49 protein-coding genes (1 of these 49 running past the window's edge) are annotated in these 57,671 nt (G+C 42.7%); 30 read left to right on the top strand and 19 right to left on the bottom strand.

What is annotated here, in order from left to right; genetic code table 11:
* The 14 genes from rseP to R7O12_RS00180 form a co-directional block, all read left to right on the top strand.
* Window positions 1–293, top strand: partial view of a sigma E protease regulator RseP gene (gene rseP, locus R7O12_RS00245; RefSeq protein WP_005380334.1) — the 3' portion only. Its footprint begins 1,066 nt before the window's first position; 293 of the gene's 1,359 nt are visible here — the last part of the coding sequence; its start codon lies beyond the left edge, outside the window; it ends in the stop codon at window positions 291–293.
* A gap of 44 nt (window positions 294–337) precedes the next feature.
* Window positions 338–2,752, top strand: coding sequence for an outer membrane protein assembly factor BamA (gene bamA, locus R7O12_RS00240; protein ID WP_005391802.1), 2,415 nt, complete (start codon window positions 338–340; stop codon window positions 2,750–2,752).
* 13 nt (window positions 2,753–2,765) lie between these two features.
* Window positions 2,766–3,275 carry an OmpH family outer membrane protein gene (locus tag R7O12_RS00235; RefSeq protein WP_005391804.1) on the top strand — a complete coding sequence of 170 codons (510 nt, stop codon included), beginning with the start codon at window positions 2,766–2,768 and terminating at the stop codon, window positions 3,273–3,275.
* Between the two features lie 6 nt (window positions 3,276–3,281).
* Complete coding sequence (gene lpxD / locus R7O12_RS00230; protein WP_005380347.1) at window positions 3,282–4,313, top strand: UDP-3-O-(3-hydroxymyristoyl)glucosamine N-acyltransferase; 1,032 nt, start codon at window positions 3,282–3,284, stop codon at window positions 4,311–4,313.
* Window positions 4,314–4,545: 232 nt separating this feature from the next.
* Window positions 4,546–4,998 carry a 3-hydroxyacyl-ACP dehydratase FabZ gene (gene fabZ / locus R7O12_RS00225; RefSeq protein ID WP_005380349.1) on the top strand — a complete coding sequence of 151 codons (453 nt, stop codon included), beginning with the start codon at window positions 4,546–4,548 and terminating at the stop codon, window positions 4,996–4,998.
* Window position 4,999: 1 nt separating this feature from the next.
* Window positions 5,000–5,788 (top strand): acyl-ACP--UDP-N-acetylglucosamine O-acyltransferase, encoded by a 789-nt coding sequence (gene lpxA / locus R7O12_RS00220; RefSeq protein WP_005380357.1) that lies wholly within the window; start codon window positions 5,000–5,002, stop codon window positions 5,786–5,788.
* Between the two features lie 119 nt (window positions 5,789–5,907).
* The gene (lpxB, locus tag R7O12_RS00215; protein WP_017636041.1) at window positions 5,908–7,047 is read left to right on the top strand and encodes a lipid-A-disaccharide synthase; all 1,140 of its coding nucleotides are present in this window, start codon (window positions 5,908–5,910) and stop codon (window positions 7,045–7,047) included.
* Between the two features lie 9 nt (window positions 7,048–7,056).
* Window positions 7,057–7,692 carry a ribonuclease HII gene (rnhB, locus tag R7O12_RS00210; protein WP_025768249.1) on the top strand — a complete coding sequence of 212 codons (636 nt, stop codon included), beginning with the start codon at window positions 7,057–7,059 and terminating at the stop codon, window positions 7,690–7,692.
* Between the two features lie 81 nt (window positions 7,693–7,773).
* On the top strand, window positions 7,774–11,253 hold the full coding sequence (dnaE, locus tag R7O12_RS00205) for a DNA polymerase III subunit alpha (protein ID WP_005385364.1): 3,480 nt from the start codon (window positions 7,774–7,776) through the stop codon (window positions 11,251–11,253).
* 46 nt (window positions 11,254–11,299) lie between these two features.
* Window positions 11,300–12,259, top strand: a complete 960-nt coding sequence (gene accA, locus R7O12_RS00200) for an acetyl-CoA carboxylase carboxyl transferase subunit alpha (protein ID WP_318125530.1) — start codon at window positions 11,300–11,302, stop codon at window positions 12,257–12,259.
* Window positions 12,260–12,365: 106 nt separating this feature from the next.
* On the top strand, window positions 12,366–13,676 hold the full coding sequence (tilS, locus tag R7O12_RS00195) for a tRNA lysidine(34) synthetase TilS (protein WP_047102601.1): 1,311 nt from the start codon (window positions 12,366–12,368) through the stop codon (window positions 13,674–13,676).
* 70 nt (window positions 13,677–13,746) lie between these two features.
* Window positions 13,747–14,061 (top strand): c-type cytochrome, encoded by a 315-nt coding sequence (locus R7O12_RS00190; RefSeq protein ID WP_005391816.1) that lies wholly within the window; start codon window positions 13,747–13,749, stop codon window positions 14,059–14,061.
* Between the two features lie 187 nt (window positions 14,062–14,248).
* A complete protein-coding gene (glnB, locus tag R7O12_RS00185) occupies window positions 14,249–14,587 on the top strand; it encodes a nitrogen regulatory protein P-II (RefSeq protein ID WP_005380372.1) in 339 nt (112 codons plus the stop codon).
* Window positions 14,588–14,727: 140 nt separating this feature from the next.
* A complete protein-coding gene (locus R7O12_RS00180) occupies window positions 14,728–15,573 on the top strand; it encodes an endonuclease/exonuclease/phosphatase family protein (RefSeq protein ID WP_017820747.1) in 846 nt (281 codons plus the stop codon).
* 1 nt (window position 15,574) lies between these two features.
* On the opposite strand, the gene R7O12_RS00175 is transcribed toward R7O12_RS00180, so the two are convergent.
* From R7O12_RS00175 to gloB, 3 genes are all read right to left on the bottom strand, one after another.
* Window positions 15,575–16,261 (bottom strand): YIP1 family protein, encoded by a 687-nt coding sequence (locus R7O12_RS00175; RefSeq protein WP_005380375.1) that lies wholly within the window; start codon window positions 16,259–16,261, stop codon window positions 15,575–15,577.
* A complete protein-coding gene (locus tag R7O12_RS00170) occupies window positions 16,258–17,841 on the bottom strand; it encodes a LysM peptidoglycan-binding domain-containing protein (RefSeq protein WP_005391819.1) in 1,584 nt (527 codons plus the stop codon). The genes R7O12_RS00175 and R7O12_RS00170 overlap by 4 nt, the downstream gene beginning before the upstream one ends.
* A 254-nt stretch (window positions 17,842–18,095) precedes the next feature.
* Complete coding sequence (gloB, locus tag R7O12_RS00165; RefSeq protein WP_005380380.1) at window positions 18,096–18,854, bottom strand: hydroxyacylglutathione hydrolase; 759 nt, start codon at window positions 18,852–18,854, stop codon at window positions 18,096–18,098.
* A 37-nt stretch (window positions 18,855–18,891) separates the two neighbouring features.
* On the opposite strand from gloB, the gene R7O12_RS00160 reads away from it, so the two are divergent.
* On the top strand, window positions 18,892–19,638 hold the full coding sequence (locus tag R7O12_RS00160; protein WP_005391820.1) for a class I SAM-dependent methyltransferase: 747 nt from the start codon (window positions 18,892–18,894) through the stop codon (window positions 19,636–19,638).
* On the opposite strand, the gene rnhA is transcribed toward R7O12_RS00160, so the two are convergent.
* A complete protein-coding gene (gene rnhA, locus R7O12_RS00155; protein WP_005380384.1) occupies window positions 19,635–20,099 on the bottom strand; it encodes a ribonuclease HI in 465 nt (154 codons plus the stop codon). The genes R7O12_RS00160 and rnhA overlap by 4 nt on opposite strands.
* 1,129 nt (window positions 20,100–21,228) lie before the next feature.
* Between rnhA and R7O12_RS00150 the strand changes: the two genes are divergently transcribed.
* Complete coding sequence (locus R7O12_RS00150) at window positions 21,229–22,494, top strand: SMODS domain-containing nucleotidyltransferase (RefSeq protein WP_029845910.1); 1,266 nt, start codon at window positions 21,229–21,231, stop codon at window positions 22,492–22,494.
* Between the two features lie 217 nt (window positions 22,495–22,711).
* Window positions 22,712–23,341: an SLATT domain-containing protein gene (locus R7O12_RS00145; protein ID WP_140247331.1), complete on the top strand. Its 630-nt coding sequence runs from the start codon at window positions 22,712–22,714 to the stop codon at window positions 23,339–23,341.
* A 111-nt stretch (window positions 23,342–23,452) separates the two neighbouring features.
* On the opposite strand, the gene R7O12_RS00140 is transcribed toward R7O12_RS00145, so the two are convergent.
* Window positions 23,453–24,988 (bottom strand): RNA-directed DNA polymerase, encoded by a 1,536-nt coding sequence (locus R7O12_RS00140; protein ID WP_029845907.1) that lies wholly within the window; start codon window positions 24,986–24,988, stop codon window positions 23,453–23,455.
* 228 nt (window positions 24,989–25,216) lie between these two features.
* Window positions 25,217–25,939: an NYN domain-containing protein gene (locus tag R7O12_RS00135; RefSeq protein WP_140247330.1), complete on the bottom strand. Its 723-nt coding sequence runs from the start codon at window positions 25,937–25,939 to the stop codon at window positions 25,217–25,219.
* Window positions 25,940–26,553: 614 nt separating this feature from the next.
* Between R7O12_RS00135 and R7O12_RS00130 the strand changes: the two genes are divergently transcribed.
* Window positions 26,554–29,052, top strand: coding sequence for a hypothetical protein (locus R7O12_RS00130; RefSeq protein ID WP_229652222.1), 2,499 nt, complete (start codon window positions 26,554–26,556; stop codon window positions 29,050–29,052).
* Entirely contained in the window at window positions 29,049–30,056 is a 1,008-nt protein-coding gene (locus tag R7O12_RS00125) for a hypothetical protein (RefSeq protein ID WP_318125519.1), read from the top strand. Before R7O12_RS00130 ends, R7O12_RS00125 begins: the two co-directional genes overlap by 4 nt.
* A gap of 490 nt (window positions 30,057–30,546) precedes the next feature.
* Here the strand turns inward: R7O12_RS00125 and R7O12_RS00120 are convergent, their stop codons facing one another.
* Window positions 30,547–30,744 (bottom strand): hypothetical protein, encoded by a 198-nt coding sequence (locus R7O12_RS00120; RefSeq protein WP_029845902.1) that lies wholly within the window; start codon window positions 30,742–30,744, stop codon window positions 30,547–30,549.
* 347 nt (window positions 30,745–31,091) lie between these two features.
* Window positions 31,092–31,598, bottom strand: coding sequence for a hypothetical protein (locus tag R7O12_RS00115; protein ID WP_029845900.1), 507 nt, complete (start codon window positions 31,596–31,598; stop codon window positions 31,092–31,094).
* A gap of 102 nt (window positions 31,599–31,700) precedes the next feature.
* Here R7O12_RS00115 and R7O12_RS00110 point away from each other — a divergent pair, with 102 nt between their 5' ends.
* Window positions 31,701–32,021, top strand: coding sequence for a helix-turn-helix domain-containing protein (locus tag R7O12_RS00110; RefSeq protein ID WP_029845899.1), 321 nt, complete (start codon window positions 31,701–31,703; stop codon window positions 32,019–32,021).
* 301 nt (window positions 32,022–32,322) lie between these two features.
* Window positions 32,323–32,454, top strand: a complete 132-nt coding sequence (locus R7O12_RS00105; RefSeq protein ID WP_318125517.1) for an AAA family ATPase — start codon at window positions 32,323–32,325, stop codon at window positions 32,452–32,454.
* Between the two features lie 537 nt (window positions 32,455–32,991).
* On the opposite strand, the gene R7O12_RS00100 is transcribed toward R7O12_RS00105, so the two are convergent.
* The 6 genes from R7O12_RS00100 to R7O12_RS00075 all read right to left on the bottom strand — a co-directional run bounded on the left by R7O12_RS00100 (window position 32,992) and on the right by R7O12_RS00075 (window position 41,194).
* The gene (locus tag R7O12_RS00100) at window positions 32,992–34,974 is read right to left on the bottom strand and encodes an AAA family ATPase (protein ID WP_029845897.1); all 1,983 of its coding nucleotides are present in this window, start codon (window positions 34,972–34,974) and stop codon (window positions 32,992–32,994) included.
* An 11-nt stretch (window positions 34,975–34,985) separates the two neighbouring features.
* On the bottom strand, window positions 34,986–35,495 hold the full coding sequence (locus tag R7O12_RS00095) for a hypothetical protein (RefSeq protein ID WP_029845896.1): 510 nt from the start codon (window positions 35,493–35,495) through the stop codon (window positions 34,986–34,988).
* Window positions 35,496–35,895: 400 nt separating this feature from the next.
* Window positions 35,896–36,306, bottom strand: a complete 411-nt coding sequence (locus R7O12_RS00090; protein WP_029845895.1) for a hypothetical protein — start codon at window positions 36,304–36,306, stop codon at window positions 35,896–35,898.
* Window positions 36,299–38,377: a hypothetical protein gene (locus R7O12_RS00085; protein WP_318125513.1), complete on the bottom strand. Its 2,079-nt coding sequence runs from the start codon at window positions 38,375–38,377 to the stop codon at window positions 36,299–36,301. The genes R7O12_RS00090 and R7O12_RS00085 overlap by 8 nt, the downstream gene beginning before the upstream one ends.
* Complete coding sequence (locus R7O12_RS00080) at window positions 38,370–40,010, bottom strand: hypothetical protein (protein WP_029845893.1); 1,641 nt, start codon at window positions 40,008–40,010, stop codon at window positions 38,370–38,372. The genes R7O12_RS00085 and R7O12_RS00080 overlap by 8 nt, the downstream gene beginning before the upstream one ends.
* Window positions 40,007–41,194, bottom strand: a complete 1,188-nt coding sequence (locus R7O12_RS00075) for a tyrosine-type recombinase/integrase (protein WP_158001826.1) — start codon at window positions 41,192–41,194, stop codon at window positions 40,007–40,009. Before R7O12_RS00075 ends, R7O12_RS00080 begins: the two co-directional genes overlap by 4 nt.
* 174 nt (window positions 41,195–41,368) lie before the next feature.
* Here R7O12_RS00075 and dnaQ point away from each other — a divergent pair, with 174 nt between their 5' ends.
* The 5 genes from dnaQ (at window position 41,369) to R7O12_RS00050 (ending at window position 45,178) form a co-directional block, all read left to right on the top strand.
* Window positions 41,369–42,088, top strand: coding sequence for a DNA polymerase III subunit epsilon (dnaQ, locus tag R7O12_RS00070; RefSeq protein ID WP_318125510.1), 720 nt, complete (start codon window positions 41,369–41,371; stop codon window positions 42,086–42,088).
* Between the two features lie 8 nt (window positions 42,089–42,096).
* Window positions 42,097–43,347 carry a TIGR03503 family protein gene (locus R7O12_RS00065; protein ID WP_318125508.1) on the top strand — a complete coding sequence of 417 codons (1,251 nt, stop codon included), beginning with the start codon at window positions 42,097–42,099 and terminating at the stop codon, window positions 43,345–43,347.
* 221 nt (window positions 43,348–43,568) lie between these two features.
* Window positions 43,569–44,099, top strand: a complete 531-nt coding sequence (locus tag R7O12_RS00060) for a hypothetical protein (RefSeq protein WP_005380387.1) — start codon at window positions 43,569–43,571, stop codon at window positions 44,097–44,099.
* A gap of 191 nt (window positions 44,100–44,290) precedes the next feature.
* A complete protein-coding gene (locus R7O12_RS00055; RefSeq protein ID WP_213896054.1) occupies window positions 44,291–44,683 on the top strand; it encodes a DUF1353 domain-containing protein in 393 nt (130 codons plus the stop codon).
* 84 nt (window positions 44,684–44,767) lie between these two features.
* Window positions 44,768–45,178 (top strand): GNAT family N-acetyltransferase, encoded by a 411-nt coding sequence (locus R7O12_RS00050; RefSeq protein WP_005391824.1) that lies wholly within the window; start codon window positions 44,768–44,770, stop codon window positions 45,176–45,178.
* 73 nt (window positions 45,179–45,251) lie between these two features.
* Here R7O12_RS00050 and R7O12_RS00045 read toward each other — a convergent pair whose 3' ends face one another.
* The gene (locus R7O12_RS00045) at window positions 45,252–47,027 is read right to left on the bottom strand and encodes a SulP family inorganic anion transporter (RefSeq protein WP_318125505.1); all 1,776 of its coding nucleotides are present in this window, start codon (window positions 47,025–47,027) and stop codon (window positions 45,252–45,254) included.
* Between the two features lie 202 nt (window positions 47,028–47,229).
* Window positions 47,230–49,674 (bottom strand): acyl-CoA dehydrogenase FadE, encoded by a 2,445-nt coding sequence (gene fadE / locus R7O12_RS00040; protein WP_005385392.1) that lies wholly within the window; start codon window positions 49,672–49,674, stop codon window positions 47,230–47,232.
* A gap of 376 nt (window positions 49,675–50,050) precedes the next feature.
* On the opposite strand from fadE, the gene lpcA reads away from it, so the two are divergent.
* Window positions 50,051–50,626: a D-sedoheptulose 7-phosphate isomerase gene (gene lpcA, locus R7O12_RS00035; RefSeq protein ID WP_005380392.1), complete on the top strand. Its 576-nt coding sequence runs from the start codon at window positions 50,051–50,053 to the stop codon at window positions 50,624–50,626.
* Between the two features lie 50 nt (window positions 50,627–50,676).
* A complete protein-coding gene (locus R7O12_RS00030) occupies window positions 50,677–51,522 on the top strand; it encodes a class II glutamine amidotransferase (protein WP_005385395.1) in 846 nt (281 codons plus the stop codon).
* 389 nt (window positions 51,523–51,911) lie between these two features.
* Here the strand turns inward: R7O12_RS00030 and purN are convergent, their stop codons facing one another.
* Together purN and purM are read right to left on the bottom strand one after the other, a co-directional pair.
* Entirely contained in the window at window positions 51,912–52,568 is a 657-nt protein-coding gene (purN, locus tag R7O12_RS00025; protein ID WP_005394347.1) for a phosphoribosylglycinamide formyltransferase, read from the bottom strand.
* 151 nt (window positions 52,569–52,719) lie between these two features.
* Window positions 52,720–53,760, bottom strand: coding sequence for a phosphoribosylformylglycinamidine cyclo-ligase (gene purM, locus R7O12_RS00020; protein WP_005389861.1), 1,041 nt, complete (start codon window positions 53,758–53,760; stop codon window positions 52,720–52,722).
* A gap of 179 nt (window positions 53,761–53,939) precedes the next feature.
* On the opposite strand from purM, the gene upp reads away from it, so the two are divergent.
* A complete protein-coding gene (gene upp / locus R7O12_RS00015) occupies window positions 53,940–54,566 on the top strand; it encodes a uracil phosphoribosyltransferase (protein ID WP_005380401.1) in 627 nt (208 codons plus the stop codon).
* Window positions 54,567–54,682: 116 nt separating this feature from the next.
* Here upp and R7O12_RS00010 read toward each other — a convergent pair whose 3' ends face one another.
* A complete protein-coding gene (locus R7O12_RS00010; protein WP_005389855.1) occupies window positions 54,683–55,936 on the bottom strand; it encodes a uracil-xanthine permease family protein in 1,254 nt (417 codons plus the stop codon).
* A gap of 365 nt (window positions 55,937–56,301) precedes the next feature.
* Here R7O12_RS00010 and R7O12_RS00005 point away from each other — a divergent pair, with 365 nt between their 5' ends.
* Window positions 56,302–57,510, top strand: coding sequence for a DUF2066 domain-containing protein (locus R7O12_RS00005; protein WP_054577598.1), 1,209 nt, complete (start codon window positions 56,302–56,304; stop codon window positions 57,508–57,510).
* Window positions 57,511–57,671 lie beyond the last annotated feature (161 nt).

Below are 57,671 nucleotides of genomic sequence, written 5' to 3'. Positions count from 1 at the left end.
GTCTGAATAATCTGAGTGGACCAATATCAATAGCCAAAGGCGCAGGCGCGACAGCAGATTATGGTTTGGTCTACTTTTTAGGTTTTCTCGCTCTAATTAGTGTTAACCTAGGTATTATTAATCTCGTTCCTTTACCAATGTTGGATGGCGGTCATTTGTTGTTTTTTGCAATTGAAGCAGTCATTCGACGTCCTGTTCCTGAGAAAGTGCAGGAAATGGGCTTTAGAATTGGTGGTGCGATCATCTTCTCGCTCATGGCGTTAGCGCTATTTAATGATTTTACTCGTCTGTGATAGTTCAGAGACAAAAGCAGTAGCAAGGAATAATTAGAACAAGTATGGCGATTAAGCGAATTCTATTTGCAAGTTTACTGGCGACCAGTGTATCTGCAAATGGAGCAGAGAACTTCGTAGTTCAAGATATTGAAATCGATGGATTGCAGCGTGTAGCACTGGGTGCTGCATTGTTGAAAATGCCTGTACGTGTCGGTGATACCATTGGCCAAGGCGATGTTGCAGAAATTATCCGCGCCCTGTATGCATCTGGTAACTTTGAAGATGTGAAAGTGTTGCGTGACGGTGGTGTTCTGATGGTTCAAGTCAAAGAACGTCCTACCATTGCAAGCATCTCTTTTTCAGGTAACAAAGCAATCAAGGACGAGCAGCTACAAGAAAACCTGAACGCGTCTGGCGTTCGTGAAGGTGAAGCGCTTGACCGCACCACGCTAAGCAACATTGAAAAAGGCTTAGAAGACTTTTACTACAGCGTAGGTAAATACAACGCAACAGTAAAAGCGGTGGTGACTCCACTACCACGTAATCGTTCTGATCTTAAGTTTGTCTTTACTGAAGGTGTGTCGGCAAAAATTCAGCAAATCAACTTTATCGGTAATGAAGTGTTCAGTGATGAAGAACTGCTTTCGCGCTTTAACTTAAATGTTGATGTGCCGTGGTGGAATTTCCTTTCTGATGAAAAGTATCAAAAGCAAGTTCTTGCAGGTGATATTGAAGCACTCAAATCATTCTACCTGGATCGTGGTTACTTAAAATTTAACGTTGATTCGACACAAGTTGCAATCTCTCCTGACAAGAAAGGGGTATACATTACTCTTGGTCTAGAAGAGGGCGAGGTTTACACCGTTAAGGACGTGAAGTTCCGTGGTGATTTGATTGGCGAGGAAGCGACGTTCGAAAGACTTGTGCCATTTGAAGACAATGAGACATACAACGGCTCGTTGGTTACTTCAATGGAAGAAGGGATTAAGCGTGTGCTTGGTGAGTCCGGTTATGCTTATCCTCAAGTGAATACCATTCCTGAGTTTGACGACGAGAATCAAGAAGTTTCTTTGGTCGTTAACGTAGATCCGGGTAACCGAATTTATGTTCGTGACATTCGCTTCACGGGTAATAACTCAACCAAAGATGAAGTCCTTCGTCGTGAAATGCGTCAGATGGAAGGCAGTTGGTTGAACTCGAAATCGATTGAAACGGGTAAAACTCGTCTAAATCGTTTGGGCTACTTTGAAAATGTTGAAGTACAGACGGTTCGAGTTCCTGGTAGTGATGATCAAGTTGACCTAGTTTACTCTGTCAAAGAAGCGAACTCTGGTAGCGTTAACTTCGGTGTTGGCTACGGCACAGAATCGGGTGTGAGCTTCCAGGTTGGCCTGCAACAAGATAACTTCATTGGTAGTGGTAACCGTGTTGGTATCAACGCGATGATGAATGACTACCAGAAAAACATCAGTCTAGATTACCGTGATCCGTACTGGAACTTAGACGGTGTAAGCTTAGGTGGTAAGGTTTTCTATAACGAATTTGAAGCGAAAGAAGCCAATATCGTTGACTATACCAACGAAAGCTATGGCGCGAGCTTAACGTGGGGTTTCCCATTCGATGAGTTGAACCGTTTTGAATTCGGTGTCGGTTATACGCACAACAAGATCGGTAACTTATCGCCTTACTTACAGGTAGAGCAGTTCTTACGAGCACAAGCAGACAACATTGATTCTAGTGGAGCGTTGAACACAAACGATTTCGACTTCAATATCTCTTGGACACGTAATAACTTAAACCGTGGCTACTTCCCTACGGCAGGTAACCATCAGCGTGCATTCTATAAAATGACCGTACCTGGCTCTGACGTTCAATACTTCAAAATGCAGTACGATGTTCGTCAGTATGTGCCATTGACTAAAAAGCACGAGTTTACCCTCTTGTTCCGTGGCCGCTTAGGTTACGGTAATGGTTACGGTCAAACGGATGGCAACGATAACTTGTTCCCATTCTACGAAAACTACTACGCAGGTGGCTTTACATCGCTTCGTGGCTTTGGCTCAAACTCTGTTGGTCCTAAAGCGGTTTACCGTGATACATCTGGTTCAAACAATGGCGCAGATACAGCAACAGATGACTCTGTTGGTGGTAACGCCGTAGCGCTAGCAAGTGTTGAGTTGATTGTCCCAACACCATTTGCATCAGAAGAAGTACAAAACCAAATTCGTACCAGTATCTTCTTTGATATGGCAAGTGTTTGGGATACGGAGTTTGACTACCGCGATTCAGGTGCGGAATATGGTGACCGTTACTACTACGATTACTCAGATCCAACCAACTACCGCTCTTCTTACGGTGCGGCGTTGCAGTGGATGTCTCCAATGGGGCCACTAGTCTTCTCACTAGCGAAACCAATTAAGAAATTTGATGGCGATGATGAAGAGTTCTTCACATTCACTATCGGTAGAACTTTCTAAAGAGGAAAATATTTTGAATAAAATGATCAAAGCGGCTGGGATTGGCCTTCTTGTACTGAGCTCTTCAATGTTTGCAAATGCGGCAGAAGCTGCACAGAAAATTGCTTACGTAAATACAGCTCAAGTTTTTCAAGCTCTTCCTCAACGTGAAGTTGTACTACAAAAAATGCAGAAAGACTTCAAAAGCAAAGCTGATGAACTGAAGTCAATCCAAGCACAAGCTAAAACAAAGATTGAGAAGCTACAACGTGACGGCGAGCTTTTGGGTCAAGACGAAGTTGAAAAGCTACGTATCGATATCGCGAAGCTAGACAGCGAGTACAAAGTGAAAGCACAAGCACTTGAAAAAGCAAGTGCGCGTCGTGAAGCTGAAGAAAAAGCGAAGCTTTTCAAAACGATTCAAGATGCAGTTAAGAAAGTCGCAGACAAAAATGGTTACGATCTTGTGATTGATATCTCTGCTTTGCAGTACGGCAAGCCAGAATACAATATCTCTGAAGACGTAATTAAAGCTCTAAAATAAGAAGTTATGAAGACATTGACATTAGCCGAATTGGCGACAATTACCGGGGGTGAGCTGTTTGGTGACGAGTCTCTCGTTGTAAGCCGTGTTGCCCCAATGGATAAAGCACAAGAAGGTGACGTAACCTTCTTGTCTAACCCAAAATACGCAAAACACCTTTCTGAGTGCCAAGCTACCGTTGTTATGGTAAAGGCTGAGCATAAAGATCAATGCGTTGGAAATGCGCTAGTGGTTTCAGACCCTTATGTCGCATTTGCTCGTGTGGTTCAAGCGATGGATACCACACCAAAACCGGCAGACGATATTGCACCAAGTGCTGTGATTGCCGCTGACGTTAAGATGGGTGAGAACGTTACAATCGGCGCTAACGCTGTGATTGAAACGGGCGTAGAACTCGGCGATAACGTAAGCGTTGGCGCTGGTTGTTTTATCGGTAAGAACGCCAAGCTAGGGAATAACACCAAGCTTTGGGCTAATGTCACTATCTACCATGAAGTGTCATTAGGTGATGACTGTCTTGTTCAATCGGGTACCGTCATTGGCTCTGATGGCTTCGGTTATGCGAATGACAAAGGCGAGTGGATCAAAATCCCTCAGCTTGGTTCAGTGCGTATCGGTAACCGCGTTGAGATTGGTGCTTGTACTACGATTGACCGCGGTGCACTCGAAGATACTATCATTGAAGACAATGTCATTCTGGATAACCAACTTCAAATCGCGCACAACGTGCAGATCGGATATGGTACCGTGATGCCTGGTGGTACTATTGTCGCGGGCAGTACAAAAATTGGTAAGTACTGCCAGATTGGCGGCGCGTCTGTTCTGAATGGCCATATCACTATCGCAGATGGTGTGGCGATTACAGGTATGGGCATGGTAATGCGCAGTATCGAAGAAAAAGGCCTTTACTCATCAGGTATTCCACTACAAACGAACAGAGAGTGGCGTAAAACTGCAACTCGAGTTCACCGTATTGATGAGATGAATAAGCGCCTGAAAGCGGTTGAAAAACAGCTGGAACAGAAAGAAGAAATTTAGAACAAGTTATCTTTCGCTCTGTATTTAACGTGAAAGCTAACAGGCTCTAGTTCCATATTCTGTACGAAGACTCGCGAAATGCGGGTCTTTTTCTTCTATAATGACGCGCTCTAAGTAGATTTAACTCCAAGATGGTGCGTATTTTGCTAGTATATTGCAAAGCGATTCGGCTTTACGACCTGTTGCCACGTTTGCCATCTTGGCGGCAAAAAATTGATATAGGAAGACGACTTTGACTACTGAAAAGAAAACGATGAACATCTCTGAAATTCAAGAGCTACTACCTCATCGCTACCCATTCTTATTGATCGACCGAGTGATAGACTTCCAAGAAGAGAAGTACCTTCACGCGATTAAAAACGTGTCGGTTAACGAACCTCAGTTCACAGGTCACTTTCCTCAACTACCAGTATTCCCAGGTGTTTTGATTTTAGAAGCAATGGCTCAGGCAACAGGCTTACTTGCATTTAAATCATTTGGTGCACCAACAGAAAATGAACTGTACTACTTTGCAAGCGTAGACGGCGCGAAATTCCGTAAACCAGTGGTTCCGGGCGACCAATTGGTTATTGAGGTAGAATTTCTGAAAGAACGTCGCGGCATTGCTGCATTTAGCGGTGTAGCAAAAGTTGACGGTGAAGTGGTATGTTCTGCAGAGCTGAAGTGTGCTCGTCGAGAGTTTTAATATGATTCATGAAACCGCTAAAATCCACCCGGCAGCGGTGGTAGAAGAGGGCGCCAAAATTGGTGCTAACGTAACAGTAGGTCCTTTTACGTACATCACCTCTACGGTTGAAATTGGTGAAGGCACAGAAGTGATGTCTCACGTTGTGATCAAAGGTCACACAACTATTGGCAAAGATAACCGTATTTTCCCACATGCTGTCATTGGTGAAGAAAACCAAGACAAAAAATACGGTGGTGAAGACACAACTGTGGTTATCGGTGACCGTAACGTCATTCGTGAAGCGGTCCAAGTTCACCGCGGCACAGTGCAAGACAAAGCAACCACGATCATTGGTGATGACAACTTATTGTGTGTGAATGCACACGTTGCGCATGATGTTGTTATTGGTAACCACACTCATATCGGTAATAACTCGATTCTTGGTGGTCACGTTACTGTTGATGACTATGCCGGTGTGATGGCACTGTCTGCGATTCATCCGTTTTGTACAGTGGGCGCTTACGCATACATTGGCGGCTGTTCAGCTGTGGTGCAAGATGTCCCAGCTTATGTACTCGCGCAAGGTAACCACGCTACTCCATTCGGCTTGAACCTTGTTGGCTTGAAGCGTAATGGCTTTGAGAAACCAGAGATTCGTGCGCTACAAAAAGCGTATAAAGAAATCTACCGTTCAGGTAAGACGCTAGAAGAAGTGAAGCCTATTCTGGCTGAAATGGCTCAAGAGTGGCCGGCTGTGAAGCGTTTCTCAGATATTCTGGAAACGACGGAACGTGGCATTATTCGTTAATTGGCGAATGAACCAATAAATAAAAAGATCGTGACCAAATTTGAGGTTACGATCTTTTTGTGTTTTATGGATAAGGCAAACCGTTATCCATAGCGCACAGGAAAAATAGCGAAGTAGATATGGAAAGACCATTACGTATTGGCATCATTGCCGGAGAATTGTCTGGCGATACGCTAGGTGAAGGCTTTATCAAAGCAGTAAAGCAACAATATCCAGACGCAGAGTTCGTAGGCATTGGTGGTCCGAAAATGATAGCCCAAGGTTGCGAGTCTCTGTTTGATATGGAAGAGCTTGCGGTGATGGGATTAGTCGAGGTTTTAGGCCGCTTACCGAGACTTCTTAAAGTGAAAGCTGAGCTCGTTCAGTATTTTACTCAGAATCCGCCTGATGTTTTCATCGGGATCGATGCTCCTGACTTCAACTTACGCCTGGAGCTTGACCTCAAGCAAGCGGGCATTAAAACCGTTCATTACGTGAGTCCGTCTGTTTGGGCTTGGCGTCAGAAGCGCATCTTTAAAATAGAAGCGGCAACGAACTTGGTGCTAGCATTTCTTCCGTTTGAGAAAGCGTTCTACGACAAATTTAATGTACCTTGCGAGTTCATTGGTCATACCTTGGCTGATGCCATCCCACTAGAATCAGAACAAGCGCCTGCACGTGAGTTGCTTGGTTTAGAACAAGATAAAAAGTGGCTTGCTGTCCTGCCAGGCAGTCGTGGTAGCGAGTTAAAAATGCTCTCAGAGCCATTTATTGAAACCTGCAAGTTACTCCATAAAAAATTTCCAGAACTAGGGTTTGTTGTCGCGCTTGTTAATCAAAAACGCCGTGAGCAGTTTGAACAAGCATGGAAAGAGCTAGCGCCAGAGTTGGACTTCAAGTTAGTTGATGACACCGCACGCAACGTCATCACCGCATCCGATGCCGTGATGTTGGCCTCCGGTACCGTAGCGTTGGAGTGTATGCTTCTCAAGCGTCCAATGGTGGTGGGTTATCGTGTGAATGCATTTACTGCTTTCTTAGCTAAACGTCTATTGAAAACGAAGTATGTGTCATTGCCGAATATCTTGGCGGATGATGAGCTCGTCAAAGAATATCTACAAGATGAGTGCACACCAGACAATTTGTTTACTGAGGTTTCTCGCTTATTGGAAAGCGACAATAAACCGATGTTAGATAAATTTACGGAAATGCATCATTGGATTCGTAAAGATGCGGACCAACAAGCCGCAAACGCAGTTCTAAAACTGATTGAGAAATAGAGATTTATCATGGCTGTTAAACCAAAAGCGACCAAAACCAAAGTTGAACTCCCTCCGTTTGAATATCCGCAAGGTTATCAGCTTGTGGCCGGAGTCGACGAGGTCGGACGTGGCCCTTTGGTGGGAGACGTCGTCACCGCTGCGGTTATCCTTGATCCTCACAATCCTATTGAAGGGTTGAACGATTCGAAAAAATTGACCGAAAAGAAACGCATGGCGTTGCTTCCTGAAATCAAAGAAAAAGCATTGGCGTGGGCGGTCGGGCGTTGTTCTCCTGAAGAAATTGATCAACTGAATATTTTACAGGCGACTATGGTTGCGATGCAGCGTGCAGTGGCGGGGTTACAGGTTCAACCTGATTTGGTGTTGATTGATGGTAACCGTTGTCCGGAGCTGCCAATGGATGCTCAAGCTGTAGTAAAAGGCGATCTACGTGTTGCCGAAATCAGTGCGGCTTCCATTATTGCCAAAGTCGTGCGTGACCAAGAGATGGAAGAGTTGGATAAACTTCATCCACAATTTGGCTTCGCGAAGCACAAAGGTTACCCAACTAAAGCGCACTTTGAAGCGATTGAGCAACACGGAGTGATCAGTGAACACCGCAAGAGTTTCAAGCCAGTAAAAAAAGCGTTAAGCATAGAATAATCAAACGATCTAATTGGTGTTATAAACCCAACCTCTTTAGGTTAGAATCCCCAACAAAATAGAGTTACACGGTACCTGTTAATGTCAGATCCCAAATTCATCCACCTGCGTGTTCATAGTGACTTCTCGATGGTGGATGGCCTCAACAAAGTTCCGCCAATCGTAAAGAAAGTTGCTGAGCTCGGTATGCCCGCAATGGCGTTGACCGACTTTACCAACCTATGTGGTTTGGTGAAGTTTTACGGTACGGCGCATGGCAGTGGTGTTAAACCGATCATTGGTGCTGACTTTAAAATGCAGTCGGACGAGTTTGGTGAAGAGCTGACACAAGTGACTTTGCTTGCGGCGGATAATGTAGGTTATAAGAACCTGACGTTATTGATATCAAAAGCGTACTTACGTGGACATGTTCAACACCACCCAGTGATTGACAAAGCCTGGTTGGCTGAAATGTCTGAAGGCCTGATTGTATTATCCGGCGGTAAAAGCGGAGAAATTGGTCGCGGCCTTTTGAAAGGCAACCGTCAAATAGTGCAAGGGTGTGTTGATTTCTATAAACAGCATTTTCCAGATCGCTTTTATCTTGAGCTACTTCGTACCGGTCGTCCAGATGAAGAAACTTATCTTCACTTTGCGGTTGAATTGGCAGAGCAGCAAGACTTGCCAGTAGTGGCGACCAATGAAGTTGTATTCCTGAGTCCAGACCTATTTGATGCTCATGAAATACGCGTAGCGATTCACGATGGTTACACATTAGAAGATCCGCGTAGGCCAAAAAACTACAGTCCGCAGCAATATCTTCGTACAGAAGAAGAAATGTGCGAGCTGTTTGCTGATATTCCTGAAGCGTTAGAAAACAGTGTCGAGATAGCGAAGCGTTGTAACGTGACTGTGCGCTTAGGGGAGTACTTCCTACCAGCTTTCCCAACCGAAGGGATGAAAGAGACTGAGTTCCTAGTCATGAAATCCCGAGAGGGGTTGGAAGAGCGTTTAGAGTTCCTATTTCCAGATGAGGAAGAGAGAAAACGTCGCCGCCCTGAATATGATGAACGTCTTCAGATAGAGCTAGATGTTATCAACCAAATGGGATTTCCTGGTTACTTCTTGATCGTAATGGAGTTCATCCAGTGGTCAAAAGATAATGGAATTCCTGTCGGTCCTGGACGTGGTTCCGGTGCTGGTTCTTTGGTGGCTTACGCACTAAAAATCACCGATCTGGATCCACTAGAATACGACTTGCTGTTCGAACGTTTCTTGAACCCAGAACGTGTTTCGATGCCCGATTTCGACGTCGATTTCTGTATGGATAAACGTGACCAGGTTATTGACCACGTTGCGGAAATGTACGGTCGTGACGCGGTGTCTCAGATCATCACGTTTGGTACCATGGCGGCAAAAGCGGTAATCCGTGACGTTGGCCGCGTATTGGGCCACCCATTTGGTTTTGTTGATCGTATTTCAAAGCTGATCCCGCCCGATCCAGGTATGACGCTAGATAAAGCGTTTAAAGCTGAACCTGCACTACCTGAATTGTATGAGGCCGATGAGGAAGTTAAAGAACTCATCGACATGTGTCATATTTTGGAAGGCTGTACGCGAAACGCCGGTAAACACGCTGGTGGTGTTGTAATTTCACCTACAACAATTACCGATTTTGCGCCAATTTATGCAGACGCTGAAGGTCACTTTCCGGTTACTCAATTTGATAAAAACGATGTTGAGACCGCTGGCCTAGTTAAGTTTGACTTCTTGGGTTTACGTACCTTAACCATTATTGACTGGGCGTTAGGACTGATTAACCCACGACTAGAGCGAGAAGGGAAAGAACCGGTTCAAATTGAATCCATACCGTTAGAAGACCCTGCCTCTTTCCGTTTGTTGCAAAACTCTGAAACGACAGCAGTATTCCAGCTTGAATCTCGAGGCATGAAAGAGCTGATCAAACGACTTCAGCCAGACTGTTTCGAAGACATTATCGCATTGGTAGCACTCTTCCGTCCGGGTCCTTTGCAATCGGGCATGGTAGATAACTTTATCGACCGTAAACATGGCCGAGAGGCGATCTCTTATCCAGATGAAAAGTGGCAACACGAGTCTCTAAAAGAGACGCTTGATCCAACCTACGGCATCATCCTGTACCAAGAGCAGGTAATGCAGATTGCGCAGATCTTAGCGGGTTACACGCTAGGTGGTGCGGACATGCTCCGTCGTGCAATGGGTAAGAAAAAGCCAGAAGAGATGGCAAAACAACGTGCTATCTTTGAAGAAGGTGCGATAAAGAACGGTATCGATGGCGAGTTGGCGATGAAAATCTTCGACTTGGTAGAGAAGTTCGCCGGTTATGGTTTTAACAAATCGCACTCTGCTGCTTATGCATTGGTTTCTTATCAAACTCTTTGGCTGAAAACACATTATCCTGCCGAATTTATGGCTGCGGTAATGACAGCCGATATGGATAACACGGAAAAAGTCGTTGGCTTGGTCGATGAGTGTTTCCGTATGAAGCTTACCGTGCTGCCACCAGACATCAACTCTGGCCTATATCGCTTTAATGTTGATGAAAATGGCGCAATTGTTTACGGTATTGGTGCGATAAAAGGGGTAGGTGAAGGCCCTATCGATGCGATTCTTGAGGCGAGAAATAAAGGTGGTCACTTTAAAGACCTATTTGATTTCTGTGCTCGAGTTGATCTAAAACGTGTCAATAAACGAGTGATAGAGAAGCTGATTTACGCGGGCGCGTTGGATCGACTAGGCCCACACCGCGCGGCGATGATGGCGTCACTCAATGATGCGGTAAAAGCCGCAAGTCAACATCACCAAGCTGAGGCGTTTGGTCAAACGGATATGTTTGGTGTGCTAACGGATGCGCCTGAAGAAGTAGAGCACAAGTATACGCAAGTTCCGCCTTGGCCAGAAAAAGTGTGGTTAGAGGGCGAGCGTGATACCCTAGGTCTATATTTGACAGGGCACCCAATTAACGCCTACGTAAAGGAACTAAACAAATACACCAGTTGTCGACTAAAAGACGCAACGCCCACTCGCCGCGATCAATCTGTCACGGTAGCCGGCCTGGTTATTGCCGCTCGTGTAATGACGACCAAGCGTGGTACACGAATTGGTATTATGACACTGGATGACCGAAGTGGCCGCATGGAAGTGATGTTGTTCTCTGATGCGCTGGATCGATACGCTGAACTTCTCGAAAAAGACAGAATTTTGGTCGTTTCTGGACAGGTCAGCTTTGATGACTTCAACGGTGGCCTTAAAATGTCGGCGCGTGAAGTTATGGATCTCGGCAGTGCGCGCGAGAAATACGCTCGTGGTTTGTCGGTATCGATAGATGCAAATCAGATCAATGATCAGTTTTTTGAGCAGTTCAGCCGTATTTTAGAACCGCACAAAGCCGGAACCGTACCCGTCAATGTATACTACCAGCGTGCCGACGCCAGAGCGCGGTTAACATTGGGCACCGAGTGGCGAGTTACGCCAAGTGATACATTACTCGACGATTTAAAACAGTTGCTTGGCAAAAGCCAGGTAGAACTCGAATTTAACTAAAAATTCAGCGCAATATGTTAGACGCTGAGTAAACAAGGATTCATAGATGAGCCTAAACTTTCTTGAATTTGAAAAGCCAATTGCAGAACTAGAAGCGAAAATTGAAGCATTACGTGATGTCTCTCGTCACGGTGCTGATTCTGCGATTGACCTGGATAAAGAAATCGAACAGCTTGAGAAGAAAAGCTTAGAGCTGAAGAAAAAAACCTTCAGCGACCTAGGCGCATGGGAAACAGCTCAACTGGCTCGTCACCCACTACGTCCTTACACGCTAGATTACATCCAACACGCTTTTGAGGAGTTTGATGAATTAGCGGGTGACCGCGCGTTTGCAGACGACAAAGCGATTGTGGGTGGCATGGCTCGCCTTGAAGGCCGCCCTGTGATGATCATTGGTCACCAAAAAGGTCGTGAAACCAAAGAGAAAGTGAAACGTAACTTTGGTATGCCAAAACCAGAAGGTTACCGTAAAGCGCTACGTTTGATGGAAATGGCAGAGCGTTTCAACATGCCGATCATCACATTTATCGACACGGCTGGCGCGTATCCAGGTGTGGGCGCAGAAGAGCGTGGTCAATCTGAAGCAATCGCGAAAAACCTAAAAGTGATGTCTGGTCTTAAAGTGCCAGTAATCTGTAACGTTGTTGGTGAAGGCGGTTCAGGCGGCGCACTAGCAATTGGTGTAGGCGACTACGTGAACATGCTTCAGTACTCTACATACTCAGTAATCTCTCCTGAAGGTTGTGCTTCAATCTTATGGCGTGATTCAGACAAAGCGCCGCAAGCTGCAGAAGCGATGGGTCTAACTGCTCCTCGTCTTAAAGAGCTTGAACTGATCGACGAAATCATTGAAGAGCCACTAGGTGGCGCTCATCGCGATCATGTTCAAATGGCAGCGAATATGAAAGCAACACTACTTCGTCAGCTAGAAGATCTAGAACAATTGGATGAAGAGACGCTACGTGAACGTCGTTACCAGCGCCTAATGAGCTACGGTTACTGTTAATTTCGGTGATTGCTATTAAGCGTTAGCTGATATCTCAAGTGATAACAGTTAAAATAGAAAGGGTTGGATGAGAGTCCAGCCCTTTTTTGTACCTATCGGATCGCTTATGGAATCGCTTTACCTGCATTTTGCTCAAGTTCTCGGCCGCTACTATCAATCAGGCACTAAGGTTGTCTTGGCGTTTAGCGGAGGAGTGGATTCACGTCTTTTACTCGAATTACTCAGTCGCTATCAACAAGCGCATTCGATAGAGTGCCACGCCGTATATGTGCACCATGGTTTGAGCTCGAATGCCGATGATTGGGCTGATAAATGCCTACTGTGGGCAAAACAAGTGGGGATATCATGCTCGATTGAGCGAGTGAGCTTAGACATCAGCAATGGTGAAAGTATTGAACTTCTTGCTCGTGAAGCTCGCTATCAAGCCTTAACTAAGTACGTTCAAGAAGGCGATATACTGTTGACCGGCCAACATGCTGATGATCAACTAGAGACTTTTCTCCTTGCTCTTAAGCGAGGCAGCGGGCCAAAAGGGTTATCTTCGATGGCGGAGAGTATGCCGTTTTCTAGTGGGTCCCTAGTTCGACCATTGCTTACTATCAAGCGGAAAACCATCGAAGACGCGGCTACTAAATTAGGTTTGGAGTGGGTGGAAGACGAAAGCAATCAAGATACCCGTTATGATCGTAACTTTCTTCGTCATTGTGTTATTCCTGAGTTGTCTGGTCGTTGGCCGAGTATCCATCAAGCGGTTCAGCGCAGTGCAAGTTTATGTGCTCAACAAGAAGCGCTATTGGATGAACTATTGAGCGCGGTGTTTGAACGCGCTTTACAAACGGATCTAAGTTTGAGTATTGAAGAGCTGGCTAAGCACAGTGAGTTAGCTCGTGCGCGCTTGATTCGTATGTGGCTAGCTAATCTTAATACTAGTATGCCGACTCAGGTACAACTCAATCTCATCTGGAATGAAGTGGCATTAGCTCAGCAAGATGCCAACCCCAAACTACAACTTAAACAAGGTGAAGTGCGCCGTTTTCGAAATCGTCTCTATTGGGTAACGGAAATCGCTGACGTCACTGAGTGGCAAAGTACGATTCAAGTCGATACCGTTTTATCGCTTCCAGAGCGGCTAGGGGAGCTGACCTTAACGACGAGTTCTAGCAACGCAACGATTGCGCTTCCGAGTCAGCCAGAATTGCTTCGCGTGACCTTTAATCCGGAAGGCTTATCAGCGCATCCAACCACGCGTAATCACAGTCGAAAACTGAAGAAGTTGTTCCAAGAATACAATGTGCCAAGCTGGCTGCGTCGTCAAATTCCGATTTTGATGTATCAAGATCGAGTCGTTGCTGTGGCAGATCTGTTCGTTGATCAGGCGTTTAATGGTCAAGATTGTGAACTTATTTGGCGCAGGTAATGAAAATTCATGCCACAATGTCGATTATAAAATATAAAAATCCTTAAATAATAATTGATTAGGTGAAGCAATGAAGAAAACAATCATGGGTGCAATGGTGGCGTTAACCATGTTTAGTGGGCAAGCTCTAGCTGCGGGAGATGCTACAGCAGGTCAAGCAAAGTCGGGAGTATGCGCGGCGTGTCATGGCGCTGATGGTATTGCTGTCATTCCGGGTTACCCAAATCTGAAAGGGCAAAATGAGCAATATATTATCAGTTCAATTAAAGCTTATAAAAATAAAGAGCGAACAGGTGGGCTTGCTGCTGTGATGCAAGCTCAAGCTTCATTGTTGTCTGATGAAGATATCGCTAACCTAGCGGCTTACTACGCAAGTTTGAAGTAAACGCGAGTCTGAAAAAGCTTGGACGATTGGGCATTGAGCAGTCCTCACTGGGGTTTTATCAACTCACGATATTCGCTATGTTAATTTGCTCAATCTGGATTTTCGCTGGTGGATCAGAGACAAACATTGAATGTTGCGAAACGCTAAACGATAATAAGCGCAATCGATTGAAGCTTAAGGGATGAACATGAAAAAAATTGAAGCGATTATCAAGCCATTTAAACTGGATGATGTTCGAGAAGCGCTAGCTGAAGTTGGCATTACAGGGATGACCGTCTCTGAAGTGAAAGGTTTTGGTCGCCAAAAAGGTCACACAGAGCTTTACCGTGGTGCAGAGTATATGGTGGACTTTCTACCTAAAGTGAAGCTCGAAATCGTTGTAACGGAAGATGTGGCTGATAAATGCGTAGAGACAATCATTGAAACCGCGCAAACTGGTAAGATTGGTGATGGTAAAATATTCGTCACTGATATTGAGCGTGTGGTTCGTATTCGTACTGGTGAAGAAGACGAAGACGCGATCTAAGGTTTCTTGTCACCTGTTTCGTATTTATTATGCTAAAAGGGAGCCAAGTGGCTCCTTTTTTGTTGTTTGCTTATTAGTGAAATCATTTAACCCGAGATTGGTTGTTCTAGATTTCGGGTGCCTACATTCAGGTTTGTCGTATGTTTAAGCGTTTTTTTCTGGCGTTAGCTTTTCTTATTATGGCGGTATTGGTCGGCTTCCAGGTTATTTTCACCGTACCAGATCAGCCGCAAATCATTACTCAAAGAGGCTCAGAGTTGACGCAGGATATTAGGTGTATCGAATTTAGCGGCTCAAAAGCTCTGGATCAGGGCGGTGAAATCAATGTACTTGTCTGGAATATCTACAAACAGAACCGAACGAATTGGCAAAGTGCACTCAATGAATTCTCTGCTGATAAGCAGCTGCTGTTATTGCAAGAAGCCAGCATGACACCATCATTTAAACAGTGGTTGGTGGATGGTCGCTGGGTTAGTAATCAAGTGAGTGCTTTTAAGGCGCTGGGTAGCGGTGCCGGTGTAATTAGTATTGCTCAAGGGCAACCAGAAAAAGCCTGCGCTTACACCTCTAAAGAGCCGTGGCTTCGCTTACCTAAGTCTGCATTATATAGCCAGTATCACTTGAGTAATGGCGAGAAACTCGCAGTGGTGAATGTACATGCGATTAACTTCACCGTAGGTACAAAAGAGTATATATCTCAGTTAACGGCGCTTGAAATGCTTTTAAAGCATCATGTGGGGCCAATTCTATTTGCTGGAGACTTCAATAGCTGGAGTAAATCTCGCGTTAATGCGATGAGGCAGGCCTTAAAGGCTGCGGACTTACAAGAGGTGGCGTTCTTGCCGGATCATCGAGTCCAATTTATAACAGGGTTACCACTGGACCATGTGTTTTACCGAGGTCTGACGCTTAAGTACGCAAAAGCGCCGCAGAGCGACGCTTCCGATCATAACCCATTGTTATTGTCATTTACGTTAAATGACTAGCTTAGGTTACCACAATATAAAGTGCCCAAATAACGTAGAAGAATACCCATGGCAGGCTTGCAATCACCAAAGCTTGGCCACGTTCAAACTCCGTCCACGTCAGTACAACGCCGTAGCCGAGCACAATGTACCAAGGCAGAAGCAAAGGTAACGAGCTAGCGAAATGAGACCATTCGTTAGTAAGAGGCAGCTTTAATAGACCATTGAGGCTATTTAAATCGGCAGCGTAAGTCATTACCTGACCATGCTTGAGTAGCAAGCTCGCGTAACTTGCTACATCGCCCAATACTGCTGGGAATAAGATAGCACACGATGCGGCAAACCATTTCCAGTAACCGTATTGTTGTTTGCTTGCCTTTGTTGCAAGAAAGAACCAAAGCGCGAGCAATAGTAAGGTGGCAAAGCGGTTGAATACATCATTGATGATCGCGCTTGCCATTAGCGTGTTTGGTTCTAATAGCTCAATCTGCTTCGGGTCGATTTGCTGAAATTGCGCAGCAAGTTGGTCACTGAGCCACGTGAAATCGACATTCGAAAAGTAAGCACCCCAGAATAAAAACGGACTAAGCATCAGGAAGATGAACGGTTGCCATCCCCATCCACCGCGTTGATAAAGCGCGAGAAAACAAGATGTTGGAGAACGAAAAATGTCCAACAGCATCACAAGTGGATTGCTTGATGGGTTCATACACTTACCTTCGTTACGTCAACGTACAACTTAAGCTTTTGACCTGGTTGTAAGTATTTTTTCTTGTGTAGCGAGTTCCATTTCACGATGTCGTTCGTTTTTACTTTGAACTTGCTTGCAATGCCGCTAATGGTGTCGCCAGAGCGAACGTTGTAGAAAACGGTACGGATCACAGAACCTTTGTCTGAGTCCTTCCATATCACTAGCTTTTGACCCACACGCAATGGATCTTTAGGGCTCATACCATTCCATTTAGCTAATGATTTATACGACACTTTATTGTTACGTGCGATTGACCACAAACTTTCTCCAGACTGAACGACATGGGTGAGCTTGAGTTGACCACGAGCACGAGATTGAGTCTTGTTTAATCGGTTTTGTGCCGTTAATGCGTATTTTGCATCGTCTTTTGTTGATGTAGGAATCAACAGGTATTGACCAATACGAATGTTGTTATTCGATAGGCCGTTGGCACGCCGAATGACTTTCGTGGTTGTGCCGTATTTATTAGCTAGCACGCTTAAAGAGTCGCCAGATTTCACCTTGTAGCGAGCGACCTTCATCCCTTTACCGCGATTTTTCTCCACCTTGGTGAGAAAAGTCTCTTTTTTCTCTACGGGAATCAAAAGTTGGTGCGGCCCCTCAGGCGCTGTCGACCACTGGTTGTATGCTGGGTTGTAACTCTGCAACTCTTTTACGCTAATGCCGGCATAATCTGCGGCAATAGCCAGATCTAACTGCTCTTCTGGATCAACAAGCGTTAGAACAGGCTTGTTTGGAATTGCAGGAATATTAAGTCCGTACTTGTCTTGGTTTGCGATAACGTCAGCCAAGGCCAATAGCTTAGGAACGTAACTGCTGGTCTCTTTTGGTAAGTCTAATGAGAAGAAATCGATAGGTTTACCGAGCTTTTTATTCTTACGAATTGCGCTAGAAACTCGGCCTCCACCGCTGTTATAAGCGGCGATTGCATGTTCCCAGTTACCATCAAAACGCTCGTTTAGTTGTACTAGGTAGTCCAGCGCTGCATCCGTTGCTGCTGCCACATCTCTGCGACCGTCATACCAGTAGTTTTGCTCTAATCCCATCATTTTTCCGGTGCCTGGGACAAATTGCCACAACCCAGCCGCGCTACCATGTGAGTAGGCAAAGGCATCGAATGAACTTTCCACTACAGGAAGTAATGCAAGCTCCATTGGGAGTCCGCGCTCTTCGATACGTTTTGTGATCATGTATAGAAAAGGGGTAGCACGCTTAGATACCGTGTAAAGGTGATTTGGGTGCTTTAAATACCACGTACGGTAGTAGTCCACTTTCTTGTGGTTTGGGATATCCATGTCCAGCTGCATGGCGATACGTTGCCACACATCTTCTTGTTCTTGGGGGGAGAGAACTTTAGGCGCGTCGTTAGCGGATTTTTTTGCTAGTGACGATTTATTGCCCGGTTGAGCTTTTACTGCATTTTGCTTTGCAGTCTGCTCAGATTTATTGGTTTCTGGTGTAGAAGACGTTGAATCTGACTGAGTCAATTGACAGCCAGATAATAACAACGCCAACGCCCAAGTATACTTCAAACGCATGGATTCAGCCTATTTAGGGCCTGTTTATCTTCACCTGCCTGTCGCGCAACGTAATGTGCGTGGCAGTCGCAAGATAATAGACATCTTTTAAACACTAACTAATTTATAGAGGCAAAGAGCTTCTAATTATGCAATGGGGAGAAATTCAAATAGATTTATATCAACCCCAAACGTAAGAGAAGCGCCAGTGGCGCTTCTCGAAAAATCAGTCCCTGATAATACTGGGGTCTTGCAAACTTACAAGCAGAAAATGGTTAAAATTCGTTCTTCCACTCGCGTAAAGCAGTAAAAACCGAGCATGGATCGCTATTTTTAATGCGACTAGCAACAGATTGAACCACGTCAGGGTTAGAGGTTCGCAAGAACGGATTAATCCACTTTTCTTTGCGTATTGTTGTTGGAAGTGTCGGAATGTTGAGTGCTCGCAGTCGGTTTACATCGTCGCGATATTGGCGAAGTTGCTCATTGTCAGGTTCAACCGCTAGAGCAAACGCCACGTTACTCGCCGTGTATTCATGTGCGCAGAAGACTTGAGTTTCTTCTGGTAGAGACGTTAGTTTGCTCAGTGATTCAAACATTTGCTCAGGCGTACCTTCAAAAATACGACCGCAGCCAGCAGAAAAGAGCACATCACCGCAAAACAGTTTTCCGTCCCCAACGTAACCGATATGGCCCAAAGTATGACCGGGTAACCCAAGTACTAAGAAAATCTCACCAAACAACTCTAGCTTGTCGCCTTCTTCCATTGGTGTCGTTAGGGTTGGAATTGGCTCTGATTTTGGGCCCACAACGGCGACGTTAGGAAATGCACGCACTAAGTCTGGAACGCCACCAATGTGATCGTTGTGGTGGTGCGTAATTAAAATCGCTTCTAAAGTTAATTCGTTAGCCTGCAGAAATTCTAATACTGGCTTCGCATCGCCCGGATCAACGACTGCGCAGCGCTTATCGCTATTTTGTATCAGCCAGATGTAATTATCATTAAATGCGGGTATGCTTTTGATCTCTAACACGATTCGTTCTCCGTCACCCATTTTAGTCAGGTGGTTAATGAAACCAGCACTCAGCAACAAAACTATACCACACCCGTCGACTTGGTCAGCAATGAACAACGGTCCGTGGGTGCTTGAGTCAATCCAGACCCGACTTGATGAATGGTGCCCGAAACTCTTCGGCTACCATATGCTCAAACTGGGCGGGTTGAGCTGTGAGCTAACCAGCTGTAATTGTAACATTCAACACCAAGTCAACGTAGATATCCAGAACCCGTTGCATAATGTGATTGCAGATGGTTACGAATTACCCTTTTTGGAAAAAAGCTTTGATGTTGTGATACTCGCTCATCAGCTCGACTATGCAAGCGATCCACACCGTTTGTTGCGTGAAGTCGATAGAGTGATGATGGATGATGGCTATGTAATTATTACTGGATTCAACCCATTAAGCTTGACTGGATTAGCGAGTTTGCTTCCATGGCGTAAACATAATTTGCCTTGGAGTGGACGAATGTTTACGTCGAGCCGCATCAAAGATTGGTTAGGGTTACTTAATTATCAAGTGATTCATTGTGATCGTTATGCGCTGTTTCCGATGAAACGTTACCGTACGATGTGGACATGGTTGGAAAATAGTCTTGGTGATTGGGCATCACCCGCTGGGAGTTTGTATTACATAGTCGCGCGGAAACGGACATACCCTCTCAAGCCTATCAAACCGCATTGGCGCTTGAAGAAAAAGCTCACACCACTTGGGGTGATGAATCGAGAGGGTAACACTATGAGGAAAGAATCTCGCTAAGAGGGTTGGTAACCTGTATCTTCCTCAGTTGGGTTTTCTGCAGCAGTCCGGGCTAGCTCATCACACATTTCGTTCTCACGATGGCCCGCGTGGCCTTTTACCCAATGCCATTCAACTTGATGGCGTGCGGTTTCTTTGTCTAGAGCTTGCCATAAATCGGCATTTTTCACGGGTTTTTTATCCGCTGTTTTCCAACCACGCTTCTTCCAGTTATGGATCCACTGAGTAATACCTTGGCGCACATATTGGCTATCAGTCGTTAAAGTGACTTTACAAGGTTGTTTTAACGTCTGTAGCGCGACGACAGCCGCCAACATTTCCATGCGGTTGTTGGTAGTTAACGTATAGCCTTTGGAAAGTGTCTTTTCTACGTCTTTGTAACGCAATACTATGCCGTAACCACCTGGTCCTGGGTTACCTAAACAAGAACCGTCAGTGAAAATCTCAACGTGTTTGGTCATATTTTTTGGTACTATTAGCCGAAACATTTAATAAAGCATAGTCTGACATACATAACCTTATGAATACCAGCAGCAATTCTGAATATAACCGCATTGTCGTTCTCTACTATTTGGTTAAGGCCTGTGTAAACGTGTGAGTGAGTGAGTCAGACTCTATGTTTTATAAAGAATTTTTCTGGTTCTCTTTTTTAATTTTTAAGCAAGTTGGGGCAAAGTGTAAAATATCGTATAAGAAAAGCACTGAATCGTTTACACAATCACTAAAAGTGAGCCAAGACTGCTTAGTTTATTAAGACTACTTTTCGAACTGTGATCTTTCTTGACCATCCCACGTGAAACACATTTATGGACAAAAGAGAGTTACGCGTAATCTGGGAAACCGATTATACCAGAGTAGTAAAAGTATCTTGAAACCTTAAACACTTATTAGGCAATTTCAAAATCGACAACAAACTGACCATGCATTTTTTTAGCTCGGTAAAAAGATATATGACCAAGACCTTTTTAGCACAGATATTTTTTATTTTTTTATAGTTTTCTCTGAAGTCTTAACACCAAAAAAATTCTTTAATTGCCTCAGGTTTTACAGCGTACAAACCTGAGCCATCTTTATAAATTCTAATTTATTTTTTATAAATCCATTCTGGTGATTTTACTTTCAAAGTATCAATTGTCGCCTTTTTAGGGGATGTAAGAGAATTTAAAATTTCGTATGTATCTCTATAATCGATTTTAAAAGGGGTAATAAATTAGTATTTAATAATTATATTTCATACGCCTAAGAAAATTAAGCACAACCAAACAATCATTCATGTAGTTAATGTGTATCAAATAAATTGTACACCCTAGGTACTAGCATGAGCATTCATAACTCTGGCTTGGACAATATTATGTTATTTTCTAAATTAACAAATTGCGGTTCACCCGTGGTATTACACGACCTTTGTGGGTTACATATTTCGTAATGATTTTTATTTATTACCAAGTCAAAAATCAGAAATGTTCTTAATACCCGCATCACACATGCAGTGATTTTATAATAAAATTACTGCAATATATTGGGCCAAAGAGTTGCTTTTCTAATTAATATCGCCATATAGTACTAGAGTGAACTGCAAGGAAGAGATATATGACTGTAAGACGGGACTTTAGTGTTTTTTTGGATAACCTCAAGATTAAAAACAAAGATACAATTTCGAGTCGTTACGGAAGCATCACGAAAAACCTCAATGAGAAGTTTCGCGGTTTAGAAAACGACAAGACAAGTCATAGTCTTCAAGCAGGTTCGTATGGTCGCTACTCTGGCATCCAAGGCCTTTCTGACCTTGATATGCTTTATATATTACCACCTAGCTCTTGGACTACCTATCGCAAAGACCCATCAAAGGCTCTAGACCACGCAAAAGATGCTATAAAGAAAACTTATAAGACTAGTAATGTGAAGAAAGATCGCAATGTGGTGGTTGTTGAGATTCAAGACTTTACCTTTGAAGTAGTACCAGTATTCGAATGGCAAGGAGTATTCAAATATCCTGATACATATAACGGCGGCTCATGGCGAAAATGTAACACTCGTGCTGAACTACTCGCCTTTAGAGAACTGAACAACAAGCGCAAAGACAACCTTCGTAAGCTTGCGAAAATGATTCGTGCATGGAAGGCCAGAAACGAAATCCAGATGAGCGGCTTTCTGATCGACAACCTTTGCTACAACTTCTTCAAAGAAAACACCCAATATGACAAAGCCAGATTTGGCAGCTTTGATAAGATGGTGAGAGACTTTTTCCAATACCTTACCAAAGAACCAAACAGAGCGTTCTACTACGCATTTGGCAGCAACTCTAAAGTCGGAGTGAAAAAATCATTCCAAGCTGATGCTGCAATAGCGCTGTATAATGCTAATGAAGCGATTGAAGCAAGAGAGAATGGTTATGAGGATAAATGTAACCAAAAATATAAGGCTATTTTTGGCACGAAGTTTCCTCATCGTGAAACTAAGCAAGCGTCTGCGATCAATGAAGAATTTATTGAGGAACTATTCGATATGGATAGAACCAACCAAATTGTCATTGATTGCGAAGTGAAAAGCGATTTGATGACAAAAATGTTGTCGTCGTTAAAATTTGTTGGAGAGCGAATCCCGCATCAACGGAAACTGTACTTCTTTGTGAAACAGACTGACATAGTTGGAGACTATGAGGTGAAGTGGAAGGTACGTAACCGTGGGCATATTGCAGATAAAAACAAGGACCACCGTGGTGAAATCATAGATGATGATGGCAGCAAGATTCATGTAGAAACTGCTATTTTCCATGGTGATCATACAGTTGAGTGTTACGCTATTCGTAATAACACGGTGATAGCGCGACATGAAATTACTGTACCAATTGAGTAAGAATCGTATGTGGAAGGTCAGGTGATTGTTAATGTGGTTTCACAGGTCGTTAGTATGCCTATACCTTCTCTAAGACCACCACCTGAGACAGACTCTTGAAGGTGGTAGATGCTTAATGGGAAAAGAGTTAGTCAGTTTTCTAGTCGTAAAATTATCTTATACTAAGTGACTTATAGTAAAGTCTCTGTATCTAAATCAATATCTGTAGCTTTATAATATGAACGAAAAAGAACGTTTAAAGAAAGACATCGCTGATACCGCTTATAATATAATCTATGGCGCAAAACTTAACTTTAGCTCATACGAGTTATCAAAAAACATCTCGACAGGAGTATCAGCGTTCAGTCTAGCGATAGGTATTATCGCGCTTGCTTTTGTTGAGTTTGCAACAAAAGAATTATCTGTAGCTTTATTGTTGCTAGGTCTGCTTGGGCTACTTGTAGGCAAGTCACCTGATTCGATGGTTAATTTAAAAAATGGCGCAATTAAGCTAACCCAATACCATGACCAACTTAAAATTCTATATTCTGAAGTAGATTCATCATCTACGACAGAGGATATTCAATTGCGTTTGGAAGAAATTCAAAACGAGGCTAGAGATTTTTATAGCACAGATCAATTACCATTTGCTTCATGGTTCGCGCACCACAAATTATTTAATGAACACCAATCAGAATGGTTATGTAATGCACTCAATTTAACTTTTTGGAAAGATAAATTACCATCTACATTAAAGCTATTAATAAAGTTGATTTTAACTATATTTTTTATATCAATCTTTCATTATTCTTTGGATTATTTAGGAGCGTATGATTTACTAAAAATAAAATTAACGGATGATTGCTAGAACAATAGTATTTGTCGATGCTGCTTTTATCTTCTAGTGCTATATAGAGATGCTAGAAGATAAACCTAATAGTCATATACATGGAAAATAAATTTACTAATTCGTTTTTTACTAGTACAAATCATCAGCTAATACCCAATCTAAAGTTATCCTTTCTAGTATAGGGGACTCTTTATTCACTAGTGATTTCCATTGCTCAGCTTCAGATGCTGGAAGAATATCCACCGATCTCAATATAGCCCTTTTATCCCAATCTCCCATGGTATTATATTTTGTTTTCATTTCTCTAACCCACGCTATATCCTGGCATGTTATTGCAGCTAACGATTGAGAGGTAATACTACCATTTTCCATTAGATACAATTTTAATTTCTTTACTTGTAAGGCTTCAATGTTGTTTGCTATGTACCACTCAAACCAATACTTGACGACCCCTCTATTAATACACTCTTCCTCTAACAATCCTATTAATAAACCTTCTGACTCGGAGATTAAATCAGCATCTGTTACAGAGTTAAGATAGAGACAGACGTCATTGATTGCTGGCGCAAAAAAGTCAAACTTTTCGAAAAGGATTGGTACTAATATTTTTGTTCTGAATGTTCTAGCCTTGCGTAATAAGGCCCTAGCCATTCCAAGATCGAGTATTTTTCTTCTGGTGATGGTTTGAGCTAGAGACAACAATTGCTCTTCATCGTCAGCTGCCACTTCAGTCTCGTCTTCAACATGAATTGCAATTTCACCAGCTTGAATAGAGTAAGGTTCTAATTCATCTAAGGAATCGAGCATTTTACTTTTTTGCAACTCATAGTAACTATTTAATGTACCTACAACAAATTCTGTAGACTTACCTATCGCTGTTTTTTCAGACGAAAGAGTAAGTTTATGATTGTCAAATAAGTATATAGTTAGAGATTCTAGAGTATTTAGAAGTTCTTTTTTAGAATCTGAGAAGATTCGAAAGTCGTCAACATAGCGGGTGTGTTCGATCCCTTTATTCTTTAAGAATAAATCAATATCAGATAAAATAGCTTCTGCCATGATAATGCTAGGGGCTGGACCAACAGGTACACCTTGGGAAGTGTCATTGTTCAACTCAGTAAGAAAGCCATGTAAGTAGGAAGCAATAGATTCTAAGCTAGAATCAGCCAACGTAATTGTATGAATTAACTTATGTAAATATAGTTGACTATAACAGTCTGTAATATCTGTCGAAAGTAGATAATTATGTTTTTTCGACAGTTTCTCTGTTTGTTCAATAAATGTTTTATAACCGCCACCTTTAGAGAAAAAACTCCCCTCATGTAATGAAATTCGATAGGCACAATCAACATTATCTTCAACTGGTATTCTAACGGACTCTATCTTCTCTGCAATTAAATGGGCTAAAGCTACATAAACTAAAGTGTCCAGCGGGTCGAGTTGTTGGACAACTCTAAATCCTCCTTTCGGTTTATACGATACTGCTGTTCTTGGAGCCTTTGGTTTATACTCACCTAGCGGAATTTCAAGTAGACTAGCCTTAATATGTTCCCATGAGTGCCATATGGCAATAAACTCATCGGCCTTTGGAAAAAAATCCGAGTCATAATATGACAATATATGTTGGCGAGCGAACTCTAGAGATTCATCAGTTAGATATACCATAACGTTGATTTCTTCTTATACTATTGGATTACTTATTTCTTTAATGTATTGATGGTAGTACTATTCTGTTAATTCATCCCACTACCATCTAGAGTTATTTAACAGAATCTCATAAACAACCAAGTAAAGCTTTAAGCTAGGTCGATAAGTAATTAAAGGCAAGATTAACAAATTTGTGGGTAATTTTGAGCCACCCGAATCGTTTGAACCGTTTGGTGCTAAAACACATCATTTTTGTTTACTAGCCTTTGTTATTAACTGAAACTCCATACCTGTACGCTTAGTATTACGGGTTCGATAGCGTGTTGGATACTTATCAAAAAAGTCAGATAATTTCTTTAACCCATAGTTTCGAGGGTCAAAGTCAGGCTTAAGCCTTTTCAAATATTTGCCTATTTCGCCTAGTTTTGCCCACCCAGATTCATCTCTATAGTTTTGCCAAGCTTGATGCATTAGTCGCCAGAGTTCTCGCTCTACATCTTGGTCTGTGCTTGGTTGAACTTCCCCAAGCTCAACTTCAGCATTTAAGTTCTCTATCGCTACAAAATCGTCACAAGCGTTTTTAAACGAAGTGGGAGTCATAGCTTTCCCAACACCAATGACGTGTATCTCAGACTCTCTCAATCTAGTGGCAAGACTTGTAAAGTCACTATCACTTGAAATCAAAGCAAAAGCATCGAACCTTTGGCTATACAAGAGATCCATTGCATCAATAATCATTAACGAATCTGTCGAGTTCTTTCCTGATGTGTAGGCGAATTGCTGTTTAGCTTGAATAGCTAACTCGTTCAGGGGTTGCTTCCAGTTTTTAAGTTGTTCAGCAGAAAAATCACCATATGCACGTTTAACTATTATTTGCCCAAAGCTAGATAGCTCTTCAATGATCAAGTTTAGCTTTGAATGTGGAGTGTTTTCAGAATCAATTAGTACAGCGATTTTTCTGTTGCCCATAATCCTTGTATGACCATCCTTTTATATAGTTAGTTGCACTATATAGGTATAAGTAACATGTGTTCAAATGGGAGTGTTCAGAAATGTTATGAGTAACAGTTCTAAACAGGAGCGGGGCAGTTTCCTTGTTTCACTAATCATAAAAATACAGCTATTCACAGAACTCCAAGTTAAAAAGCAAAGCGCACGTTTGAAGATACCTGCCACTGAAACACTCTTGTGATGAACTGTTGGCCAGCTATGGCTACGCCTTTTAATGCTCGCATTAAGGTGAAAGCATAATCTAATACCTATAAATCAACACGTTAAACAGATGCCTATAGTTTATTGAAAGCACCATGTAGCGAATATGTGGCTTTTGAACTGTACGTTTTTCATTAAAACTCTAGACAGTCCAAAAAGGCTTTCTGATTCATTTTTGGACAAAAGTTTTTCAGAATGGTTACGTAAATTTGTAAAGGGCGAATTACTTGAAGTATGGCAAATTAACGAGCTTACCACCCTTGTGATTATAGGAACGTTTAGCTTGGATTGAAGTATGTTTTATATGAACAATTGATACACAGAAGTTTCAGGTGTTATGATGCCTAGTAGCTTCGTAAGCCTCTGATAGGGTGTGTATTTTGGTTGATTCAATAAAAATATGGCTGACTTCTAAATCGTGGTTTTGGAAATTTAAAGCTAAGTATGCAAGGATGGCCTTTCTTCTAGAACGGACTTTATACAAACAACGAGCATCTTTTACTAAAACGAGGACCAACACTACAATTTTAGGCTCTATTACGATTGTTGGTTTAAAGAGCCTAAGTGGGGTGATTCTCGCTTTAACTATTCTAGGCTTGTTTGAGAGTTATATTAGATCAAACACAAATATTTTGGAGCCTCTTAGTAAAGAGCAAATAGAATTTAATATCAACCAGCTCAGATTGTATGCACAACTTCTCACCACCATATTTTCAATATACTTTGCATCAATAGGTATTATATTAAGTACGGGTTACACTAAACTTCGGCGTGATATTATTCAGCTTCTCACGACTGAACAGGTTGGTAATGTATATTCACGCATTTTAGTCTTCTCGGCCATCTTTTGTCTCATTGCCACAACACTAGAATCCTATGGCATTGCACTGGGAGTTTCAGTTTATGCCGTAGGAACATTTTTAACAGCCATAAGCTCCCTTGCGTTGTTCCCTTTAGGCCAACGGCTGTTCAACTTCTTCAATCTCAATCAATTGGCTACTAGTGAAGTACTACCTAGAATAGCTCACCACATAGACAATGCAGTTAAGTCTAACAATTCAGTTTCTCTATCCAACCATCATTCGAAAGAAGCTCGCTTAGCCTTTAAACAGTTATGCTATATCGACGACGAGATGAAAAGTGAAACAAAGAAGCTTAATGATAACTTGCCTGCACTTAGCCATGATTATTCAGTATTACTAAAACACTACCTACATACCAAACATCGAATCGTTCATACAAGCTATTGGTTCCCAAGGCGAAAAAAGCACAAGCAATGGTTCTATGCCGGAGATCTCGCCACCCAAACTGCTTTACAAACAAGTAGCCAATTAGCAACAGAAGATGAAGCAGACTATCAATGGTTAGAGAATGAGATTATTGATAGGTTAGCTAAGCATGTAGAGCTAGCATTTTCGGTCGATGATTTTATGTTAGGACTAAACCTCCTAACTCAAATGTCATCTCGAATATCAACTTATTCAGAACAGTTTCATTTCGCAATAGGCATGCAAGAAATCAAGAAAATACAGTCAGTTATAGAAACCACTTTTGCTTCCATAGAAAAAGTTGAGAAAGAACATGAGGAACTAGTTCTATTGATTGGGATAGCTGACGCATGGGCTGCATTAGGAAGCAACCTTTGTCTTGAAACAATGAGGCGTATGTTTATATTCGAGGAAGAGCTAAAGCACTTCTTTGATACTGATATATGGACAGGTAAACATCTAAAATCTCTACCTTCTTTCCTACAAGTAGAGTTAAACTTTGTCGTGGAACGCATCAACTTTGAACGAAGGATTGAAGGTAAGCGACTGTCAAAACCTAAGTATGTCCAACAACTGGCAGTTCAAAAGCTTTTAAATCATTACGCAAAGGTGCTTCAAGAAATCAGCGACTATTATGCATTTACGATCCCTAACTTTGTAAAAAAGTTATCAGAAATGCAGATGAAGGAAGCTGCAACTCAAGTAATTTTGGCGAATCTTCACAACTATTGGAAGTTACCTAGATGGTTCGAAGATATATCTCAGCTAATTAATAGATACAGAGAGTTTGAACATTACTCCGAAAAGCAGTATTTATTTCCAGAAATAGATATTGATGCTTTTAGAAAGCAACACGCCATAGCACGAGATGAAGCAATAGCGATGCTGGGTGAAGCTAGTATTATTGGGCATGTTTTTAGGCAGGAACAAAATGATGAACTACCAGATCATTTTGGGCATATATACTTCGAACTCGCCGAGGCTTGTATTGATGCGCTTGAGCAGAATGATGAAGAGAAGTTAAGTAAATCTATTCCGATGTTCATGTTATTAGCTTTTCTGGCTTCCGACTCTAAATTCGTAGATCCTGAACTCGATATAAATGATGAGTTTCGATTACATCTCATTTCAACTGTATTGAACGATATAATGTCAGTTGTAGGGTTTGCTATTTTATATGGAGCTTACTTTGACAATTCGAGACTTCCCGAAATGGCACTTGGCGAGTTCGATACATGGATTGATAGGTTTCCAACCAAGAAACAATATTTGGAGAGGATGGTTCGGCTTTCAAACCCTCGTTCGTTTAGCTTCAGTGTATCCCCAAGAGATATGATTCGGTTCAACTGGAAATCAGCTTTTGAAGATCGTACAAGGCAAGATGGATATACAGATCAGATGGGTATGAGTCGAGGAAAAACCCATAAAAACAAAATAATTAGAGCGTTTCTTAGCAACTCATTCTCGGATGCTTCTCATCTATTTATTGCCTTACATATTCTTCCGCAACTTGGCTCTGTTGATTTCGAAATAGGTCATGATATTTCCTCACTTAAGCGTTCTTTAGAAGATACTGAAGACAGTGAAGAGGGGTACTTATGAAGTTTGCTAAAGGGAAACCAGAACATCATTTTCACTTCGATACAGAAAATATGGGGTTCTTAGAAAGACTTTTCATTAGTCCTTTGAGAGAACGAGAAGGCTTCTACCAAGGAATGTTTAACCAAGATTTTTCTCAAATTTTTAAATCGTTTCGTCGGAGAAATGAAGCTCTTTTTAGTATAAAGTCTAATGATGGCGTACTAATTGATAAATTGCTTGGAAATGTAAAAGGGAGACGTAGGCATCATTGCTTAGACGATACTGTACGTGAGTGGGTGGAGGAAATAGCTCAAAATTTAGTGCGTTTGAAAACCGTGTACTATTTCCTTTATGAAGACGCAGAAAACGAAGAACTACATATAGTGCCTTTAAGTTCGGTTAATCTATTCCAGTTCTTAAATATATGTATCCAGCTTTTGCCAAAACGACGAAAAGATCATTGGACTAGCGATGGAGAGTTACTACCAGCAGAGCTACGAATCTTAGATACAAGTAAACTTATTCGAATTGATATTTCCAGTGCTATTAAGCAACTTTTGTTAGCACAAAATAGGATATTGACCGCTCTAGATAAGCATCAACATGACAACACTGCATTTTATCCCAAAGCCACATATAAGAACCCCTTACCAAGAAACAATTTTGACTTGAACTATTGGGTAGAAACGCAAGATAAAGCACTGTATAGAGCAACAATAGATACTGGTTGGACTGGCAGAAAACAAGATTCATCAAAGCGTTCAGATTTTTTCGATTGTTATCGCCAGCTCCGTTTTAAACGAAATCAATTGATACTGCGCGATAACATACTTTTTCAATTAGGAAAAGAGCTTACAAGAGTTGGACAGCAGTACAATCCGGAGTTTGAGGTTGTAATCTCCCCTACTAATGCTTTGCCTAATGTCGCTGAACTGGACAAATTGAAAGAGCAGCTTTCACAAGAAAAAGTTAGCTTCACCGACATAATTGACTTTTGCTACGAACGTGAAAGGACTTCTAAATGAAACATTTCCAAATTAATTAGTCGAAATGTATCGTACGGCCCACGATTTGTAGATACAGCTAGATTAGAAAGTCTAAGGAATTTCTGTCTTAGCGCACCTGAGACGACAATCTTCGGTAAAACGGAAAGGGGCAGGTATGAGTTGTTGCAGAATCTGCAACAACTGAACTTTCTCATTACTCAAGCAACTATTGCAAATTTTGCAACAGTTCAACTGCCGAGGAATACTCGGTAGTTGATTGATAAGCAATGTGCATGTTTTGCACATTAGCTAGTTCTATTGCCAAAACAATGCGTTCTGAAATGTTTAGGGGCAATATTTACTTGTTTCTTAAGTGCTTTTTTCCGGTTTTAAGTTCATCATGCCAGTTGCATCACGCAGACTGCGTGATGGGTTTGTAACTAAGTTTGGGGCAAATCCGAGCTAGCAGACTCTAATGAACACGCCGACGGACAGAAAAAAGCCCCGCATTAGCGAGGCTCGATGATGTTTATTTGTAGTACTGGTGACGCCTTTTTGAATTATGCTTCCAGCACTTCGCAACGTCATATACGCATGCTGGATAATCATCCCAAGGGACGGCTAGTGTTTTTCCTCTAGCTGCTCTCAGTTTTATTGGATACACATCCCACAGATAATGCCCATACGCCTTGTCTTGGCTTCGGTACTGTTGCTTTAGTTTTTTCATTTACCCTCCAGGTTTACATTACCTGGAAGGGATCCTTTGCAAAGTAGTTCATCTTAAAACCTATCAACTTCGTCTGTTGTGACCGATTTCCGTCAACCTTTTCTTGCTCAAAGCATACACAGCGATACGATATTTGGATTAGTTCTAGTATAGCAAAAGTCAGTTTACCAACAATTGGGAACAGCATGCAGCTAGAAGGTTAGGGGCAAAACCAATTTAAGGTAACCTGTCAGAACTAGTTACATCAAGGAAACAAAACTGACACATTGCATTCAGACCAATTCAGGTAATATGTAGCAACACGTCCTAGTTATCATCGGATGATGGTCTTAACACGCTTGATGGCCTTACGAAAGTGTTCGTATAACATTCGTTAATACGTTCACCTTACCAAGTAAGTGCGCTGAACGTTCTTTAGCTTGTTTCAGTAATGGAGCGAGTTTAGGTTCTAACTCAGGAAAACGAGTATTGAGTGAACGGTACTCTTCGATCTCTCCTAGCAGGATCTCCAATTCTCCTTCATATTCGTTGCGCTCATGGCTCAAGATCGAATAGTCAGGAGTTGAAGATAAAGTAACCCTAACGATTTCAGGCTTTGGAACCAAACGAAGTCTTTTGAATAAGTCAGTTTGAAAGTAACGCTTCTTTCGCCCGAATCCTTCACTTCGAAGCCAATTGTTCTTCTCAAAACGCAAAATTTGTCGATAAACCTTTTTGCGTGCTTCATCCAAGTCTGAGCCAGTAAATTCAATGGAAAGCGAAGCATCTCTCAACTCAACAACTGAAAAACCATCCATTCCTTTTTCAATCAACAGCTTGTGCATTACAGCACTAATTTTTCTAGAACGTTTCATTTATTACTCACACAACCCAAAAACTAAGGATTGCTTAGTATACAGAAATCAGTAAAACTAAGAAAATCTTAGTAACATTGAGCCTTGAGATATGATCCATAAGTGTCGTTCAACAACCCAATTCCAGTGCGTCTCAAAGAAGCACGTAAAAAAGCGAACCTCTCCCAAAAGGCTTTAGGAGTACGTATAGGTATGGATGAGAGTTCGGCAAGTCCACGAATGAATCAATATGAAAAAGGACGGCATACACCTGATGTGCAGACCTTAAAACTGATAGCGGATGAGCTTGGGGTGCCTCTGAATTACTTTTTTTGTGAGGATGATGTATCGGCCAAGTTAGCAGTTGCTATTTCAAAACTGTCTTTAGACCAACGAAATCAGCTGCTTGAGCTCATCAACGACCTCCCGATTGAAGATCAATAGTTAGTATTTTAGCCAGCACAATAAAAGAGGCTTTACTGTATAACTTGTATGTGTCTTTTCTGTACCGAGAAAAGACATTACCTCATGTTCCTAAAAGAAAGTACTTGTTAAAGACTATTCTGGGCATACAGTTATACGGAGAGGCTAACAGAGGCAAAAAGGTTAAGTTCTCGTCATTGCTTGGCATTAGTGTGCGTCAACTCAATTTCTAGTTTGTTGATTTAAGTGTAACATTATCAAAACATTACAAGTCTACCCTAGCTTTAGCACTGGAACACAATCCTTTACAAGGGAGTAAAATGTGCACTTATCAAACCTAATCATTCGAAACTTCCGTAACTTTGAATACATCGATATACCACTGACACAAAACATCGTGCTGCTTGGCGTAAATCGAGTAGGAAAAAGCAACTTGCTTTCTCAGTTGTTATAGAGCTTCCAACAGCTAGACAATAAAGTCTAAAGCTGATTTACCCATAAGTAATGAATCGCATGAAATTTTTTCAACGCAGAACACACGTGCCAGATGAATGAAATGGAACGAAGTCGGACTCAAATAAGCTAGGGTCTACATTTTTCATATTGGGTGAGTAAATTTACACCAAAAGCATCAGAACATAACGACAGAACTAATCCATATACTTTGGCAACTATATACCGCAATTCGAAAAGTAACGTGAGGATGATTCACCATAGACCTGACGACACATCGCGATAACGTTACTTGGCGTAGAATAGCCAAGGACATACGCTATATCCCCAATTGATTCTCCGCACCACCATTTCTAACGAACGTATTAGCAGTATCTGTTGCTGCCATTCGTTAACAATCATATTCACTTCGAATCAATCTTCATAATCTTTTAGCTGAGGTGTCATCGATACTTGCCCAATGTTGGACAGAGTTGGGGAAACTGCTGGAGTGCCAAGCTTATGCAGATTTAAAGAATCTGCATATTCCCCTAAAAACCTATTTCATTCGTTTATTAATAAGTTTGAATAGCGATTCAAAGTTATCAATTACCTCTTCTGGAACGTTGGTTTCTTTTCCTTCAGAGAGTTTACTCATAAATACTCTCGCTGGTTTTGCTTTTACAAACTGCTTCTTGATACCGGAATCCTTCATCGCTTTTTCGAATCGTTTACAGACCCTTGGAATATTCTCGTTGTATTTAAGGTCATCAGTCATCTCATCTTTATAGGCTTCCTCTGCCAGAGAAAGAAAATAATCAGAACCAAAAAGGTCTTCAATGTCTAATTCAGCAACATCGTTGTCTGTTGTTTCAGAGACTAAGATGACGTTTCTTTTAGATAGTTTGTGATTAGCTATCAGATCGGTCTTAGTGGCAAGTGCATCTTTTTCATGATCGAGTAACACCAACAGATTGAGGTGTTGAGATGACAACAAGCTTACCAAGTATGGTATTTTTTGAGCCCCGCCAGCTGGAGTTATAGTGATCTTATCCATCAGACCTGTCCTACCCAACGATTTCAAATACTCAGACATCGATGACAGATACCAAAAATCAGTAACCCCCTCAACAACCAAATTGTTTGAACCGATGAATAACGACTGAGAAACTTCGTACCCGAGTGCCGCTTGCAAAGGGAATAACGTAGTTGAATCACCGGTAGGATCGTTAGTAACCGTTGTTCCTTTTTCTTGGCATATATTCACGGTCTTTACTGTGGAAAGTTGTTTTGTCGGGACTAGGAAAGGTGAGTGCGTTGTATAAATAATCTGATTGCTAAAGTCTTCATCAAGGTGCTTTAACAGGTCACTTTGGGATTTTGCATGTAGGTAGAGTCCAGGTTCGTCCAGAAGAATGATAGCATTCTCTGCATCCCCGCCGTGCGTATCTGCAAAAAACGTAATGTAGAATGAAAAGAACCATCTAAACCCTCGGCTCCTTTCGTTGAGGTTAACTTCAACATCATAAGTAGACGTTGGATCAGATATGTACGTATCGAAGTAGTTGCCATCCAAATTGAAACGGACTTTCAACTCGCGGTCTGTCCATAAGCGTCTAATTTCACTGGTAACAACAGCCCCCGCTCTATTAACTAGCTGGTTTCGTGTCTCGGGATCTGACGCTAACTCTTGGAGCTTAGATGGGTCTATATCCGCAACTTTACACAATTTAATGAAACCCTCGTCTTTCGAAGTCAGCTGGTAATTTTGTCTATGCTGACTAAGAGTGCTGAGATTTTGATGTCCATCCAAATGCGGGTATTCATCGATATATACAAAAATAGGGAGACATTCTACTATAAATTTACGGGCTTTTTTCTCTTGTTCACCATCATCTAAAGCCGTCACTATTTGCGTGAAGTCGTCTTTGAGGTCGAGGTAGTCGTCTTGCCTCTCTAGCGTGTATTGTGCAGCACCTCTAAGTACTTGATCATATCGGCCTAAAACTGCTTCCAACCAGCTCTCGGCAGAGTGAGTATCAGTTGCTTTCAACATGCCTATCTCTTGCACTACGGCTTCGACATTTTCAGCATTTTCATCGGTTTTTAGAGCGTCTAGTAGCGTAACTATTTTGTCAATAATTCTGTTTATTGCTTTTATATCTAAGCTATGGTTCTTTAAGCCAACCAAACCTATGTATCTAGTGTTTCCATATCGACGGGCAATAGTGACAGTTGAAACCTCAGACGCTCTAGGAAATATTGAAGACAGGGACTCTATTTCCTGCTCCGACAAGGCCCATTCGGTATCAAGGAAGTGTGTATTTGCGTCCTGTTCTGCAAGTCTGCGATGGCGAGGGAAATTCTTAATGGCTTCTATCTCAGTCATGCCGCCTGGAGGGTTTAAGTGTTGAAGAGCAAGTAAGATATTAGACTTGCCACTTTCATTTCGACCTAGTATTGCAGTTAAGTCGTCTGTCGTAATCTCACCGCTATCATTAATTGAACGAAAATTTCTAACTCGGAATTTAGTGAGTTTCATATTTACTCCTTTTAAGAGCCACTACTGACAATCTGCGCTAAAATTGCCGCAATTGCCGTTGCAAAAGCGCCAGTCAACGCAACCCAAACCTTCATATTGTTGTGTCTTGAGTCTTCTTTAAGACGTCTATTCTCTGCTTCTAACCCAATCATATTTGTTACTAGGTTAAGGAGTGTCTGCATTTCTTCAGAGGATAATGGTGCTGACCATTCCTTGTGACTGCCTTCTCCTTCAATTTGTTTTTTAGTTCTTCTCGCATACCTGATATGCAGAGAGTACAAAGGTTCTTTCTGAGCACTTAGATTAGAGGACTTTCTAAAAAAGGCGGGATAGCCATCAAGAACATTCTCTACATCTCCCCTATCCAAGCCAATGCTATCAGCTATGTTTCTTGGTGTTCTGCTGTTCCATTTTTCATGAGCGCCAAGATGCTGAATTAATGCGATTAAACAGTGAAAATCGCTTGTAAAACTGCGCTCGACGACCTCAGAAACGAGTGTAATTGGTTTCTCTTTATTCATTTTATTACGTTACCCGTTGAATATGCCATATTAAGAAAGCTACAGAGAAGTAGTCATCTAATAGCTCATGATTATTTTTTTGAGCATACCAGACGGAAGGTAGGGGGAGAACTTTACTCATTGTTTTTACTTAATAACTTAGGGGTGTGATCCTTATTTACCGATGAGGATGTGATATTCCACCCGAAAGTAGGCCTAAGTTATAATAATAGAAATGTGTCCTGATTCTTGTGGTAGAAAGCTTTGGGGCAAAAGTGTGTTTGAAATACTCACTTTCAAAAGCTCTTTCAGATTGCTATTTCGCCTATGAGAGCAGCTAAGCGATTAGGTAATCTGTTTCATTTCATCTCTGTTGCCAACTTTGCCATTAATAAAATAATCCTGAAATTAGAAACCTGCATTAGTCTTTGATTTTGATTGGAAGAGGCTTCATCAATTGCTGCTCAGATAGTCCATGTAAACTAGCGTTGTAGATAAATCTATTTATGATCTCCGCCATTAGTTCACTTTCCTTCTCGAGCTGCTTAATTTTGTCCTGATGCCTCATTATTCGTTCGACTGCATCATTTATGCTTTTGGGCCTTGAAATTGATGACATTGACTCATTATGTCTGCTTACAATTTCTTTCCTTACCTTGTATGCATTTTTGATTCTGGCTTTTTTGTTTAGCGCCTGCCTTGTTGGTATGTAATCTAATATGCTTTCAGACTCTTCACATATCATGTCCCATGTTAATTTTGCATTTACTGGCCAGTTGCGGATCAACTCAACAATCTTATGCTCTTGCACTTTGGTGATCGGGCTACTCATCAATTTCTTCTCTTAATATGTCTAAACAAGCCATCACATTTTTACCGTACTTAGTTTCGAGTTCGCTACCTTCGACTAGCTTGTAATGGTTTTTACCAATCTTTTCAGCAATGATTCGTTGTTGGTGACTAAAGTCACTGCCCACTTGCTTAATGATGCTACCATTCTCAACACTTGAGGTGTCAATAATGCTTAGTAGTTCTGTTAGACGATCATATTTTTCTGTATGAAATTCGTACCAGCGGCTTGCAACCTGCCTACCTGCCTCAATCTGTGCTTTTGCAGCCATAAGGTTTTCTGTAAGCTTGCTGTATTCATCCTTTATTGCATCTATCGTTTTCTGATGTCCCTTACACACTAAAAGCTCACTACAATCTAGGCACTCGGCATGCTTTTGACAGGGGGTCAGTGTGTAATCATGTGAGCATACGCCATAGCGGGTGTTGATAACTGCCCCTTTATCCATTAACGCATATTCATCTTCACTTACTGGCTCTGGTTGCAGAATTTCATGTTCTGACTGACTAGCTATATTTTTCGCCTTATCTAGCGGGTCTTGATGCATGTATACTCTAGATTGTCTTTGTGAGACTCGTGTTGACCAAGTAGTGATTGCCTCAATACCTATTCCTGCTTCTTGCGCTAAAGTATTTAAAAAATGTCGGCACTGATGAGAGCGGAGGGACAAATTTCCGTAGCCATTTTTAAGGAAAATACTCATATTTACGATTTTTTTGCCGCGCTTAATTTCCCTGTATTCGAGACGCTTTGCGTAGTAATCTCGATTAAATGGCACCAGTAATATTGGGGAAGTTTTTTTGTAGCCTGATAGCTGAAGGTATCGAAAACATAGCAAAGATTCAGACATTTTAGGTGTTTTGCCTATACCCTGCTCACTAGGGGGGACCTGGTAAGGAAAATAAGGATTTAGCCTTTTATGCTTGGGTAGTACCACCTCTTTCCATAGGCGATTTAACGTCCACGTTGTCAGACTGTAACTACCTGATTCTTTTCGAATGAAATCCTCGCATGCTTTGCGGTTTTTAAGCCCAAGAGCTTGAGTGATTTGTTCGACAGATAAGATCTCATCATCATCAACGTCTGGGCAGTCTTTATGTCGATAAAATTGAGTTCGATTGCTTTCATAATGCCATGCCAATTCACGACCTTCTTTAGTCATTTTTAGCAAGCGCTTTACAGATTCCTTAGTGTGCTCTGCCATCGTTTTAGGCACTTCTTTTCTGACATATTTGGCATTTTTTGATACCCAATAAGACAGATACAATTGAGGATTACCAAGGCTGTCATTTTCGGTCACCAGTAGATTTGTTCGATACCACCGCCCCTCACTGATGCGCTGAGGAGCACTCAATAAGATACAAGTGTGACAGGATACATACGTATCTTCATCATCTTGCATTCCTGTATAGCCGTTAGAAAATATTTCGGCCAATGCTAACAAAGCGTCATCATCAGGTAACTTCTCTTTTCGAGCTTTAGCGCTTCCTGTGTTCAAACTGCTTTCATTTGCGTTTTTCCCAAAAAAAGGGTGAACCCAAGTTTTAGTTGCATGAACAGTGATACCGAATTTTGAAATATTATCGGCAAGTCGCTTTAGTTCAATTCCTATGCCTGTCTTATCTTTCATTTTTTCTTTCAATATCAGATTGCAGGCCTCCGTAAAGTGGCGAGGTGCAGCCCTGGTGATATTCGACTTACCATCTAGGTTGCGCATGGCTTTTTCGAGGAAAATTAAAGCTGATATAGTCCTTGAGTATGTTTTTGTTTGCTTGATGTTTTGCGTGTAACGTAGATAAGCCTTGGCAAAATCCAGATAAGGTTCTAAAAGACAAATTTCAGGTGGAGTAGGCTTGGTATGGTGCAGTTGTCTGTTCTCAAAACTAAGAAAACGTATGCTTTTAAAGTGTGTTGGCCATTGATTATGTTCCCACTTAAACCCCCCACCGCTTGACCATAATTGGATTCTGTTTTTGGCCAAGTCGATAAAGTTCTCTAAGTTTTCTTTTGCTGTTAATTCTACCCTGGGCTTAAAAATAACAATATTACTCATTGGTACTCTCCAGCTCTATTTGGCGTTCCTCACATCGGGTAATCACACATCTTACTGCTGCAATTTCTTTATCTAAGCTCAATGGCGATATTAAAAGCCGCCCCTGGCCAACTTGCGGTGTGCTATTTTCCAATTGCTGCCTTTCAATCAAGCGCTCAAGTACTTCTTCATGAGGTGCGTACACCCATGGCCTGAATTTAGAGCAAGAGTAACAAGGGATAGGTACAGACGTTCCACAGAATCCATGTTTGCCGCACCCGCCTAACGATAGTTCATCTTTACCATCCAGTTGCAGTCGGTTTCTCTCATCCCCGTTAAGCGCGTCATCCATGGTATCGACAAGTGTGCCACGAAAGGCCTGAGCCAATGGGCGCATCATTTGCCCCATGCCATCTTCTAGAATTCGAGCACGTTCTGCTGGATCGTCATAATAGGCATCCAATGACTTATCATGGTTATGACCCATCCAATACATCAGTGCAATGCGGGGGATCCCCAGTCTAGCTAACTGCTTGGCTCTCGTGTAACGGTAACGGTAAGCATTTACTAGCAAAGGCCGATTGGTGCGATGTGAAATGACAATAGTGTAGGCAGCGGAGGCTCTTGATGTAGTATTTTTGATAAGATTGCTTAATACATGCAAATATTCGGAACCAACAACACTTTGGAAGGAAGATGCATATTGTCGGGCTGTGGCAATTTTTTTTTGAAAGTGGTTGATATAAACAGGCGTAAAAAGGGGAAGCTGCTCAGCCTCTTTAGTCGTGAATTTGTACTGTAATTGTGCTTCCCAGGCTCTAGTGCTGTGCTCTATTTGCAACAGACACAAAGCCCACAGCTCTTCGCTTAATGGGTGAACTTCTAGCTTTGCCTCTCTAAAATTGGTTTGGCCCTTTTCCTTCGCTCCTGGAAACAAAATACGCTTACCTGATACCCCTACATCTTCTCCTTCTTGCCTAATGTCGGCAATTTTTAAGTGAGCCATTTGTATGGGTCTACGACCATACTGTGCGGCTAAGAGCTGAATCAGTGTGTTTTGCAATGAAACTTTTTCATACTCATACTCGTCCCAAATAATTGAAACCAGCTCGTTATATTCTTGCTCGGTAAACCAGCCTTCTTCTGGATTGTCAGAACGTACCTTAGTGCCTGAAGGGGAGTGAGTTTGAGGGAAATGAAGTTCGTTAATATAATCTATGACGTCCTCATTGACTCCTGCATAACCAGTTTTAAACCAGCGATTTAGAAAAGCCCTCAGTGACGGCGGCGATCCAGTTTTAGTCGTGCGGCAATGCTCGTAATACTGTGCGAATGCGGTTATGGTAATTGCCTGAGATTTGGTCTTTTTTACAAAAGAGTTGAAGATATAAATGTTACCAATAAGTGTCGTTTTCGCTATTACTCCAGAGGCCGCCATGGACTGGATTGCGAGCTTAAAGCCCGTCAGAACGTCATTGGATAAATGGTCATTTAGCGCTTTTATGGAAATTAAACTTTCACCGACAATATTCAGTTGCTCTGCTTTCCATTCAATCGGATAACCTGACAATGATTTTATATTGGTCTTGTCAAATTCGGCCAATAATTGAAGATCCGCTGAGGTTACTTGTTGCGCTGTTGCTTTGTTCTTCATTCTCTTGCCTCTACCTCTAAAGTACGCTTAGCAACTTGCAATCCAATCTCATAGGCCTGTTCCTGGATACGTCTACGATTATAGACTTTAGGCATATCAGAGTTCTCAACCCAGCCCATTAGAAAAGCACGTTGCTCCGTTTCTTCTTTTTCAGTTAGGCCTTGCTCTTTTGCTGTTAGTGAAAACCGATAGTTCCAGTCGTGTCTGAGCAAGTGAGGGTGAAGCTCATTTAGGGCAGCAAATTTTTCTTTCAATGTATCCAAGGCAGAGTAGAAACCGCTTCGGGTTATTGCCTTACCTTGCCTGTCACCTTTAAGGTGAACGACCAATAATGGAGCATCGTCCTCAAAACTAACGCTTTCAGTCTCAGCACGCCAAGTTGTTAAATAATGATAAATTTTTTGAGCCAGCTCTGGAGTTATTGGCAATGGGCGAATAAGAGTCTTAGCGACGTCCTGAACTGACTTGTCATCTTTCTTGTCGTCATGGTAATCCTGAATCCACAGAATATCTGGATCACCACCATAACCAGGACAATAATCTTTTAATCTCAAGCCAAGTAATTCGCCAAGTCGCATACCTGTGTCATAAAGAATGCTAAGTGCCAATACATCGCGGTAGCGAGTAGGAGCACATTGTTCTTTTTCCATTTTAATACAGGGGTTACTAAATATACTTAGTAGGTCAGCCCTTGTTTCTTTACTTAGTTTTTTTGCTAGTGTTCTTTGTTGTTGCCTAGCCTTGCTGATTTTTCTACGCTTGCAGCTGATTATCATGTCAGACATGTTTTGAATCGCCGACTGTACTATTGGCTGATTTGTATCGGTTATGATCTCATTGGCATACCACACTAGGTATTCGGCCACCTTGGTGAGCTTTGAATTTATCTTTTCGCCAATAATCACTTCACCTATTTTAGATTTAGAGCCTTTCTTGGTCGCCAAAAATTGACTCAGTGAATCTATCTCATATGACTTGAAAAATGTTTGTGACAAAAGTCGTTGATGAATATCAATTGAGTTTAATCCGTATGTATTTCGGAGCGATTCTTCCCATTCATAGAGACCTCTAATGGCATATAGATGATCTATCTGGGTATTATGTTTGTTTTTGTTACGAAGGTTTCTTGCACAATAGGCTGTTGGATAAAACAACGGAGACCCGCTAAAAGGTTTTCGATACAATAGCGAGAACCTTTCTCCATTTGTCGCGATATAATGCCTGATCTCGAACATGATAATTTACACTTTATCGGAGTTATATTGTTTAACATAGGGCGTTTACACAGGTAGTACAAATAATAGGCATTAGGTTTGGGCTAAGAGTGTTAAAATGAAAGAAACTCGGATTGAAATTAGATGACAAATTTACAGAAACACGTAGACCGAAAGGTAGTTCTCGATACCGAAACCACAGGTATGAACCGCGAGGGTGGTCCTCACTACATGGGACACCGCATTATTGAAATCGGTGCCGTGGAGATCATCAACCGTAAGCTGACTGGTCGTCACTTCCACGTTTATTTAAAACCCGATCGTGAAATCCAACCAGAAGCGGTTGAAGTTCACGGTATTACGGATGAATTCTTGGTTGATAAACCGGAATACGCGAGCGTGCACCAAGAGTTTCTTGAGTTTATTAAAGGCGCAGAACTTGTTGCCCACAACGCGCCCTTCGATACCGGCTTTATGGATTACGAGTTTGGCATGCTCGATCCTAACATCGGCAAAACGGACGACTACTGCAAGGTGACCGATACCCTTGCTATGGCGAAGAAAATCTTCCCTGGTAAGCGAAACAACCTTGATATCTTATGTGAACGTTACGGTATTGATAACTCGCACCGTACACTCCACGGAGCTTTGCTCGATGCGGAGATTCTAGCCGACGTTTACCTCTTTATGACGGGTGGTCAAACGAGTCTAGAATTTAACGCGAATAAACAAGAGGGTGGGGTAGAAACCATTCGTCGTATTGAAGGAAGAAAAGCGCTAAAGGTTTTGCGCGCAAGTGCCGATGAACTAGAAGCTCACCAAAAAAGATTAGAGTTGGTGAACAACTGTATTTGGCATCAATAGGAGAAGCTATGTTGAGGGCTTTGTTGGTCGCGTTTTTAGCGATATGGAGTAGTCTCTCGAGTGCTGCGAGTGAATCTACAATGTCTTTGTTAGACAATCGCTTTCGAGTTGATCCAACCATCGAGCAGATCACGTTTTTGGTTTATCGTGAGCAAAGTTCTCAGCCAGTTGTTTTAGTCCGTCCTGACGGTAAAAAATACTATGCTTGGGGCTCTTACGACAATGTACGTTGGTATCAAGAAGCCTCACTCGATATTATTTCCGTTGATAACCCTATGCCAGGTCCATGGCAGGCTGTGGGGAAAGTTACGCCTAAAAATAACATCCGCTTAATTTCTCACCTAAAGCTCAGTACGGATCTGTTCCCAAACCGATTATATAATGGGGAAGCGCTTAAGTTTACAGCTCGCCTGACCTCCGACGGCAAACCTCTTGTACTGCGCGACTTCCTTGATCGCGTGAATCTGCGCGTGACATTTACCAAGTTTGTCGAAAATGAAGATGAGCTGATCAAAGAAGCACGTCCAATGCCGATGGTTGTGGGTGAGTTTTCTGATGACGGCCGAGGCTTGGATGAAAAAGCAGGGGATGGAGTGTTCACGGTTCAGCTCCCAATAGACGTTGAGCCTGGTAAGTACCGTGCGCGCATCACGTCTGGCAATGGCGTATTCTTACGAGCGCAAGAGCAAGTCATCTTGGTTTATCCGAACCCAATCTCTCGTACTTTTATTCAGGCTCGTAATCCCGATAAGCCACACCAATTAGTGGTGAGTGGCGAGCAAGGTATGATTGCACCAGGCTCTATTGCAGTCACAGTGAAAAAGGACGCTCCCGATGGTTTCATTAGTTACAGCCAAGGACAGGTCTCTAAAGATGGAATGAGAGTTACGTTGAACCTCAATAACGATGCTGAGCTTGGTAAGTACGCATGGCGCGGCGAGATCTTTGCCACTGATTTTGCAACTCAGCGCTCGTTGGTGTTTCCTATCCCAGAGCAAACCTTCAGTGTTGTTGATGAAGTTGATCTAGAAGCTGCTCGAATTGCAAAAGAAGCTGAATTAGCCGAACAGCGCCGTATTGAAATGGAAAAGCAAATTATCGCTGAGCGAGAGGCTGAGCGTAAGCGCAGCATGATTATTATCGCGGTGGGTAATTTGATAATGCTGCTGATTGTGATCATTGCATGGATAGTCTGGCGCAAAATTAAAGCGAAGCGCGATGCCATGCCAGAGATGCAATTAGAAGTACCAAAGAAATAGTAGTAACACATAAAGCGAGAAACGGAGCCAATCGGCTCCGTTTTTTTATCAAGTTACCAAGTTGGAAGAAGAAAAATGGATAAAATATGAATATTTAAGTTTACTGTATTCAAATATATGTTTGGGATTTTATATAAATAATATATCATTTTTACTTTCTAAATTGGTTGCATTTTTAATGTGACTAACTTTCAAAACAATCAATTAAAGATAAAGAAATAATGAATAAAATTTTAGCTTTTTTTTGTGCAGTGATAATTGTAGGTTGTTCTTCTATTGACAATGGTGTTAATAATCCAGATTCGGGAAGTAATAATTTAAAATCACTTGATACCTTCACTTTCGATCCCTTAAGTAAAATCCAAAAAGTAGAAATACCAACTTATTATGATGGCTTGTTTGATACAGCAAGACCCTATTTAGATGAAAAGTACCCTTACACCTATGTCAGTAAACCTCAAGCATACATAATTGATGACGAGATTATTTCTTTTGCTCCTTGGTTTCCTGTCGAAGGAAGGTTTACGGTTTTTCCAACCGCTCACTATATAGTTATAACTCAAGAAACCGAGAGTGGCTTAGTCTCCGCACGATTTAATCATGAACAAGTAATTAAGCTGTTAAGTGAAGAGTATAAAATTACTGAGCATACAAGTCCGTTTTTTCATTATGTTCTAGAGGTTTCTCCAAGTGAACAAGCCAATTTTGTAGAAGATATCCATAAAAAATTGAGTAGACTTCCTTCAGAATAAGGATTGTTGGTTGAATTTTGGTCAATAAAGTCAGGGGTTCTGGCTTTATTGATTGCATGGAGTTCTATTTATATTGATTTGGGCTTTGTAATAGGTAGTACGCCATAATAACAAGAGCCGATCTTTTAGGGTTTCTGGATAAATATTCAGCTGTGCGTGATAAATAAGAATAAGTAAACGCGAGGTCTCTGATGAAATACAAAAAGCGTCAGAAGTATAAATACACTCTCCATTCTGAAGAAAAGGTTGAGACTCACATTTCAGTGAGTAACGCGTATGACAGCCCTTTTCTTAGTTTGTCCAAACAAGGCGTGTTAACGATTAAAAAGGGCTATGCATGGGATGGAGCGAGTGGGCCAGCGTTAGACACAAAAAACATTATGAAAGCTTCTTTAGTGCATGATGCTCTTTACCAACTCATGAGGGAAGAGGTGTTGCCTCAAAGTGCTCGAAAGCATGCGGATACGTTGTTGAGAGAAACATGTTTAGAAAAAGGAATGTCTAGCTTCAGAGCAACTTATATCTATTATGGCGTCAGAGTTGTCGGCGGGTTCTTTTCTAGACCCGATACTTTGTGTGCTTAATGGGAACATCTTTCCAGCGTATAACTGTTTATTTATACAGTTTAGTTATGTAAGCTCCAAGGTGATACAAAGGAGTAGTACATAATGACAATAAGATATGAAGAGCATGTGCCAAGCCCGAAAGAATACTGTGATATGCGTATAAAAGCCGGGCTATCACCTAAATCGTTGAAAGCTGCTGAAATTGGCCTACCCAATTCGTTATATGGCGTATCTGTTCGGGATGAAGGAAAGCTCATTGCAATGGGTCGGGTTGTTGGTGACGGGGCGTGTAACTTCGAAATTGTCGACGTTGCCGTTGATTCTGATTATCAAGGTAACGGTTTAGGTAGAAAAGTCATGGAATACATCGACGGTTATCTTTCTTCTGTTGCACTTGAAGGCTCTTACGTTTCTATGATTGCTGATGAACCGGTCTTTTACGAAAAGCTTGGTTATAGGCTGGTGGCTCCTAAAAGCCAAGGGATGACAAAAAAGTTTAAGCCAAAGGCATAACACGTATTCAGCTGTGAAGATAAGCACTAGAAAACAGGAGTTTAATTTCCTGTTTTCTATATTAAATTTCTATTTAAGCCACTTCTGGAATTGGTTTGGGTGGCTGCTCTAAATCAGGCTCTTTTTGAACAGTAGGAATTTGTCCCTCACCCACAGCACTGATGTAACAGCCACTAAGTTTAATGGCAAGGTACATATCAGCTCGCAGTAAGATGCCTCCTTCACTGGTGCTGATACCAGTAAGCTCACACCATTGACGAAGACGTCGTTTCCTTCCTGCGAGGATTAAGCGTACACCTCTCTTTTTCAAAGTATTGTGAATATCTGCCAGTGTTGCCATCACACTGAGATCCAAGTGAGTAAAGCTCGATACGGCGTCGATGACAACGCAACTTGCGTCTTTGTGATGCTCTGCCTGCTCTAACACTCTACGTTTAAAGTAAGGAGCATTGAAGTAAGTTAGCGGTGAGTTAAAGCGGTAAATCACCATTCCAGGAATAGGCGAAGCTTTTCCTGAGTCGTCGATGGTCCGAATGGTACCTTTTTCATCCAAGCCAAGTAGCTGATCACTCGGTCGCATGACAATCCGTAAAAATTGAAACAGCCCTAGCAATACCGCCAAAGTGATCCCCGGTATTACACCCACGATCAACACAGAAATAAAAGTAATGATGGCCAGATAAAATGCATCTTTGTCACGAGATTTTAATTTCCAAATTGCTTTAAGATCGAGCAGCGATAGGGACGCAATGATCAATACAACACCAAGTGAAGCGATAGGGATGAACTGCAAAGGCTCGTAAATAAATACCGCAATAATGGCAATGGTGATTGCGGCGACAATCGAAACTAATTGAGATTTACCGCCATTTGCATCATTGACGGCTGTGCGTGAGTCAGCGCCGCTTATTGCGAAACCTTGTGAAAACGCTGAGGCAATGTTGGCAAAACCCAACGCCTGAAACTCTTTATTTGCATCAATATCATAACCGTTTTTAGCCGCGAAACTGCGGGCGGTGAGCATCATGCTAACAAAACTGACAATCGCAAGGTTGAGCGCCGGGACCACTAGTTCACGGACTTCACCTAGCTCAAACTCCGGTGTTTGAAACTGAGGGAAGCCACCTTGAGTGAGTCCGACAACCGATACGCCCATCTCTTGTACATGGAAAAACCAAACTGACGCAGTAGTTACGAGGATCGCCAGCATGGCAGCAGGCCAAGTTGGTCGGTAGCGTTTGGTGAGCAAATAAACGACAACCGTCACGATACTCAGAGTTACAGTAGGCCAATGAAGATCGGTTAATCGTTGTGGAGCTTCCCATAAACGTTCCAGTAAATAACGTTGCTCGTATTTCAAACCGACTACTTTCGCAAACTGACCAACGATAATTGTGAGAGCAACACCGTTGAGTAGACCCAAAAGAATCGGACGAGAAAGGAAATCTGCAAATACCCCTAGCTTGAAACGACTTGCCAGTACACACCAAATTCCCGTCATCGCTGTCATGGTCATAACCAACTGCCAATGTTTTGTGGGGTCACCTGCGGCAAGTGGTGTCACAACAGCTGCGATCACTGCACAGGTTGCTGCATCGGGTCCGACAATGAGTTGCCGAGATGTGCCCATCATGGCGTAAACCAACATTGGCAGTACACACGAATACAGACCGACAATTGCGGATACACCAGTTAATTGTGCGTAAGCTATGGCAACTGGCAGTGCAACCGCGACAACAGAAAAGGCGGCTCTAAAGTCGTTAACAAACCATTCTTTTTGATAATGCTTAAGCTGAACAAGCCCTGGGAACCACTGTGCGAGTAATATTTTAGCCAACGGATTTACCATATATGTGAGTGAGTTACTTAAAGTATACACCGCTTAGTTGGAACGTCTGTGAGTTAGTTATCACTGGAAATCGGGGAAAAGATTGGAGTGCGAGGATTTTATTGCGCAGGGGGGCTTTGTAGTGTGAGGTGTTATGAATCCGATTCTGGAAGCAATAAAAAACGGGAGCTGATACTCCCGTTTGTGGTCTCAGATTCTAGAGTTACGCGACACTATCCATCTGAGGGTATAGCGGCTTTGCGGCAAGCAGTTCCGGCTCAAAATCGTCAACGTTGATTGTATCTAGACGATGCTGTTCCGCTTCTCTGAGTAGATCGGCTTCTTCTTGCGTGATAAAGCCTTGCTCTAGCCCTTCCTGAGCAATCATATCCAAACGTAAGAATGGGCGACGCTTACCTTGCGCTTTACATACTTTGTCAAACACAGGTTCAGCTTGAAGAATGACTGACAGCGCAAGCTCAATCTTACCTGCTGCGTTGTGCTCGGTTGGTTCAAGGTATTGACCGCGACCAATGCGTGAGCGCGTTGCACTTGGCGTTTGTAGAATGCGCGCCACTTTACTGTCTAGTTTATCGCTTGGCGCTTTGCGTACACGACCGAATGGCATGATTAACACGCGCAGTGCACGACCAATCACTTTGTTCGGGAAGTTTGCTAAGAATTCGTCTACCGCCACTTCCGCTTGTTTCAAACTGTCTTGTAGACCCCAGTGTACTAATGGTAAATCTTCGACTGGGCGTCCATCTTGCTCAAAACGTTTCAACGTCGCAGAGCTTAAATATAGCTGGCTTAGAATGTCACCAAGACGCGCTGATAGACGCTCTTTACGCTTCAAAGAGCCACCTAGCACTGCCATCGAGATATCCGATAGTAAGGCAAGGTTTGCACTGTAGCGGTTCAATTGTTGGTAGTAACGCTTGGTTGCATCTTTGGTTGGCGATGAAGAGCCCAGACCGTCGCTCAAACCAAACCAGATACTGCGCACTAGGTTACTCATTGTAAAGCTCACGTGACCAGCAAGCGCTTTATCAAATTTCTCGACAGCATTACTTGCTTCAGAATACGCCGCGTTCATTTCTTCAAGAACGTACGGATGGCAACGGATTGCGCCTTGGCCAAAGATGATCATTGAGCGTGTTAGAATGTTAGCACCCTCAACCGTTACTGCGATTGGCGCACCTTGGTAACCACGAGCTAGGAAGTTAGAAGGTCCCATACAGATACCTTTACCGCCTACGATGTCCATTGCATCGATGATGCTTTGCTGGCCGCGGTGCGTACAGTGATACTTCACGATAGCTGAGATAACTGAAGGTTTTTCACCTAAGTCGATACCCGCAACGGTTAAGTTGCTTGCTGCATCCATCACGTAAGCATTACCACCCAAGCGTGCTAATGGTTCTTCAACTCCTTCCATATGGCCGATCGGCTGTTTGAACTGACGGCGAATACGTGAGTAAGCACCGGTTGCCATTGCCGCAGTTTTGATGCCACCTGTTGAGTTTGAAGGTAGCGTGATACCACGTCCAACCGACAGACACTCAACCAGCATACGCCAACCTTGGCCCGCCATTTTTTCACCACCGATAATGAAATCGATAGGAACAAAGATGTCTTTACCGCGCGTTGGACCATTTTGGAATGGTACATTGAGCGGGAAGTGTCGGTTACCAATCTCAACACCTTTGACATCAGTTGGGATAAGCGCACAAGTGATGCCAAGATCTTCTTTGTCGCCTAGCAAACCTTCAGGATCGCGAAGTTTAAATGCTAAGCCTAGTACCGTTGCGACTGGCGCTAGGGTGATGTAGCGCTTGTTCCAAGTCAGGCGCATACCCAGTACTTCTTTTCCTTCCCATTCGCCTTTACAGACCACACCGTAATCTGGAATAGAGCCTGCGTCAGAACCCGCTTCTGGACTTGTTAGGGCGAAACAAGGGATTTCCTTACCTTCAGCTAGACGCGGTAAGTAATGATTTTTTTGATCTTCAGTGCCGTAGTGTTGCAGTAGCTCACCTGGGCCCAAAGAGTTAGGAACACCAACGGTAGACGATAGAACGCCAGAAACACCCGTTAGTTTTTGTAGTACTAGTGATTGCGCGTATGCTGAGAATTCCAGACCACCGTACTTTTTCTTAATGATCATGGCGAAGAACTTATGATCTTTCAGGTATTGCCAAACTTCTGGCGGTAAGTCCGCGAGTTCATGGGTCACTTGGAAATCACTCACCATGGCGCACACTTCATTCACAGGGCCGTCTAAAAAGGCTTGTTCTTCCGCACTTAACTTAGGTGCTTGAATCGCGTGTAGCTTTTGCCACTCTGGTTTGCCTTTAAACAGTTCGGCTTCCCACCAGACGGTACCTGCGTCTAACGCTTCTTTTTCGGTTTGAGACATAGCTGGCAGCACTTTCTTGAAAAGCACTAACGCTTTGCGGCTAATTAAAGACTGACGTACGCCAGGAACCGCGAGCACAGCTGCGGCGAGAACGTAAATAGCCCAACCAATAACGCCGACAGTTCCTGCTACTGTAAGAGCCAGCATGGCCGCGGTGAGTAAGCTAATAGATTTCACGAGAGACATGCGGTGGTAGAGCGTAATGCCTAGCACGATCGCCATCGTGATGATTGAGAGCAAGATGTCCATATATATTTTCCTTTTCAGACTTTATAAGTTTTGTACGTCTGTATGTTAGGTAAGAGGTCTAACCAGTTGGTTTAAGTGTAATCAAAATATTAAGGAAATGTAAAACATAAGATTGGATAAAAAGTGATCTAAGTAGAGTTAAAATTCTAAAGTTGAGATTTGAGTGATGGTTTCATGAGCAAGTTGACAAGTTTATTACCATCACTAATCTAAATCTGTTGGTTCACTATCGACACTAATTCTCGTTTGTGGGTAAACTCAGAGTAATCAAACCCGAGTTCAGGTTTATGAAATGTCCGATACCAAATTGGTATCAGAACAATTTGCTCAGTGAGTCTAGAGCTGACTGAAGCCGAAATAATAAAGAGAACGTCTTATGTACCATGATCTGATTAGAAGTGAATTAAACGAAGCTGCTGAAGTGCTCAACAAATTTTTAAGCGATGACCATAACATTGCGCAAATCGAAGCAGCGGCGAAAATGATTGCTGACTCATTCAAGCAAGATGGTAAAGTATTGTCGTGTGGTAACGGTGGTTCTCACTGTGATTCAATGCACTTTGCCGAAGAGCTAACAGGCCGTTATCGAGAAAATCGTCCTGGCTATGCTGGTATTGCTATTTCAGATCCAAGCCACCTTTCTTGTGTGAGTAATGACTTTGGTTATGACTTCGTGTTTTCACGCTATGTAGAAGCGGTTGGTCGAAAAGGTGACGTACTGTTTGGTCTGTCGACGTCAGGTAACTCAGGTAACATCCTGAAAGCGATTGAAGCAGCACAAGCGAAAGGCATGAAGACGATTGCGCTAACAGGTAAAGATGGCGGCAAAATGGCAGGCCTTGCAGATATTGAAATCCGCGTGCCACACTTTGGTTATGCAGACCGCATTCAGGAAATTCATATTAAGATTATTCATATCATCATTCAGTTGATCGAAAAAGAGATGGAATAATCGTTTACGGCCACCGTTTCGAGCTGTGTTGTTAGGGAGTTTTTTAAACCATGTGTGAATTGCTCGGTATGAGCGCTAATGTTCCAACGGATATTTGTTTCAGTTTTACTGGGCTCATGCAGCGTGGAGGTCGAACCGGCCCACACCGTGACGGATGGGGGATCACCTTCTACGAAGGGAAGGGCTTTCGAACCTTCAAAGATCCCAAGCCAAGTTGTGAGTCTAAAATAGCAGAGTTGGTACAAAATTATCCCATCAAAAGTCGTGCGGTCGTTAGTCATATCCGACAGGCGAATCGTGGTGGTGTTAATTTAGAAAATACTCATCCCTTTACACGTGAGCTGTGGGGTAGGTATTGGACGTTTGCGCATAACGGTCAGCTCTCTGGCTACCAAGACTTGCATACAGGTCGACATAGACCTGTCGGTGAGACAGATAGTGAACTGGCATTTTGCTGGTTATTGAAGCAAATGGAAGATCGATATCCTGAGCCACCAAAGGATATGGAGTCGGTATTCTTATATGTTGCTAAATGTTGTGATGAGCTAAAAGAGAAGGGTGTATTTAACATGCTTCTGAGTGATGGTGAGTATGTAATGACGTATTGCACCAATCATTTGTATTGGATCACAAGACGCGCACCGTTTGGAAAAGCCGCGTTGCTTGATGAAGATGTGGAAATTAACTTCCAAGAAGAAACAACGCCACATGACATCGTTTCTGTGATCGCAACTCAACCTTTGACGGGCAACGAAGCTTGGCAGCGTATGAAACCTGGCGAATACGGCTTGTTTCACCTAGGTGAACTAGTCAAAAATAATGCCTCTGAACTGGTAAATGTGCCGTTTGCGGCGGCTAAGCCGGGCAATCAAGCGCCAACCGAACCGTTAGAGTGATGGTCTCTTACTCTGAATATAAAAATAAAGCTCGCTTAATCGCGAGCTTTATTTTTATGCGTTTTAAACCGAGGGCGGATACGGATGAGCATTCTTACTTTCTAGAGTGCTGGTAGTAGAGTCCTAGTCTCGCTAAGGCTTGCTGTAAAGACGTAACTGATAGAAATTTCTCATAAAACACCTCGTCAGTCTGAACGGTGAAGAACGAACCAGATGCAGAATCTACTTTCCGAGTGTTATGTTACTCAAGTGGTTATGGGATTTTTTAGAATGCTGGGTTTTAGGTTTCTAGTCTCACCATGGTTTTCTTGAATCAAGTTTATAAGTATTAAAACAACCAAGAGCAGCCCTCAGGCTGCTCTTTTGTGCTTGGAGTTTATTATTCAGGGCTACTCATCTGAGGCGTACCCATGTACGCCAAGCTCTGCGCCATCTAAATAGGCTTTACCATCCTTCATGATCAACCGCTCGTCTACCAGCCACTTAGCCACCATAGGGTAGATTCGGTGCTCCTGCGCCTGAACACGTGCCGCAAGTACACTAGCATCATCGTCTTCGAACACAGGAACTTTTGCTTGCAGTATGACAGGGCCACCATCAAGCTCTTCCGTTACAAAGTGCACACTCGTACCATGTTCTTTATCGCCAGCATCAATTGCTCTCTGGTGTGTGTGTAGCCCAGGATATTTTGGTAGAAGAGAAGGGTGGATATTGATCATCTTACCCATGTAATGAGAAACAAATGCGCTGCTCAGAATGCGCATGTAACCAGCAAGAATAATCACGTCTGGTTGGTATTCATCTATTTGACTCATTAGCTCTGCATCAAAGCTTTCACGCGAGCTGAATGCTTTAGGGTCGACAAAGTGACCGTCCACATCAAACTTTTTTGCACGTTCTAAACCAAAAGCATCTGCTTTGTTAGAGAACACGGCTGCCACTCGTGCGTTTGGCATGCTGTCTTCGCAAGCTTCCAAGATAGCTTGCAGGTTACTTCCGTTACCCGAGATGAGGACCACAATGTTTTTTAGGGTATGGTTTTTCATGATGTCGAGAGCGCCTTGGTATTGTAGGTTGGAGTTATGTAGCTTCTAAACTACCTACTAATAGAATGGTTTTTAGTGTTCTAGATAGCAAAATGAGGACCTAGTCATCTAGTGTCCTCATTCTTCTTATCTTTTGAGCTCGATTTGCAAATTATTGGATTTCAACTTGCTCTTCGTTCGCGTCTGCTTGTGCGATTTGACCAATCACCCACGCGTTTTCGCCTTCTTCTTTAAGAAGAGCAACTGCTGCGTCTGCCTGGTCTTTCGGTAGTGCGACGATTAGACCTACACCACAGTTGAATGTGCGGTACATTTCGTGTGTGTCGACGTTGCCTTTCTCTTGTAGCCACTTGAAGATAACTGGCCATTCCCAACTGTTACCATCGATAACTGCTTTCGTGCCTTCAGGCAGTACGCGTGGGATGTTTTCCCAGAAACCACCACCAGTGATATGAGAAATCGCATGGATGTCGTGTTTCTCAATCATCTTAAGTGCTGACTTGATGTAAATTTTTGTTGGTTCTAGTAGGTGCTCACCAATAGTGCGGCCTGCTAGCTCTTCGCTCTTATCTGCACCAGATACTTCTAGGATCTTACGGATAAGGGAGTAACCGTTTGAGTGTGGGCCGCTTGAGCCAACAGCGATAAGTGCATCACCAGCAGCGACTTTCGTGCCGTCAATCACGTCTTCTTTTTCTACTACGCCAACACAGAAACCAGCTACGTCGTAGTCTTCGCCTTCATACATGCCCGGCATCTCCGCAGTTTCGCCACCAATTAGGGCACAACCTGCTTGAACACACCCTTCAGCGATACCTGAAACAACATCCGCTGCGGTATCAACGTCTAGTTTGCCTGTTGCATAGTAATCTAGGAAAAACAGTGGCTCTGCGCCTTGCACGATAAGATCATTTACACACATTGCCACTAGGTCGATGCCGATCGTGTCGTGCTTGTTCATATCCAGTGCTAGGCGAAGTTTTGTGCCAACGCCATCAGTACCAGAAACCAGTACAGGTTGTTTGTATTTAGTTGGCAATTCGCATAGCGCGCCAAAACCACCGATACCACCCATAACTTCAGGGCGACGAGTACGTTTTACCGCACCCTTAATACGATCCACAAGCGCGTTGCCTGCATCAATATCTACACCAGCGTCTTTATAGCTAAGAGAAGAGTTGTTACCACTCACAGGGAAGTCCTCGGTATTAAGTTGGATATGAAAACGGCGCTATTCTAACAGTGCTTAAACATAGATAGCAAACGTTTGCGTCTGTTTTTTTCTTTAGTGATTTATCCTGATATCCCTGTGAAAATCATGTATAATCTGAAGGTTTGTTTAAATATTGCCAACTATAGCCGGAGATGGACATGAAAGTTGTTGAAGTAAAGCACCCTCTAGTAAAACATAAAATTGGTCTAATGAGAGAAGGTGACATCAGCACAAAACGTTTTCGTGAGTTAGCGACTGAGGTCGGTAGCCTACTTACTTACGAAGCAACGTCAGACTTTGAAACAGAAAAAGTGACCATTGATGGTTGGAACGGTCCGGTAGAAGTAGACCAGATTAAAGGTAAAAAAGTAACCGTAGTGCCAATCCTACGTGCAGGTCTAGGCATGATGGATGGAGTTCTTGAGCACATGCCAAGCGCACGTATCAGTGTTGTGGGTATTTACCGTGATGAAGAAACGCTTGAGCCAGTTCCTTACTTCAACAAGCTTGCTTCAAACATCGAGGAGCGTATTGCGCTTGTTGTTGACCCAATGCTTGCAACAGGTGGTTCTATGATTGCTACTATCGATCTCCTAAAAGAGAAAGGTTGTAACCAAATCAAAGTGCTGGTACTTGTTGCTGCACCAGAAGGTATTGAAGCGCTAGAAAAAGCACACCCAGATGTTGAGCTATACACTGCGGCAATCGATGAGAAGCTTAATGACAAAGGCTACATCGTTCCGGGTCTAGGCGATGCAGGTGATAAGATCTTCGGTACTAAGTAATTCTTTGATGTATTACTATGACTGAACAGAAAAAGGCTTGGTGAAAACCAAGCCTTTTTTGTATCTACAAGAGGAGAAGAGTAAGGCACGCCACCTAATAAAGCGGCGCAAACGAACTATTTCGCGCTTTCTTCTTCCATTTGTGCGTTATCCACAACGTGGTTTTCACCTAAATCGTTTGGTAGCACAAGGTTAAGAATAATTGCCACGATACCGCATAGGCTCACACCCTGTAGACTGAACTCACCAATACCGAAAGCCATACCACCAATGCCAAACACAAGTGTTACGGCAACAATCACTAGGTTACGAGACTTATGTAAATCAACGTTATTCTTGATCAGTGTGTTGAGGCCTACCGTTGCGATGGAGCCGAACAGCAGAATCATGATGCCACCCATAACAGGAACTGGAATCGTTTGAAGAACCGCACCTAGCTTACCTACCAATGCAAGTACGATTGCGGTGATTGCTGCCCAAGTCATGATCACAGGGTTAAATGCTTTGGTTAGCATTACCGCTCCTGTTACTTCACTGTAAGTGGTGTTTGGTGGAGCACCCACCATCGAAGCTGCGATAGTTGCCACCCCGTCACCTGCGATTGTGCGATGAAGGCCTGGTTTTTTCAGGTAGTTTTTACCTGTAACGTTTGAGATAGCAAGCATGTCACCTACGTGCTCAACCGCAGGTGCGATAGCGACAGGAATCATGAACAAAATTGCGTTGATATTGAACTCTGGCGCGGTGAAGTTTGGCATGGCTAGCCAAGCCGCTTGTTCTACGGGAGTGAAATCAACCACACCGTAGAATAGAGAAACAGAGTAACCAGCAAGAATACCACCAACAATAGGAACGAGCTTCAAAAAGCCTTTTGCAAAAACGCTGAGTACAATGGTTGTGAGCAGTGAGACCGCCGAGATAATGATCGCAGCATCACCATTAACTAGCTGTGCAGCTCCATCACCAGTTTTACCTACCGCCATGTTCACTGCCGTTGGGGCAAGGCCAAGGCCGATAACCATGATCACAGGGCCAACGACAACGGGCGGGAGAATTTTATGGATAAATCCAACACCACGCACTTTGATCATCGCCCCTAGAGCCACATAAACTAAGCCCGCTGCCATCAAGCCGCCCATCGTTGCACCGATACCCCAAGTTTGGATACCGAACATAATAGGAGCAATAAACGCAAAAGAAGAGGCAAGGAAGATGGGAACAGAACGTTTAGTCATTAATTGGAAGAGGAGAGTACCGACACCGGCACCAAAGAGGGCTACGTTTGGATCAAGGCCAGTTAGGAGCGGCACAAGCACCAAAGCACCAAAAGCGACAAAGAGCATTTGAGCGCCTTGTAACGCGTTTTTCATAATAATTCCCTATTTTCAAGATACGCAGACAAATCCGGCGAATACTATCATCCTGCAATCGTTTGCAATGTTGCATAGATCAAACTTTCGATTGAATTTTTCCCATAAATAGCACTTTTGAGAGTTGCTTGCTTGCAAATTGTCCTCTTTTACGTGTCTTGCGTGAAGATGAAAAATGGACAGCCTAACTTGTTGAGATAGCTTAATAAGCAATGAGTTTATTATAAAAAATAGCACTGAAGTGCTGGTTGAGGCCCGAGTTAACAAAGCTGGTCATAATACAGACAATTTACTCAGTACTTACCTTGCTCAAGATTTGATAGTTGCTTATTATTCGGGTTCTTGTTCAGAGGATTATAAAAACTATGCGCTATTTAGCTCTCTTACTGATAGGTTGGTTGTCCCTACCAGTATATGCATTAACTCAGGTGGATATCTATCGTGCCGAAGTGGTTATCGACAGTGAGCAGAACGACGGTGAGTCTTTGGCTCGTCAACAAGGTATGCAGGATGTGATTGTTCGAGCGACCGGTTCTCAATCCTCTTTAAGCAATCCAGTGATTAAAAAGGCACTTAGCTCAAGTGCGCGTTACATTTCTCAACTAAGCTATGGGCAGGTTGATGGAAAAGCGAGCTTAAAAATGTTGTTTAACAACGACCAAATCAGCTCTCTTTTAACACAAGCACAATTGCCATCTTGGTCGCCAAATCGTGCCAATATTTTAGTTTGGATGGTTGAAGAACAGGGTTACGATCGTAACATTGCGTGGGAACATTCTGAATCTTCAAATGTTGCAGCACTTCGTAGCGCAGCGAAATTAAGAGGCCTACCAATCACTATCCCGGTTGGGGATTTTGATGATGTAACCGGTGTTAATGTCTCTGATCTTTGGGGCGGCTTTATTGAGCCAATTGGTCAAGCCAGCCAGCGCTACCCAGCTGACGCCGTTTTGGTTGTACGGGCTCAAGGTGAACAAATTCGTTGGACACTCTACGACCAGTCGCCAACGAGAATTGTAGAAGCGCAACGTTCTCCGCGTAGCGAGTCTGCATCAGGTGCTAATGCTATTGCAGAAATGGTGGATGGCATCGCAGACTACTATGCAAGTAAGAGTGCAGTTGTGGTTTCAGGAAAGTCTTCAAAAGCGCTAGCAGTGAAAGTCCTTAATGTAACCTCTGCCACGGACTTCTTCCGTTTAGAGAATGCGCTAAAACAACTTAATTCGGTTGCGGGTACAGAGATTAAGCGTGTTCAAGGGGACGAGTTAACGCTCAACATCCACCTTTTGGCATCACAACAAGCTTTTGAGAAAGAAGCTTCTTCTATTTCTCAATTAATGGTTTTTGAAGATCCTTTAGGTGAAGTTGATGCCCCAGCTTCAACTCAAGAAGAAGAGCCATTGGTTCAGAGTAATGAAGCAAAAGACGCCGCGACGCCAAAAGAAGCGCAGCCTGAAGTACCAGTAAATGTTGTGGCAGAAGCAAGTGACGAAACACAACCAACTCAGCCGATGATTGTGGAGCCTGTCCGAGAACAGTATGACTTGATCTACGAGTGGCGCTCGGCATCGTAATCGCCTTGGTAGCGTTCCAGGCGTGAAACGCAAGGATCAAACACCAATGTGGTAAGCATAAAAAAGAGTCGCAATAGCGACTCTTTTTGTTTTCAGCCCTAAACCACCTACTTCAGTAGGTGGTTATCATCCGTTTCGGCTTTGCCTGTAAAACTACTCAT

Source organism: Vibrio sp. Vb1574, assembly GCF_033338675.1.
This window is presented reverse-complemented; position numbering and strand designations above follow the sequence as displayed.

Bases quoted from the DNA above. Each gene is read 5' to 3' on its own strand.
- bamA (WP_005391802.1), top strand. From the start codon at position 338: ATGGCGATTAAGCGAATTCTATTTGCAAGTTTACTGGCGACCAGTGTA.
- lpxD (WP_005380347.1), top strand. From the start codon at position 3,282: ATGAAGACATTGACATTAGCCGAATTGGCGACAATTACCGGGGGTGAG.
- lpxA (WP_005380357.1), top strand. From the start codon at position 5,000: ATGATTCATGAAACCGCTAAAATCCACCCGGCAGCGGTGGTAGAAGAG.
- lpxB (WP_017636041.1), top strand. From the start codon at position 5,908: ATGGAAAGACCATTACGTATTGGCATCATTGCCGGAGAATTGTCTGGC.
- rnhB (WP_025768249.1), top strand. From the start codon at position 7,057: ATGGCTGTTAAACCAAAAGCGACCAAAACCAAAGTTGAACTCCCTCCG.
- dnaE (WP_005385364.1), top strand. From the start codon at position 7,774: ATGTCAGATCCCAAATTCATCCACCTGCGTGTTCATAGTGACTTCTCG.
- accA (WP_318125530.1), top strand. From the start codon at position 11,300: ATGAGCCTAAACTTTCTTGAATTTGAAAAGCCAATTGCAGAACTAGAA.
- tilS (WP_047102601.1), top strand. From the start codon at position 12,366: ATGGAATCGCTTTACCTGCATTTTGCTCAAGTTCTCGGCCGCTACTAT.
- R7O12_RS00190 (WP_005391816.1), top strand. From the start codon at position 13,747: ATGAAGAAAACAATCATGGGTGCAATGGTGGCGTTAACCATGTTTAGT.
- glnB (WP_005380372.1), top strand. From the start codon at position 14,249: ATGAAAAAAATTGAAGCGATTATCAAGCCATTTAAACTGGATGATGTT.
- R7O12_RS00180 (WP_017820747.1), top strand. From the start codon at position 14,728: ATGTTTAAGCGTTTTTTTCTGGCGTTAGCTTTTCTTATTATGGCGGTA.
- R7O12_RS00175 (WP_005380375.1), bottom strand. From the start codon at position 16,261: ATGAACCCATCAAGCAATCCACTTGTGATGCTGTTGGACATTTTTCGT.
- R7O12_RS00170 (WP_005391819.1), bottom strand. From the start codon at position 17,841: ATGCGTTTGAAGTATACTTGGGCGTTGGCGTTGTTATTATCTGGCTGT.
- R7O12_RS00160 (WP_005391820.1), top strand. From the start codon at position 18,892: ATGAAACCAGCACTCAGCAACAAAACTATACCACACCCGTCGACTTGG.
- rnhA (WP_005380384.1), bottom strand. From the start codon at position 20,099: ATGACCAAACACGTTGAGATTTTCACTGACGGTTCTTGTTTAGGTAAC.
- R7O12_RS00150 (WP_029845910.1), top strand. From the start codon at position 21,229: ATGACTGTAAGACGGGACTTTAGTGTTTTTTTGGATAACCTCAAGATT.
- R7O12_RS00145 (WP_140247331.1), top strand. From the start codon at position 22,712: ATGAACGAAAAAGAACGTTTAAAGAAAGACATCGCTGATACCGCTTAT.
- R7O12_RS00140 (WP_029845907.1), bottom strand. From the start codon at position 24,988: ATGGTATATCTAACTGATGAATCTCTAGAGTTCGCTCGCCAACATATA.
- R7O12_RS00135 (WP_140247330.1), bottom strand. From the start codon at position 25,939: ATGGGCAACAGAAAAATCGCTGTACTAATTGATTCTGAAAACACTCCA.
- R7O12_RS00125 (WP_318125519.1), top strand. From the start codon at position 29,049: ATGAAGTTTGCTAAAGGGAAACCAGAACATCATTTTCACTTCGATACA.
- R7O12_RS00120 (WP_029845902.1), bottom strand. From the start codon at position 30,744: ATGAAAAAACTAAAGCAACAGTACCGAAGCCAAGACAAGGCGTATGGG.
- R7O12_RS00115 (WP_029845900.1), bottom strand. From the start codon at position 31,598: ATGAAACGTTCTAGAAAAATTAGTGCTGTAATGCACAAGCTGTTGATT.
- R7O12_RS00100 (WP_029845897.1), bottom strand. From the start codon at position 34,974: ATGAAACTCACTAAATTCCGAGTTAGAAATTTTCGTTCAATTAATGAT.
- R7O12_RS00095 (WP_029845896.1), bottom strand. From the start codon at position 35,495: ATGAATAAAGAGAAACCAATTACACTCGTTTCTGAGGTCGTCGAGCGC.
- R7O12_RS00090 (WP_029845895.1), bottom strand. From the start codon at position 36,306: ATGAGTAGCCCGATCACCAAAGTGCAAGAGCATAAGATTGTTGAGTTG.
- R7O12_RS00085 (WP_318125513.1), bottom strand. From the start codon at position 38,377: ATGAGTAATATTGTTATTTTTAAGCCCAGGGTAGAATTAACAGCAAAA.
- R7O12_RS00080 (WP_029845893.1), bottom strand. From the start codon at position 40,010: ATGAAGAACAAAGCAACAGCGCAACAAGTAACCTCAGCGGATCTTCAA.
- dnaQ (WP_318125510.1), top strand. From the start codon at position 41,369: ATGACAAATTTACAGAAACACGTAGACCGAAAGGTAGTTCTCGATACC.
- R7O12_RS00065 (WP_318125508.1), top strand. From the start codon at position 42,097: ATGTTGAGGGCTTTGTTGGTCGCGTTTTTAGCGATATGGAGTAGTCTC.
- R7O12_RS00060 (WP_005380387.1), top strand. From the start codon at position 43,569: ATGAATAAAATTTTAGCTTTTTTTTGTGCAGTGATAATTGTAGGTTGT.
- R7O12_RS00055 (WP_213896054.1), top strand. From the start codon at position 44,291: ATGAAATACAAAAAGCGTCAGAAGTATAAATACACTCTCCATTCTGAA.
- R7O12_RS00050 (WP_005391824.1), top strand. From the start codon at position 44,768: ATGACAATAAGATATGAAGAGCATGTGCCAAGCCCGAAAGAATACTGT.
- R7O12_RS00045 (WP_318125505.1), bottom strand. From the start codon at position 47,027: ATGGTAAATCCGTTGGCTAAAATATTACTCGCACAGTGGTTCCCAGGG.
- fadE (WP_005385392.1), bottom strand. From the start codon at position 49,674: ATGGACATCTTGCTCTCAATCATCACGATGGCGATCGTGCTAGGCATT.
- lpcA (WP_005380392.1), top strand. From the start codon at position 50,051: ATGTACCATGATCTGATTAGAAGTGAATTAAACGAAGCTGCTGAAGTG.
- R7O12_RS00030 (WP_005385395.1), top strand. From the start codon at position 50,677: ATGTGTGAATTGCTCGGTATGAGCGCTAATGTTCCAACGGATATTTGT.
- purN (WP_005394347.1), bottom strand. From the start codon at position 52,568: ATGAAAAACCATACCCTAAAAAACATTGTGGTCCTCATCTCGGGTAAC.
- upp (WP_005380401.1), top strand. From the start codon at position 53,940: ATGAAAGTTGTTGAAGTAAAGCACCCTCTAGTAAAACATAAAATTGGT.
- R7O12_RS00010 (WP_005389855.1), bottom strand. From the start codon at position 55,936: ATGAAAAACGCGTTACAAGGCGCTCAAATGCTCTTTGTCGCTTTTGGT.
- R7O12_RS00005 (WP_054577598.1), top strand. From the start codon at position 56,302: ATGCGCTATTTAGCTCTCTTACTGATAGGTTGGTTGTCCCTACCAGTA.